Genomic DNA, 52,497 nt, shown 5'->3' with positions numbered 1-52,497 from the left:
CTTTTATAATAATAAAAGAATACATTCCGCTATAGGTGATTTAACGCCTAATCAAATGGAAAAATACTTAAATCAAAATCGAAGAATGGCAGCTTAAAATTGTCTCCACTTTTTAGTTGCAATTCCACTGCACGGGTTTTCATTCGGTGGAAGCTGTTATGGATGTCGTTCAATGAAATGCGGAACAGGATTTGGAATACCATGCTTATTTTTCGGATGCCTATTTTCCCGTGTGAAATGGCATCGCAGGCATAGAGCGCATAAATCAATTCGATAAGGGCATTTTTTGTCTGTGTCCAAAAGAAGTCCTTTGTTTCCTCATGTTGGAGCAGTACATCGGGGTTTTGTTCAGGGCTTAGTTTTGTTGTCAGATAGTTATACATTAACTCGTTGGCTATGATTTTCGCCACCTTATAATCAAAGTAGGTAGAAAATTTGGTGTCGATTTCAAATACGAAGCTATTTAATCCATCATAACAATTGATGTTGCCGAGTGTAAAATATTGCTCGTCTCGATCTGTTCTGCCGGAACGGTAGTAGCGGTAAAAATCGGAATTGCAGACATGCTCCGTGTATTCCTGCTTTAATTCTCGCAGGTGCATAGCAAAATAGCCTTCGTAGATATTTCCATTACTTGCAGGGCATGCAGTTTCTATTCTGAATACCTTGTTGTAATAGATGAGCTTGCCCAAGACAGTTGGTTTAATCTGCTTAAAGAAGAGAATTTCGTTCTCCATTGTAGTAAATCCCTCGTTTATTATATCTTCTTTGATGTCTCCGAGAAGCTCTTTCAGATAGACTGTCATCCTGTACGCCTCGTCCATAAAACTCGAAGCCTCCACAGAAAACTTACGTTCCTGTTTCTGTATGTCGGAGACGATTTTGTGTAATAGGTGTCTCATAATACTAATGGTTTAAAATAAAGCCAATATGCCTCTGTAAATTTTAACATTAGTACCGACCTTTTTTCATGAGACAGGACGAAGTAGGGGAAGATTTTTTGAAAAACTGATACTCCAATGATATAATATTTATCTTTATAAACATTGTAATCAGATGTCAATTTCTTGGCCTTCCAAACCTTCTCTTTAAGAATAATAAAGACCTGAAAACATACTTATTACAATATATCAATAATGTACACTATTTAATAATTATATAGATAGCATGAATATCGTATACGAGAAGCCAACAATAGAAAAGGGGACATTGCCTCGTCCCCTTGCATTAGCCAATAAATCATTCCCTTATAATGATATTGCTGACTCTCGGCGATTTGAAGAGTTGCTTTATAGTATATACAAAACAAAAATAGAAAATAATACGTTTGATGGTTTTGATGAGATCAGTTTGATGACAGGCGTCAGAGATCAGGGGAGGGATTGTGTACTAATACGAGATGGCAAGTCATATGGATTGATCCAATGTAAGAAGTATGATAAAAATTATAGCAAGAATGATTTAGGTGTAGAAATAACCAGATTTGTGTTATTCAGTATATTGGAAAAAACATTAGTCCATGATAGATCTGATTTTACTTATTACATTTCTGTTTCTAAAGGATTTACAGCTGATTGTTCAGAATTTATAGATGACTTCAATAAATTAGCACCGGAAGATTCCAGTTTATCAGATTGGATTGCTAAAGGCTTAAGTATGCCTATGTTAAAATCTTTAGCATTGAGCATAGATCACGATGATGTTAAATCTATCCTCTCTGAAATCAAAGTAAAAAAAATCGTACCTCAGGATCTAGATAGGTATCTTAGCACGCCAGCCCTTAACCATCTTATTCCGTTATTCTTTGAGGTTAGAACTGTCACTGACAATGTTAAGCTAGATAATCTGATCCAAAAATTAGGATATGATTTAAGTAAGGAAGAAGTTAGTAAAAAATTAAAATCGGGATCGGTAAGCTTAAATTCTGAGAAAAAAATCTTTGATGATATAAAGGATTCCCATCTTCCACGAAAGGAAACAGGCGACTTATACAATTGGATTATTTCTGAAAAAGAAAGCGAGACTAAAGAAATCCAAAACGTATGTCTATTGGTGGGACAAGCGGGCTATGGCAAGACCGTAATTTTAAAAGATTTATATGATAAATGTAATTTGAATGGTATACCTGTCTTGGGCTTAAAGGCAGACAAACTATATACTTATACTTTGGACGGCCTGCAAAAAAGTCTGGGATTTCCAATTCCTGTTAATGAATTTATTGAAACGTGTAAAAAGTATCATAAGAAAACAGTTATTCTGATTGATCAAATTGATGCTCTTTCACAATCGATGGCATCTGACCGAAAGTATTTAAATGTATTTAGAAGTTTTATTGACCAATTCACTAAGGACAACTCTGTAAGAATAATCATATCCATAAGACCTTATGAACTATATTATGACCCATCCCTACGCATATATAAAAATATGCCCACTTTCGAGCTAAAACCTTTAAGTGAAAGTGAAGTGTTGTCCGTTATATCAAAAATCAAAATTAAAAAAGAAGACATATCGCCTAAGTTGTTTGAACTCCTTAAGATACCCAATCATTTAAACATTTTTATACGTGTCGTTGCAGAGGGAGGTTTAAATTTGCAAGCAACATCCGTTCAGAGTTTGTACTTAGAGCTGTGGAACAACAAGGTCGTAAATCTTCCCAGCAGTGTTCCTGTACAACGAACCAATTTGAAAACCGTATTGTATAAAATTGCGGATCAGATGTTCAGTACACAAAGAATAACCGTTTCCTCTCTGAAATTTGAAGACGATAATAGTGAAATAAAATATCTTGTAAGTGAGAGATTGCTAAAAAGCGAGAATAAGCAGCTGCAATTTTTTCACCAATCTTTTTATGACTTTGTTTTTGCCAAGCAGTTTGTGGAGAACACTCAAGATATCGTAGAATACATTAAGAAGTCTGAGCAATCTATCCACATACGCCCCGCCTTAAAAATGATAGTTTTGTATCTGCGAGACTATGATGAAACACAATATGAAGATACAATAAAACTAATTTTTGAAGATCAAGAATTACTATTCCATATTAAACATGTACTATTTTCTTTATTGATTTCTCAAAATGACCCCTCGAAATCAGAAATAGATTTGGTTAAAGAATTGATTCAAAAATCAATTCATTTACAGCTTATGTTCTTCGAGTTAGCTGTGTCTACAGTTTGGTTCGAGTTAGCCGAAAAAGAGGGTTTGTTGAACGTATTGAAAAGTGAGATAATCGAAGACGCTGATTTCACTGAGGATTTAATCGCATACAGGAGAAAGGTGGTTTTCTTCTTTTTGAGAAACCATATCGTTACACACAACGCTCCTAATGCTTGGCTGTTCTTGAAATCTGTACAAAATGACAAGATTGCCCAAGATCTCTTATATTCAGTTGAAGACTGGAGCAATCCAATATCCTATGAACTTTTTGAAAGATGTAAAGACTTCGAAAAGACTGACCCTTATGGATTTTACCATGTATTGGATAACATTGCAAAGAGAAATGAAGACTATGCTGTCGAAATACTTTCAAAACTACTCCCTGTACACTTTGAAAAATCAAAATCAGATAAAGATTACGAAGAGAAAGAAGTACTGAAAACTCTGGCAAAAAAGTGTCCACATAAACTATATCCTATTTTCTATAATTGTATAGAAATAGATCTAAAAAGGGAGGTTGAATATGAGCAAAGCATTATAAGAGACTGGAAATACAACAACGTGGACTTAAATGACAAGGATACGATATTCGGCTCAGAGTTTATCTATCAATTATTAGCAATTTGCCTAAAGCGAACTGCAAAAAGCTATCCCGAACATTTTGTTCCGTTCTTTGAGAGAGCGAAAAATTCAAAGTATCAGGCAATATTGCAATTGTTACTTTTTAGCCTCAATGGTAATGAGGAGCAACATTATGATAAAGTATTTATCATTTTTCAAAAGCTATTCGAATCTGGATTGATAGGTCAAGATAGCGACATGGATTTTGAGTTACGCACTCTTGTTGAAAAAGCATTCAAATACTTCAAACCAAATCAAAGAGATTATGTGATATTGAAAATAAAGGGATATGTAAACAGGTATGAAATTCGCTTTCATGAATATGGAGAACCACGCAAGAAGCATTTTCATTCAATTTGGGGTTTGGCCAAGTATTATTGGTTACTACGCCTACCAACAGAAGTAGTTTCCGTGGATAAAGAACTTAGTCGTAGTTTACAAGAACTGGAGAGGAGATTTCCAGATCGAAAGGAAAAGCGAAGGAGTAGATCTGCTATGGCAGGAGTTATACATAGCCCTATCAGTGCTAAAGCTCATCAATATATGTCGAATGAGCAATGGCTCAAAGCTTTTCGCAAATATAATGACAACCCAAAAAGGTGGGGTGAAGATTATCTAAAAGGTGGATTGGACGAATTGGTATCGTCGTTTTATAAGGTTGTGCAGGAAGACCCGTCAGATTACAAACTTAAACTTATAGAGAAGGTATTAGAGGATGGTTCAATAAATATCAAATATGCAATTTACGGACTATCGGCTTGGACTGAAAAAAGAAGTGATTCAAAAGAGAAAACTATATCATTGTTTAAAGCAATTTTAAAACGAGAGCTCGGTACAGAAACAAGATTATGTGTTGATATTGCTTCTCATCTCATTGGTGATAAGGATAATGACGATGAGCTGATTAGATTTCTTACTGACCAAGCATTAGATTTTAAAAATTACAAAAGGACGACATTTTTAGATGATCGGGATGAAAAAACAACAACAATTAATGGCCTTATAACAGCTGGTATCAATACCACATTCGGCTCAGCTATTAGAGTCTTATTACACATTAAAGATGACAACTATAAAGATGTCATCTTTAATACAGTGAAAAATGTTTTAGTTCTGGCTCCCCCTGAAGCGAGAGCTGTAGTGTATTGGAGATTTGCTTATCTGTTACATCTAGATCAGAAAAGAGCGTATGAATTGTTTACGGAATATATAAATTTAGAAAATGACATTTATATTATCGCATCATCTCTATGGTCATTACAATACATGAGAAACAATGGACTTGACATCTTGTCGCAACCTTATGAGAAGTTGATTAATTCCAACTTAATGGGAAAAGATGATAGCTACCTATTGTTTTCCATTCTCTACGGTTCATATCTTCATGATCAAATTGGCTCACGAGATTTACTGTTAAAGCATCTCCATTCCAGTACAAATATTTCTTCAAGAATGATTGGGGATATTTTGAAATACTATTATGAGGTTCCTAACACTAAAGAGAAGAATGACGAATTGTTGGCTATGATTATTGAACAGGTAAGTGAAGATGATGAAGTGGACATGACGTTGAATTTTATCAATGTTGAACATATCAAAATTGATGACATATACGGCTTCTTAGGAAGGTATATCTCTTCCTCCAAGTTTAAACTATCTGAATATTTCATGAAATATTTAATCCACCAATGCGGTCGTTCTGTCCACGTTGCAATTGATGTATTCAATTTAGCATTAAACAAACAATCTCAAGCTGATGCAAGCAAACAACCGTATCATCATCGTTCTGATGAGGCAGCGATAAAGTTTGTTGTTGGAGCTTATGATTGCCTACATGGAAATGACAGTAATAGTAAAGCAAAAAGGATGCAACTTCTTTTGTCATTCGACCAAATATTAAAAGATTACCGTTTAAGAAGAAGTGCTGATAATGTATTGGAAAAAATCATTTAGTTATCTACAACATAGAACATAAGTACGTATATAATAAAGCTAAGAATGAATATATCTAAATTAAACCTCTTTACAAAAGAAACAGATGCCTCAGCAACTGAAAAAGGTTTTCATTTTCAAAAATTAAAAACTCTCAAAAGCTGGCTTGAAAATAGAATACAGGAAAAAGATGAGGATATTTTTTGCGATTATGAAGAGGATATATTTCAGCGAGATATTTATGCCGGAATAGCGAAATTTAGACAAATTAAGCTATACTCTACAAACTTTTCCTTTTCTAAGGAGGAAATAAAAAAAAGTATTGCACATTTTTTTATGCTCTTTGTAAAGGGTAACTATTTGTTTGATGAGGTGACCTTTCTATTTGAAACCAATTCTGGAATTGCCCGTGAAACCAGAGGTAACGATGCAGGCTTACTATTGGAATGGTATAAAAACCAAGACAATATGAGTAAGGAATTGCTCGAAAAATGCAGGCTTAAGGTTAAAGTTATTCTCGATGAATACATCAATGAAGTGTATGAAAATCGTATGGATTCTATTTCTAAATCTGATTTACAGACTGCCAAAATAATTTACGATCAACTTTCTGATGAGACATGGAGTCGCTTTATAAAGTCAATTAAATGGCAATTTGACGAAATAGATCAAGTTCATGCAATACCAAAAATTGTAGCGGAAATTGAAACACTAATCAGCCAGCTTCCTTTGCCAATTGATAAGTCAAAAAGAACTACCTACATTTCAGTTCTTCATTACGAAATAGCGCAGAAAAGTTTAAATCCAGATGAAGAATCAAGTAAGATAACCAATCAACTTTTAGATATCTTACTATTAGGCACAGGAGATGAAGATCACCAATGGTATGCTGATACCTTGCACAAATGGAAACATGTAGAAAAGGTAAATCAATTTAATATTGGAGTGTTTTTCGAGCTAATTAGCGCGGTTAGATATTGCAGATGGGAAATGGGAAAGACTGCTCATTTGGAAATTTGGTTACCGATTTTGATTCAATACATAGAACATCCTGATATCATTGTAAGCTGTAAACGGAAAGCAATATACGAGTTTTTGTTCCTTTTATTATCGCCAAACCTTGAAGATGGAAGTAACATATATGATTTTGAAGGTCAAGAAGAACTAATCCGTTTCTACTTTGAAAATATTGACTATCGATTATCTCTCAGTTCTATTGAGGAAGATATTACGTTGATGCAACTTCTCGAAGTACAAATTTTAAATGGTACCGTTGAACTAACACTTGAGGATTTGAAAGGTTGGAAAATAAACATCCTCAACACCATAGATCAACAACTATTAACCACAACAAGTATAGATGATAGATGCCAGCTGTTGGAGCTTAAAGGTAGCTTCCATTACCACACGGAAAACCAAAGGCCACTAAAGGATAGAATGAGACAAGGATTGGATTATTACAGGCAAATTATACCTCTTTTACCAGAAACCCATTCTTATTCAATTACCAAGCTGTCTGAAATCATGAATCAGATTCTTGAACAGTGCATAAAAGCAGGAAGAAGTGATGAGGAACTGGAAGAAGTTGAAGTTTTTTTAAACGAAATTGAAGAGCATGCGAAAAAGACAAGTAATCAAAGCACATCCGCGCAAACTTTAGCTGATCGGGCTGCTGCATATGTTGAAAAACCTTCTGTTAAAAATTTTTTAAAGGCCCTCGAATGTCTGCACCGTGCGAAAGAACTGTTTCAATTGAAAGATACCAAAGAAAATTACATTATTGTAATGCTTGGTCTTTCAGAAGTTTATTCAATTCTTGGGTTAAATATAGCTGCCAAACAATATGCCTTAGCCGGGGTTTGGGCTTGTATTCATTTTGGCGAGGCAACAGCTCTTAATCGAATTAGTGATAGCTATGCATATGTGTTTAGAGCTGATTATAATCAAGGAGCATGGATGAGTGCACTGGACGATTTTCGTCAATATATCAAAGTCAGAATTGAATTTAAATCTGATGCAATGAATATTGAGGCTGACGCTGTCTATAGAAATATTCTAATTGAGTTAGCCGTAATTCTGATTTGTTCACCAGTATTATATCCTGAATTGAGCGTTTTTATTGAAAATCAAAAGAAGGAGTTGGGTTGGATTTATACAGAAGAGTTACCACCGCTTTTATTGCCACTGGAAAGAAAATTCTCAAACACAGAGGAAATGAAAAAGATTTTAAGAGGTAAGATAACTGGTGTACCGTTAAGTGATCTTGGACAAGAACGGGAGATTCTGTTCAAATCAATGAATATTGACTGGCTAATTAAATTTAAGAATACGGCACAGTTAAACGCAATTGGAGAAGAATTTTCTGCTACTCTCCAAATAGTTTTAAGCGAGATTAAAGCTTCTGGCAAAGATTTTAAATTTCGTAGTAAATCTGTAAAGATTAAAATTTTGGAATCAGCTGGCTACAGCGAAATTATGAGACCAGATCCAGATAACACGGACTGGTGGACTGCTGGTATACCAGTTTTTGAAAGTACAGATCAACAAAAAATGCGCCTTCATTATGCTTTTGTAGGCGGTAATGTGACAACATTACTGATGGAAAATAGCTTTCTATACCGTGAAGAATTTAATATACTGATTAAGTACTTATATGAAAACAGGAAGTTAGCCGATAAAATCCAATCCATGAATATCTATCAGAAATTGTATTTTAATCTATTGAAGCCTGAAGACTTCAATGGTTCTCAAAGACAATATTTTTCCAAACCAACTTTGGATAATGATTATTACTTACTGATGAATACGCTTAAAGACTTTTAATAGGATTGTGATTCATGTAATAAAGGAAGAAAATATAAAAAATCGTATCACTGTTAAATTTGTTACTATAGAATGCCAAATGTTACCTATATAACCACAATACCTCTTGAGGAAAATGTTTACTGTTGTTTTCAGTATAAAAATTGTCGTGTATCCACCTCTTCAGATCTAAAACCCTTAGGTGTTGATAAAGTCGAAGATGACATAATTGGGTATTTTGTTATATCAATTGATACATTGGTAAAAGATTTTGAGTCAGTAACCGATGCAGCCGCACACGCTAGACCAATGTTTTTAATAATCCTAGATATTCTTTCATTATTTTTGGATCGTCCAATGACACCTTTTGATACTGGGTATCAAACTTCGTTTGTAACAATTAAAGAAGAAAAAGCAAAGAAAATTGAGACAATATTTGTTATAGGCGAGGAAGATATTTCTAATAACTTGACAAACTTCTTAAGGCAATTAAATGAAGTAGATTCCAATAAACAAAAGCTTTTTTATTCTTTAATGGATCGCTGGCGAAAAGCCGTTTATATGCAATATGTTAGCGAGGATAGTCAAGAGTATAATGACGAAGCAGTTATTGCGTATTTCCATGTGCTTGAACTCTTAGCAGAAGAGCATAGTAAGGAGTTGGGCTTATTAATCAAAGAAAAAATTGAAAACTCCTTAATTGATATTTATGGAGGAATAATGCAATTTGAAGGCAATTATTTACACTCTCTGATCACTTCTAAAAAGCAACTTAATAATCAACTTATACTTTCTGATCTACCCGTCGCAGGAAAGATACTTTACGCGCTAGGTAAGTTAGGTTTAATGAGTAAAAGACTAAAATATTTTATTGGAAATTGGATAAAAGATAGAAATAATGTCGCACATGGTCGAAGAGTATATCAAGATAGGATAATTTTCCCCGTTCCACCATTTTTTCCAAATGCTAGGATCAATGATTATACCCTCAATACACTAAGATATCTGACAGCTCATGTAATATGCGTTGCAATAGCTGGTATCGACATATATGAAGAAAGATGGGAAGAAGAACATAACATGCTTATTCCGACTCCTGAGGAAATAAGATCTTTCGTATCAGATAACAGACATAAGGAACTTACGAATGAACAATTTGTAAATGGTGATCTATATAACATAAATCCAGGCTCAATTAGTTGGTATCTGGTTGATAAAAAAATTAAACATCAAGAAGGAATTTCAGTACTAAGGGATTTTCTTATGAATATTGATCTTAATGATTTTGATCAAGTACATCAAATTGTTATTGCTGCAGTAATTTTAGCAGATTTTGTTGATGAAGAATTACGGGCTATTTGTGAGCAAGTTATTGTCGAGGCATATAAAAACAGGTGGCACCCATTTATAAATTTACGTGAACTGCTCAGTTTTCTTGAATATAATAATCATACTCCTAAATTCTTTGAAAATATGATTATTGATAAAAAAGTAAGGTAAGTAATATATGTCATAGAATAAAAACAGCATCTAAATCGTTAAGATGTCTAAATACTATCTTTTTAATTTACTTGTTTTATTGTTGAGTTTGTGTTGTGGAATTTCTGTATCTATATCTGTGGATAGTGAGGTATGTTTAAGTTGATTCAAGCGTCTTAAATCTTCCAATAAAGAGTTCGAGTTTCGTACCAATGGGTTCACAAAACAAAAAGCTCAATCGAAAGATTGGGCTTTTTGTTTTACCCGCGGGATGAGAACCCAAGGGGTCAATTAAAAATATTATTTATATTTAAATACTTTTTTATGACAAAATGTCGCAAAAATAATATGGCATAGAATGTGATTAAGAGTATATGCATAGGTTGCAATAGACCGATGGTGAGATGTTTAACTTTGTAATAGACGACAAACTTTGTGCCATCCCTGCCATTAAGGCAAGGCTTTCTGACAGAGTGTTCGAATAGTAAGTCCCAGTTGCGTAAAGCAATATGCTTGTTAGCTCGAATATGAGTGTATTATAGTGATTCATCTTCTTGATGTTAATTCATTCCTCTCTAGTGTTAAACTGGAAATGCCCGAGAAACTAAAGTTTCGAGGTTTTAGGGAAACAAAAGCAAGGCCAGTTTCTCTTGTCGGTAATCCTAAAAAGGTTGATAATGCTTACTCGTTTGTAATGTTACAATCTGAAATGCCACATTCCGAATGCTTCGGCTTGATTGGCTAAGGGTGGATAAAAAGCTTAATAGGTGTGAATCCTGAGAAAGTTGGAGGAAAACTTTCAGCTGACGCATTTGAAAAAAAGTGCACACTGTCCAGTTAAGTCATAACTGGTATTGCTCACTGGGCAGTGTCCCATTAAAAAATAATAAAGCCAATGTTGACCGAAGAAGAATTTGAAGACTACTGGAATGGTTGGTCCGAACAAGAGTTATCTAATTATAAAACAATCAAAAATAATTCAGGTAAAGAAGCTAGAAAGTATTTAAAAAAAGGATATTTACACTTTGATAACAGATTTTGGTTTCCGGAACGCAGCGAGGAATTAAAAATAATTCTTAAAAATGGTCTACGGTTTTACAACAAAAATCATAAAAAACATGAAAGTTGGGCATTTAGTCCATTCTTAAAAATTCTAATTCAAACTCCTCGTTACAAATACCAGCAGGAAGAAGGTCATTATGACTTAGAGACAAAAATTCGACCTATCTGTTTTGCTTCACATATTGATAGTTTAATTTATGGCTTTTACTCTTACTTTTTAACAAAGAAATATGAATCATATATTGATAAAGTAGGTTTTGGAAATTGTCCACTCGCTTATCGCTCAAATTTAGACGGAAAATGTAATATACAATTTGCAAAAGAAGTTTTTGATGAGATAAAACATAGAGGAAATTGTTCCGCAATAGCTTTAGATATTAAAGGATATTTTGACCACATTGACCATGAAATTCTAAAAGAAAAGTGGATTAAAGTTATTGGTCGTAAATTACCAGAAGACCAATTTAAATTATATAAATCATTAACAGAATATAGTTATGTAAGTAAAAATAGTGTATTGAAAAAATATCAAGTAGATCTTAAAAAGTTAAAAAAGGAAAATAAAAATTTTGAAACTTTTTTAGAACTTATACCTGGAAATAAAAACTACCATAAATTTGAACAACTTCGTACTGATAGACTAATTGTTAAAAATAACAAGCGGAACAAAGCCTCTAATCGAAAAGTTGGAATTCCACAAGGATCTAGTATGAGTGCTTTGCTTTCTAATATATACTTACTTGATTTTGATAAAGATTTATATGAAAAGTCAATAAAAGAAGGATTTTTTTATCGTAGATATTGTGATGATATTTTAATAGTTTGTGATAGTCATATAGCAGAAAGGTTGCAAAATGAAATTATACAAAAAATATCAGACGAATATCATTTAGAAATACAAAATAGAAAAGTTGAGTTTACAGAATTTCGTCCCAACTCCAATGGAGAAATTAGAGCTTTTAATAAGAAAAGGCAAATAAAATCGGGTGTTACTATTACGAACTCAGCCAATGAAAAGTTATTTTATAAATCCCTTCAATATTTGGGGTTTGAATTTAATGGGCAAAATATCTTTATTCGTTCAAGTAGTTTATCAAGGTATTTTAGAAAAATGAAAAGTCGAATTGTTAAGACAGTTGTTATGGCATATGGTCGAAGTGGAAAAGATAATAAAATATGGAAACAACAAATCTTTGAAAGATATTCTCATCTCGGTAAAAGAAATTTTATAACATACGCTTTTAACGCTTCAAATGAGTACTATATAAATAGCAATAAAAAACAAAAGGATGGTTTAAATTCACCATCAATACGGAAGCAGCTATCTAGACATTTTATTGTTTTGCAGAATACTTTAAGATCAAAAAATGATCAAAGATATGAATACAAATCATCTCAAGGAAAAATGAAGAGTCCAAAAACTATTTAATCAATTTATGAATATAATATAACTCGAAAAGTAAAAGATATGTTTAATATTGAATAAAAATAAATCTTCAACTTCTACCTATAAAAAACAATCAAATGAAAATAGCAATCTTTGGTTCCACTGGCAAAACGGGAATTGAGCTTGTCAAACAAGCTTTAGAGCATGGTCATGAAGTGACTGTGATGGTACGTGATCCAAAACGATTACCAACTTTTGATAAAGATATATGAGTTTTCTCAGGAGACTTTAATAATCTCGATGCTGTAAAATCTACGATTCAAGGACAAGATGCTGTAGTCTGTACGCTTGGTTCGAGACAATTGTATAAAAACTCTGGACTAAGAACCTTTGGTACGCTTGTAATTATAGAGGCGATGCAAGAAGTAGGTGTGAAGCGATTGGTTGCGGTGTCGTCCATGGGCATTGGGGAGAGTTGGCATACTCTTCCATTATTCACTAAACTGATATTTAAACTTTTTATGCCTGCTGCTCGACAAGATCATGAAGCACAAGAATTGGCTGTCAAAACAAGTAATTTGAACTGGACGATTATTCGACCAAGTGGTTTGATGAATGATCCGAATGTAACCTCATACGAATACGGCAAGCAAATCAAACCAAAGACTTCTCGGATTTCACGCGCTAATGTGGCGAATTTAATCCTTAAAGTTATTGAGTCAAATAGTCATATCCGCGAAGCTATTACAATTTCAAATTAGAGCTAGAGTATTTAAATTACGCTAGCTTTTCTTGTGCTATGGCAAGAGCTTTTACAAAAACTTAGTTTACTTTTACTGCATTACGTTTAAGTTTTTGACCAATGACGAAATCAGAAATAGCACAAGCTTTCTCTCGTGGAGATTTTGAAAAATCTTTTGTGTACATAACTGACCAAACAACTTGGGATACACTAGGAGAGCAAAATCTAACCGGCAGAAAAGAGATTGAATCTTTCTGTACAAATGTAAGAGCCTATTTTGATAGCGTCACCACAAATTTTCTGCAACTAAATGTTATTGAGAACGCCAATTGCGTGGTTATAAATGGTACGGCTGAATTTATTCGTGAGAATAAACGCGTCTCTTTCGTGTCATCCTGCGATATCTACGTATTTGATGCAAATAATAATATCGCAAGCATTACCTCTTATTGTATAGCAGATAAATCTTAAGCACAATAGAAATTAGAAATTATTAAATCGTTTGAATTCTCCTCAAAAATTATAAATCATGCAAAAGTTAACATTTGAAAAAGAAATAAACGCATCGGCACAGCGAGTGTATGAGTCGATGTTGGGCTTACAGGATAAATCTACTTATGAGTATTGGACTGCGACATTTAATCCGACTTCTACGTATGAAGGAAGCTGGGACAAAGGAAGTAAAATTCTATTTGTAGGTTGTGATGAAAACGGAAAAAAAGGAGGGATGGTTTCAGCGGTTGAAGAAAATCAGCCTGCTAAATTGGTATCTGTTCAACATTACGGTTTTGTGGACGGTGATGAGGAGATCACAACAGGGGAACAAGTAGAGAAATGGGCTGGTGGCTATGAGATTTATAAGTTTGAAGAGCAAAACGGGAAAACAATTGTAACAGTAGAATTGGATACGATTGATGATTTCTTAGCCTACTTTAATGATAAATATCCCAAAGCAATGGATAAGCTAAAAGAAATTAGTGAACAATAATTCACAGTTTTAACTAAACAGTAGTGGTTTTTGATTGTGTGTAAAATTTTCTATTTTTAAATTATATACACTAATTATGAAAAACTTGTATTTCATTCTATTTTCAGTTCTGATTTTTGCGAGTAGTAGTAGAAATTCGCCGGCACACGATCCCGTTCCAGCGCATGATAGCCTACGTGTACAGTCAAAAATACTTGGTGAAGAGCGCGTTATAAATGTTTGGCTGCCTGATCAGTATAAGTCAGGTACAGATTCTTTACCAATTATGTATATGGCAGATGGTGGTGTGAAAGAAGATTTTCCACACATTGCCAATACGTTAGAGAAATTGATAAACGAAAATATGATAGCTCCGATGATTTTGGTCGGTATAGAAAATACACAGCGCAGGCGAGACCTCACGCCTGTCACCGTAGTAGCAAAGGATAAGGAAATAGCAGCTAAAGTTGGAGGTTCATCCAAGTTTCGTGATTTTATAAAAGAGGAATTGTTTCCAGAGATTGAAGGTCGATATCGTACTACTTTAGAAAGAAGTATAATTGGGGAGTCCCTATCTGGTTTATTTGTGATGGAAACTTTTTTCCTACATCCAGATTTATTCACGAATTATATTGCCTTTGATCCTTCCTTATGGTGGAATAATCACTTTTTGAACCGCACAGCGCATGAACATTTGGGAGAATTTCCAATCGATAAAAAACGATTGTGGTTTGCCGGCTCAGATGCTGCGGATATAAATCAATATACAAAGGAGTTGGCAGCTATCTTGACATCAAACAGTCCGTCCAATCTAAAATGGACTTACTCGGATGAACCAAATGAAAAGCATCATACGATCTTCAGAGCAACAAAAGAAAAGGCTTTGATTTGGGCATTTGGCGATTAAATTTATATGCAGTGGTATAAATTCAGCCTTGCCTTTTACTTATTGGAGTCAGACAATCTATATTTATGTTACGTTAAGATGAAGATGTTATAAATATATTTAGGTAGTTTTGTATAAGAACAACTACTATTGGGGTGACGCATCAACAGAAAACAAACATCATAAAAAAGGAAATTATAGCTTCTTATAAAGCGTTAAGAGCAAAATATCCTTTATTAAAATATCAGAACTTTATCGGATTCACCATATTCATTTCTTGTCTATTGGCAAGTGCTGGCTTAGGCTATATGTGGTATGTGGATTTACTTCCTGGTTGGGCATTGATACTAGGAAATGCATTTTTATTTGGCGTTTTGCATGAGTTGGAGCATGACTTAATTCATTTTATCTATTTCAAAAACAACCGTATCGTTCACAATATTATGCTGTTGTTTATTTGGTTGGTTCGTCCACTTACATTAAATCCATGGTTTAGACGTGTATTACATTATCATCACCACAAGTTTTCTGGAACAGTACATGATGTGGAAGAACGTGGTGTGACCAATGGAGAGAAATGGTCATTAAAGAGGTTGATGTTCACACCAGATTTGGTTGTTGGAAATGCATTGCGTGTAATCGGCTTATTTAGTGATATGAAAAAGGAAGTTGATAAAGGAAATCTAAAGTTGCAAACAGCTAAGAGGTTGAAATTAAGCGGAGTTTTCGGTTTAATTCCTTTCACGATTCTTTCCCATGTGATTTTATACATATTCTTCACGGATATACTTTTAGATTTCTTACACGATAAATATCAATTGAATTGGGTTTTTCCAGAGTTGATAAAAGATATTTTAGTTTGGTGTAACCCAATCATTTATATTGTATTATTACCTAATCTATTGCGTCAATTCTGTTTGCATTTTATTACTTCCAACCTACATTATTTTGGTGATGTGGAACAAGGAAATGTTATAGAACAAACTCAGGTATTGACAGTGTGGTGGACCTATCCATTCCAATTATTTTGTTTTTTCTTTGGTTGGACACATGCTATTCATCATTTTGTGGTGAATGAGACATTCTATATTCGCCATATTGCACGTAAAAAGGCACACGAGGTAATGCGTAAACATGGTGTACGTTTCAACGATCTTGGAACTTTCCGCCGCGCAAATCGCTATCACGAAGTTTAATTTTAAAACTTTGAGCTGAGAGAGCATAAAAAACGCTTCTAGATAACTAGAAGCATTTTTTATGCAATGAGATTTCCACGAATCTTAGAAGTTTGGTTTTAATAAATACTTGTCGTAGAATCTGAAGATATGCTCTACAGCTTCTTCTGCTGTATCTACGATTCGGTATAGTTTAAGATCTTCTTCAGAAATATAAGCATTTCCAAGCATTGTCTTTTCTACCCATTCTAATAATCCGCCCCAATAATCTGAACCTACCAAGACGATAGGGAAGCGAGCGATTTTTCCAGTTTGTATCAATGTAATCGCTTCAAATAATTCGTCCATTGTACCAAATCCACCTGGCATAACAATATACCCCTGCGAATATTTCATAAACATGACCTTACGCACAAAGAAGTAATTAAATTCTAATAGTTTGTCGCGATCAATGTATTTATTGTGAAATTGCTCGAACGGTAATTCGATATTCAAACCTACAGATTTACCACCTACACCATGGGCTCCGCGGTTGGCAGCCTCCATAATACCAGGTCCGCCACCAGAGATTACACCATAGCCTCTTTCTGCTAATAATCCTGCAATTTTTACGGTCATCTGGTAATATTTATGCTCGTCTGGCGTACGAGCTGATCCAAAGATAGATACACATGGGCCGATTTTGGCTAACTTTTCAAAACCATCAACAAACTCTGACATAATTTTGAAAATCTGCCACGAGTCCTTCACTTTTATTTCTTGCCAAGTCTTATTGGCGAATGAATTTCTAATTCTGTTTTCTCCTGTCATATAATTTATCTAAGTATATGTATAATTGCAAGATAATAAATTTAACTTATTTTACTATATGGTATATTATGCAACTTTTAAATTAAGCTTTGTGATCGGAATGCCCTAAATTTTTATCTGGAGAAATGTGATCGCGGACCATTTGTTTGATAACTTTTATATCCTTAAATCCACCTACGCGTTTGCGGTCAAAAATGATAATATCATCCGTGCGTATGATGTAGCGACCTGCGATTTCTGAAGGCACTAAAGTTACACCATAGACCTCTTCTTGAAAGGTCGTCAGCAGTTCTTGCGCCATATAGGCGGCACGTAAAAGCCAGCCACATTTAGGACAGTATTCGATTTCAATTGTTGGTTTCATTGACGTAATAATACAAATTTTGTTTCATATAAAGCAGTCAATGGCGGTTATCGTGATGTTCATCTGACAGAAAAAATAATTACCTTTGTACCATGAATTTTTCATCTAAACTATTAGAAAATGCTGTGGAGGAGTTTGGTCGTCTACCTGGAGTAGGGAAGAAGACAGCTTTACGTTTGGTATTGCATCTATTGAAGCAACAGGACGCAGAAGTAACTCGTTTTACCCAGTCATTGAATCTATTAAAAGAGAAAATTCAATATTGCAAGGAGTGCTATAATATCTCCGATGATGAGGTATGTGAAATTTGCCTTTCTGTGAAGCGTGATAAATCTACGATTTGTGTGGTGGAAGATACGCGAGATGTGATGGCCATTGAAAATACCAATCAATATCAAGGTGTATACCATGTTTTGGGAGGATTGATCTCTCCGATGGATGGTGTAGGACCTTCGGATTTGAAAATAGAAGGTTTGTTGCAACGTTTAAAAGCAGGTGAAGTTAAAGAGATCATATTGGCACTTTCTGCAACGATGGAAGGGGATACGACAATCTTTTATCTCTACCGTAAACTTAAAGAATTTAATGTACAAGTGAGTACTATTGCACGTGGTATCGCTTTCGGTGGTGAATTGGAATATGTAGACGAAATAACATTGGGTCGTTCTATTTTAACACGTGTGCCTTACGAACGCAATGTAGGGTAATAACTTGTTAAGCTATATCTTCATTCTACCAATAATCCAATAAAATCCTATTGCGGCTGTAAGTAGAGTCGTACCTGCAACTGTCCATAGTACATTATACCCAAAATGTTCTGCTAGATATGTTCCAAAGTATGGTGAAAATATATTCGCTGCTGCAAATGCTAAGGAATTAAAACCCATGTAAGCACCTTGATTATTTAAACCAGCTCTTTTTATGGATATGGTTGCCATAAATGGCAAGGCAAGCATTTCTCCTGTGGAAAGTATAAACATAGCCATATAAAGCCAAACAATGCCAAAATCAAGATTGAGCATATAATAGGAGATAGCTGTCACTACGGTACCCCAAAACATGATTTGACGTACAGAGAACCTATGTTCTACAAAGTGAACCAATACCATTTCAAATATTACAATCACAAAACCACTAAAGCCAAGCAATAAACCAATTTGCCCTGCATCTAAAGCATATGCATCCTTGTAAAATAGGGGTAGTGTGCTTAATAATTGTAGAAATCCCATCGAAAAGAGGCAACATAGGATATTAAATAGCACAAAAGAACCATCTGTATAAGCATTTCGCTCTTTGGTTTTTGGTTTTGAATTTTCTTCTTTAAGGGGTAATTTGTTGGGTGTTCGATTTCGAAAGAAATATATAAAAACAATAACTGCAACTCCTGCGCCAATAGCATTTCCATAAAAAATCCAATTGTACGAAATTGATGCAAGGAAACCTCCCAAGGCAGGGCCTATTGAAAATCCTAGATTTACGGCCATACGATTCAAAGAATAGGCACGTGTGATGTTTTCAGGTTTTGCATATCTTGCAACTGAAACTGAGTTCGCTGGTCGAAAGATATCTGCTACTAATGTCAATAGAAATATCATCACAGCTAGACTCTCGAAAGTTCGAAATGCAGGTAGTATTAGAAATAACGGGATAACGGCAATTTGGGAAAAAGCTTGTACTTTAAAACTGCCAAATCTATCAGTAAGCCATCCACCTAGCCAAGAACCACAAACCGAACCTAATCCAAAACATCCCAATACTAAACCGATTTGTGTTTTGGAGAAATTCAATTCAGATGACATATACATTCCTAAAAAAGGAATAACCATAGATCCCGTACGGTTGATGAGCATGACTAATGCCAATAACCAAGCAGCGGGAGATAATCCTTTATATGAATTTATATATATCTGAAATATAGACTTCAATGTTTGTTTATATTAATTTTTTATTTATACTAAATCTTGATTCAGAATATAATTATTATAAGCTACTTTCCTTTCCTTAGTAATTGGATTGAAGATAAAATCAATACGTCCTAATACAGCTCCGCCATTTGCAGCTTGATTCACTAAGGTGATTTTTCCCGCAGCATTTTGTACTTCTGTGGGCTTTTCTAAGAAAGTATGTGTATGTCCACCAATTATTAAATCAATATCCTGAGTTGCTGCAGCAAGACGTAAATCAGAAACTTTATCTTCTTTGTAAGAATAGCCTAAGTGCGAAAGACAAATAACAATATCACATTTGTGTTTGCTCTTTAACGTAGGGACAATTTTTTTTGCTACAGCTATTGGATCCAAATAGCGCATTCCAGCGTAATTATTCTTATCAACTAAGCCTTCTATATTTACGCCTAACCCAAAAACTCCAATTCTGATTCCATCACGCTCAAAAATTTCATATTCTTTGGTTTTGCCTACTAAAGAAGTTTCACTAAAGTCATAGTTGGCTGTCAAGAAAGGAAATTTAGCTTTATCAAAATGTTTCAGAAGTCCAGTTATTCCGTTGTCAAATTCGTGATTTCCAAAAGTCCCGGCATCGTATTTTAATTTGGACATCAACGTCAATTCCACTTCACCATCAAAAAGATTGAAGTAAGGCGTGCCTTGAAACATATCGCCAGCATCAAATAACAATACGTTCTTTTCTTTAGCACGTATTTGCTGTATTAAAGTACTTCTTCGCGCAACTCCTCCCAACCCTTGTAATCTTGATCCATCCATAGGAAAGGGCTCAACGCGACTATGTACATCGTTAGTATGTAAGATCGTTATTTTGACTTCTTTGCGAGGTTTTGCTTGAACAATTTCAGGAAGTCCATTTACAGCAAAAGCTCCACTTAATAAACTTAGATTTCTAAGAAAATTTCTTCTATTTAATGATTTTAACTCTTCCATCTAATTGTGTATTGATAGTTATTCCTGCTTTAGTTAATTGCTCTACATAATCGATCAGACCCTTACGTACAATAATACCTGTATCGTTTCTTTTGAGTGGGTGATCTAAACCTTCGATGTAATCACCACCATTTGCTAAATAATCGTAAGTAACGATTTTATAAGTTTTGTTAATATCAAATGGTTCATTTTGAATTACAATTGATTTTGGTTTGTTATCCTCTATTTCCATAGTCATACCAGCTAGAGGTTGACCATTCGTTTTAGCTATGAAATTTGCTAAAGTTTGTAAATCATTACCTGACAATTCCAGAATTGTAATAGCATTTTCAAACGGCATAAGCTCAAAAATATTTCCGACAGTAATATTTCCTTGTTTGATATCTGCACGAATGCCAAATTTGGTAGCTAATGCAATTTGCGCTGTAGGGTCAATTGATTTTCCGATTTCTAGTAAGCCTTCTGCGAAGAAAGTTCCAGCCGTGCTTTCTGGTTGTGATGGGTTACGCATAAGGTTGGTCTCTGAATAACCGATCACACGGTTCATTTCATTTTCCAATTGTTTTTTGAATGGTAAATAGTAATTAACAATGGCTGTATCTTCAGCAATAGTATTGTCAATTTTATAGGTGTGCGTTTCTTTTTGTAGCGTCAAAAGTGGTGTGCTACAGTTTGTTAATGTCAAAACAGCAACAAGTAATGCAAATATCTTTGTGTAAGAGCGCATAGTGGTAGAATTACTTTAGTGCGAAGCTAAGAAGAAAGTATGGATAAGCAAATTAACTTTATGTAAAATTTTAAAGTTTACTGAAAATCAAATTTTTAAAAAAGTATCTTCTTATTTTTAATAAACAAACTTTAAGTCGTAATTTGGCGACTTATTTCTTAAGCGTATTGATTAAGCGCTAAAAGACCTAAACAGGAGGAGAATTAGATATATTATGCCAGTAAAGATACCCGATAATTTGCCAGCGATAGAACTGTTGAAACAGGAAAATATTTTCGTAATGAGTAGTTTGCGTGCCAACGAGCAAGATATTAGACCCTTGCGTTTACTTGTTTTGAATCTCATGCCTTTAAAGATTTCTACGGAAACTGATTTTATTCGATTGCTTTCAAATAATCCTTTGCAGGTGGAGATGGAGTTTCTTCGTCTAGAAACTCATGTTTCCAAAAATACACCACAAGAGCATTTGGAAATGTTCTATAAGAACTTTGATGAGGTGTCTGAACAATTTTACGATGGGCTTATCGTGACAGGCGCACCAGTAGAGATGCTACCTTTCGAAGAGGTAAACTATTGGAAGGAATTAACAAAAATTTTCAATTGGGCACGGACCCACGTTACTTCGTCCTTATATATTTGTTGGGCTTCGCAAGCTGCGTTGTACCATTTTTATGGTGTAGAAAAAGTTCCTTTGGATAATAAGCTTTTCGGTGTATTTCAACATACTGCTTCAGATAAAAAGCATCCTTTGTTTCGTGGTTTTGATGATGAGTTTTTTATTCCACACAGCAGACATACTACTATAGAACGAGAAGATGTACAAACAAAGAGTGGTTTGCGAATTCTATCAGAATCTCCAGATGCAGGAATTGCTATTTTAAGCTCACGAGGTGGTCGTGAATTTTATTTAACTGGTCATTCGGAATATAATCCATATACCTTGCACGAGGAATATACACGAGATGTAGAGAAAGGAGCTGATATCGCTGTGCCTCAAAATTACTATAGAAATGATGATCCAACTCAAGAACCTGTGGTGCGATGGACAAGTCATGCAAATTTGTTGTTTAATAATTGGCTTAATTATTTCGTTTATCAAGAAACTCCTTTTGATCTTCGAGATTTACCTAAAATGGGAGATATTCAAGATCATACTGGATAAAAGATTATAGTTACTATATAAAACAAGGAGGGCATTTAATTATCAATGCCTTCCTTGTTTTCCTATTATTTAAATTGTCTCAATGTTTTGTTGCATATGACCCTTGACTCTGTGCCAAACATCTTTAAACCAATAGGTGAAGTGTTCCGGAGATTCATTCATCCATGCTTCTAATTCGTTAGCACCCATCCATTTAAAATCTTTTACTTCCTCTGGATTTGGACTTGGATTATTATTTGATATTCCGAATAATACAACATCTAATTCATGCTCTATTAGATTGTTTTCTACTTTAGCGTGGTAAATAAAAGAAAATAAAATGTCAAGATCAGCTTTCATATTCATTTCAAAAGCCAATCTATCTTTAGCTGCGACTAGCGTACTTTCTCCTTGCTGTTGATGTGAACAACATGTATTAGTCCACAAATTGGCACCATGATATTTATGAGCTGCCCTTTGTTGAAGTAAGAGTTCACCATTTTCATTGAATATAAAAATAGAAAAAGCACGATGTAAGACACCTTTAACATGGGCTTCCTGCTTTTCCATTATTCCTAATTCGTTGTTGTATTGGTCAACTAAAACGACATGATTTCTTTCTTTATTCATTTGCAGCTGATTTATGTTCAATTATAGTAGAAAATTTTTTGAAAAAATACAGGTTCCAAAGAATCATCACATAGCCATACACAGCATCTTCGATTGGTATAGTGCCAATGCGGATATTCATAAATTCTTGTGGATTGTAATTAACTATTGGTGATTCTAAGCCGGTTCCAGTGAGTACACCATTTACAGGTAAAAATCCAAGCATTAATATTGTATATACTAGAGATGCTTCACCAATCCACTCTTGTTTATCAATGAAATGTAAATAGAGTATTGATCCGATAGTCACTAAAGCTGTGACAAAAGTATAAAGTCTATCATTGTAACTTAGGGCTACTACAGCGCAGACAATGATTGTGACAAATGCAATTATATTATTAAAGCCATTCGCCCAGTCTAAATTAAAAAATTTAGTAAGACAAAAGTAGGTGAATGTACAGCTAAAAGGTATACAAATGAAGAACAGACACTCTTCTAAAGGCAATCCTAGTAAACTGATACCAAGCGTATAATCAGTATTAAACCACCAAACTCCACGAGCTGTAAAAATAGCATCCCAAATTATAAAAGGAATCGCCACCACAATACTAGCCAATATAAAAGGCTTAAAATAACGATTAAACCGTATGCGTTTATCAAATGAAAAGATAAAGCATATGATTATTGTTAAAAAATTAATAAGTATATAGGTTAAGGATATCATGATTTCTTAAAATAGATTTTAAAATACTTTATAGGTACAAATAAGAATCCAAAGCATTCGCCTTCTTCTTTGCCTACATGTTTGTGGTGTTGTTTGTGTGCTCGACGGATTGCTAATAGGTAAGGAGAGTTTGTGTCTCTCAATAATTTTATCCGTTGGTGTATAAAAATGTCATGTACAAAGAAATAAGCAATCCCATATAAAGTAATTCCTAAGCCAATAAAAAATTGGTAGCTCAAACCATTTACAGTCCCGAAATAGAATAAAGCAATCGCAGGTATAGAGAATATAAAGAAGAAATAATCGTTTTTTTCGAAAACTCCCTCATGAGAATGATCATGATGATCTTTATGTAATGCCCATAAAAATCCATGCATGACATACTTATGCATAAACCAAGTAATTGGTTCCATACATACAAAAGTCAAAATTAGAATTAATACGTTCATATTTTCGATGCTTTAAGCTTAACTAATGTTATAATATCAGCCTGTAATGGAGCTGATGCGTTTCTATACTTTTCCTGTAAAAACGCTTTATCTTCATTCAAATTATCCTTGTAACCTAAGAAAGAAGGAATAGAAATTTGGATGGCATACCTGATGTAACGTAGTTCAATGTCAGTGGGAGCAGCATCAATTGCTTTTTCCAATAACTTCTTACCATTTCGGAAGGAACTTAGTTTCTGAATTGGGCTGATTTGATGATTCGCTTTAATCATTGTATAGGCGCCTAAGTATCCTATTTCTTTATTATTATTTTCTTTCTGCTCTAGCGCTTCAAGCATAGTATAACATACTTTTTTATTATTTGGTGCTATAGCAAGGTTTTTTCTCAAAAGATTAAAATCATGTGCTTTAGCTCCTAAACTTAAAAAAGAGAGTAATAGAGCAACTAAAATTCTCATATTCGATCCAATTTTAAGTTAAGATAGCTCTCCATCATCAAATACATTTTTTCGGTATTGGGTACGCTTGTACGTTTTTGCAAAATATCATCACTGGATTTCATTCTTATTTTCTTGAACAAAGACCAATAATATCTATAAGCAAGATAAACACCAAATTTGGAGGAATTAGGTAATATTTTAATTCCTACCAATGATTCTTTAAATTCCCCTTCAATTTCATGCTCTATAATTTGCTTTGTTTCATCATTGAATGCCATAAAATCTAAATTAGGAAAATAAAATCTTCCTAATGTGTAATAGTCGTCTTTCAAATCACGCAAAAAGTTAATCTTTTGAAAAGCACTTCCTAGTTTCATAGCATAAGGCTTCAGTTCTTCGTACCTTTTTAAATCACCTTCAACAAATACATGCAAACACATCAGACCAACTACTTCAGCAGATCCTAAGATGTATTCATCGTAATTAGCTTTGGTATAAATGACTTTATCTAAGTCCATAGACATGCTATGCAAAAACTGATCGATTAGCTGTTTGTCTATTTTATATTGATGTACAGTTTCTTGAAAAGATTGTATGATTGGATTTATGGAAATTTTATTAACAAGTGCTTCATCCGTCTCCTTTATCAGTTGATTAAGTAACGTAGATTGATCGTATCCATGAAAGCTATCCACGATCTCATCTGCAAGACGAACAAAACCATAAATGGCATAGATTGCAGGACGAAGTTTTGGGTCTAATGCTTTGATACCCAAAGAAAAAGATGTGCTGTAGGTTTGTGTAGTGCATTTACTGATTTTGTACGCTAGTTGATCATAAAGTGTTTTCATAGCTTAGTTTTTATATTTCGTTTGCAACTATTTTACCTGAAATGATGGAAGGAGGGACCCCAGGGCCAGGAACTGTTAATTGTCCGGTATAATGTAGGTTCTTTATCTTTTTATTTCGGATAGCTGGTTTGAAGATAGCAGTTTGTTTCAAAGTATTAGCAAGTCCATATGCATTTCCACCATAAGCATTATAGTCGAGCTTGAAATCATTGACACAATAGCTTTTTTTATAAACAATACGTTTGTTTAGATAAGAAGTACCCGTATGCTTTTCGATGCGTGCAATCATTTCTTTAAAGTACTTTTCTCTTGTTGCTTCATCATCAGCAATGTCATTAGCTACTGGCATCAGCAAAAATAAATTCTCGTCTTCTTCTGGTGCGACACTAGGATCTGTTTTCGATGGGCAACACACATAAAATAATGGATTTTCAGGCCATCTTTTGTATGTGTAAATATCATCTATATGTGCATCAAGTTCATTTTCAAAAAATAAGGTATGGTGCTTTAGATTTTCCACCTTGCCTTTCACCCCTAAATAAAAAATCAAGCAGGAAGGAGCAAAGGTTCTAGTTTTCCAGTATTTATCAGTGTAATTTCTGTCGTTTTCGGATAGCAGTTTTTCTGTATGATGATAGTCTATCGAACTGATTATTTCATCAAAAAAATCACTTTTTCCATTTATGTTGATTGTTTGTGCTCGATTCCCCAAAGTTTCTATAGCACTTATTTCTGCATTAAAATGAAACTTAACTCCCAAACTTTCAGCTACATTTTGCATAGCTTTGATCACTTCATAAAATCCACCCATAGGATACCAAGTGCCCAATGCGTATCCACCATAATTCATCATACTATATAATGCAGGGATATTGGAGGGTGCAGCCCCTAAAAAAATGACAGGAAATTCCATAATCATTTTGAGATAAGGATTTTTAAAAAATTTACTTACATAAGTATCAAAATTGCTTAGTATGTCTAATTTGGTCGCGTTCTTTAAAATTTCTAAAGATGCAAATTCTGTCCAACTGTGACATGGTTTAAGTATGAATTGCTTCATGCCAACTTCATACTTGTTTTTGGCAGCAAGCATAAATCCGTCTAGCCTTTGACCAGCTCCTGGTTCATATTTCTCAAAAAGAGTTTTTAAATCCTCGTATCGCTCTGGAATTTGAACTTTATCAGTGTCAAAGATTATTTCAAACTGTGGATTAAGTGACTTCAATGAGTAAAAATCACTTGTTGTATATCCAAAATCTTTGAAAAAATCTTCAAAAACATCCGGCATCCAATACCAACTAGGCCCCATATCGAAAGTAAAGCCACTTTCGGTTGTAAATTGTCTTGCCCGACCTCCTGCAATCGCGTGTTTTTCATATACATGAACCTCATATCCTTTTTTTGCCGCGTAACATGCCGCTGAAAGACCAGAAAATCCTGCACCTAATATTGCGACTTTTTTATTTGATCTATTTATCGTGAGTGAGTTCATTGGTATTTATAAAAACTTAAAATTTTTATAAAAGTATATAATTATACCATTATAAGCAAGGCATTGTATAATATAAACCAATTATTTTAAAAAAGGTTTTGATTGTTATACAATAAATTGTTGATAATAAATTATTTCGGATTTTGTGCTATGGTATAACTATCGTACGCGTCCTGTAGAAGTTTATCCGGGTTGAGATTTTTATTATATATTTTTTGATGGAACTTATCCATTTTCGTAAGAATGCGAGCTAATTCTATCTTTTCCTTTTCAGTTAAGTCTGCTGTAACTATTTTAGTCGCTTTGCGTATATCGTCCATTTTGGAATTTAAATACGATTTGCCTTCCGCTGTGAGCTCTAATATCTTACTGCGTTTATCTTTTGTAGAATTAATTTGAACAATCCATCCACATTTTATTAATCTATTTATGATTTGAATGCCAGATGGCTTATCCATTTTATTGCGACGAATCAATTCCATTTTGGACATGGATCCAAAAGAATTGAGTGTTATCAAGTAAATAAATTCTTCTTGAGTTGAAAACTCCGAGTTGTGAATAGCGGATTTGGAATAACTTTTTGCGTATTTACTCATGTGAACCAATAAGGTGCTGATGAGACTTTCTACCGATCGACCATTTATTTTTCCTTCCCATTCCATTTCTGGTTGGTTAAAATTTTGTTTCGTGTCATTAATCCATTGGCAAAATCCATCCACATTGGCAGGGTATATGCCGTAATTATTGGAACTTTCAAAGTTCTCTAACAAGTCAACTATATCGTGTAGTAAAATGTAATTCATGTAAAATAAAAGTACAAATATATACCAAATTTCAAGTTTTAATCATTCGTAATAAAAAAATGTAATTTTTAAGATCTATTTTAGAATCGTAATAGAATTAATTTGGTGAAGTTTGAGCTTTAGCTGTTTGCGTCGCGGTTGATTTTTTCTGCAAAACGTCATTAATATAGTGGCCTTCTTGAATTGTTCCGTTGGCTAATATTAGCTTGCCAAATCCACTCCTCTGACCGTTTTCAAATGTTCCAATAAATTTTTCTCCATCTGACCAAGTAAACGTTCCCTGCCCGTGAAAATTATCATTTAGCCACTCACCAGTATAAGAACTACCGTCTATAAATTTTTTAATGCCTTGTCCTGTTTGCTTATTTGATGCCCAATTACCTTGGTATATATTGCCATTTGCCCAATAAAATGTACCATGCCCTGTACGTTCATCATTGATGAAGTTGCCAATATATTTGTCTCCTGTATACCAAGTGAATGTGCCCTCACCATGCTGGACTCCTTCCAGCCAGTATCCTTCATACTTGTTGCCATTTGGCCAGTCATAGATACCATAACCCGTTTGAAAACCATTGAAATATGAGCCTGTATATTGCTCACCATTGATCCATTTGTGCGTGCCTTGTCCGTGTTGCTTTCCATTTTTCCACTCACCATGGTATTTGTTGCCATTAGGCCATGTATATTCACCTACGCCACTTCTATTGCTGTGTTCAAAATCGCCCACATAAATACTGCCATTTTTCCATTTAAATGTTCCTTTACCATGAAAGTCATTATCTTTCCATTCTCCTTCATATTCTCCATCGAATTCTCCATCAAGATAAAATGTAGCTTTGCCCAAGCCATTAGCTTTACCATTTTTTATCTTTCCATTATAATCAGCGGTAATGTTTGGATTTGATTTTAATGTGAATTTGATCTTATCCTTTCCATGCACAATTGATGTGATCAGTAAGGTTAATATAATGACAACTAAATTTTTCATATTCGTAGTGTAGATAATCAAATCGATTGAATTATAATAAAATTTAGTTAATTAATACGTAAATTACCTAAAAATTCATCGATTATTTTATATTAAAGCAAATGTAAATAAAAATTTTTATTTGTAGTCGATCGTCTACAAATTAAATGCTAAAAATTTTTATAACGATTTAATTTTTTGCAAAGTGTTGATACAGTAGGTTTTATTTATTCGGTTTAATTTTTTTTATGTGTAGTGATTGTCGTGATTTTTTAATCGCTAAAATCTTTGTTTCAAACGCTTGTTTTTTTATAGATTAAATATTTTTCTTTTTGTTGTTTTGTTTTTCTAAATGGAACATATTAATCTATTGATTTCACATTTTCATTTTTTGAATGGATGATTGTTGCTATTTACAGGATTTTATACGGTAGCTAGGCCAATTAATACTTATAATTTATTTTCTATCAACTATAAGGACTTGCGAAGGTTAATACCATAACACTATTAAAAATTTAACTATTATGGCAACATCAAAACAACAAGAAGGTATGAAAAATGCACATTTACATGAATTATTGGTCGATGGTTTAAAGGATATGTTAGGTGCAGAACGTCAATTATTAAAAGGTCTTAAAAAAATGGTTACAGCCGCACAAAGCGAAACACTAAAGGACGCTTTTCAAACGCATTATCAACAGACCGAAAATCAAATAGAGCGACTGAAAGAAGTTTTTAGCGATTTGAATATTACAGCAAGAGGCAAAAAATGTAAAGCAATGGAGGGATTGTTAGAAGAGGCGGATGAGATCGCAGAAGAGTTTGCAGACAGCCCCGAAGTACTAGATGCAGCTTTGATTACTGCTGCACAAAAAGTTGAACATTACGAAATTGCTTCTTATGGTTGTTTGGTGACATTTGCATCGCTCATGGAGCACAATAATGCTGCGGAGATTTTACAAGAAATTTTGGCTGAAGAAAAGGAAACAGATGAGTTGTTGACAAAAATTGCTATGGGAGAAGCAAATGTTGCTGCTGGCGCAGAATAATCATACTTAAAGTCGCACAAGTTTAAAGAATAAAAGCAGCGTAAGTTTATACGCTGCTTTTTTGGTGAAAATGCACTTCAATACTATTTCAGGCTACAAAAATAGCGCAGTCAACTTGACTACGCTATAATTTATAGGGATAGAATTTATTGACCGTCGGTATTAAAGAATTTCATCAGATGGACGCTCATCTTTTTTTATTTCATCATCTTCAGAGGGTTCAATGTCAAAGTCATCTATCTCTTCGTCTGGTTCAATTTCATCGATGTCGGGAACAGGTTCTTCCATAGGAATTTCTTCAAGATCTTCGTCACCTTGTCTTTCTTCATACTCTTCTGGATCGGGCATATTTTCTTCTTCGCCTGCCGGAAGGATTTCATCTATCGCATCTCCTGGCTCGATCAAGTTTTCCTCGTCTTCCAATCCTTTGTTACCGTCAAGATTACTCTCTTCTGGTCTGCCAGGATAATCGCCTTCGATCATGATACATACAATAGGACCTAGTCTTTTTGTAGTGGATAGTTTATTAGTTTCCATAGTTTTTAAGAATGTAATGTTAATTAAGAACCAGTAGAAAGAGAGATTGTTGGGGTAAATAATACGTTAAATATTAAGGAATAAACACTTGTATTTTAAGGAAATGCACGCGTATATAAACTCAAAATTCTCTAAGTACTCAACCATAAAGTATTTCAAACGTTATTAATATGTATAGATCAAATAAATATGCGCAGAAAAAGAATATACAAGAAAACACTGTTTCGAGTGGGGAGTTTATTAGCACAACGTAATTTGAAGTTAGTCTGTGCAGAAAGTATGACCGCAGGCTTTTTAAGTAGCACGTTTGCATTAGAGGTGAATAGTGGGAATTATTACTTGGGGTCTATTGCTTGTTATGATGATTTTATGAAGCAAAATTTACTGGATGTGTCGCCATCATTGCTTTCTACACACACAGCAGAATCAGAAGAAGTGACTTTAGCGATGTTACAGGGGCTACAATCATTAATACCTCATGCGGACGTTTATATTTCTATTACAGGGTTAGCTTTTGAAAGCCCTAACCCTAATCAGTGGCGTCCAATAGGGCGTGTGTATTATGCGATCTATTACAAAAATAACACACATTTATTCGAAAAACAGTTTAATGGAAATGCAGGGCAAATTATAATTGCTACTTGTAATAGTATTTTTTATGACTTATACAGATTGCTAAATACTGCTGAGAAAATCGAGCAAACATTTTAAAAATTAAAGATATGAAGACATCAACTATTTTATCACTACTTTTTCTATTCGTTGTAATAGGATGTGGGCAGACAAACGATAAGCAATCTCAAGAGACAGATGCTGCGGCGCCTGGTCCAGTGACGCAAGATGATAAGGATCGTTATAATCTAAATACTAATGAAGAGCTGGTGTATGGGTCAATGGATAGCGTAATGCGGGATTCATTGAAAGCAGATAGCTTAAATTAAAGATACTATTTAAGTATTACGAATCTGATGAGCAAATAATCGATTAAAAATTAAAACAAAAAAAATGGCAACAATACATGAAGACAAGCCCAAAGGCAGGGAAATGCATAAAAAAAAGAAAGAAATTCTAACAAAGGATGGGCATAAAGAAATCGATCGTGATATAAAACTAGATGGCGATGCGGAGGCTGGAGTGGATCCCCAAGTAGATCAACTGAATGATATGCCCAACGATCCTACGGATATGCCAAAAGAAAAGAATAGTTAAAACTAAGGCGCTCATTTGAGCGCCTTAGTTTTAACTTGCATATTTTACTTTCAAGCGTTTTTGCAGCGTTTTACGGATGATGTGTATTCTTGATTTTATGGTGCCTTCTGGTATGCCGTACATTTCGGATAATTCTCTGTATTTGTATCCATCGATGTAGTTATTAAACATTTCGCCATGTGCAACTGGTAATTCAGATATAATTTTAGAAATGTCCCCCAACATCATTTTCTTATCCGAACTATCTTCCATATACGGCTCTGTTGATAAGCTATGGTTGTAATAATACATGCTGATATCCTCATAGTTTTGTTGATATCCAAGACGTTTGTATTGATTTATATAAATATTTCGCATGATTACAAAAAGCCATGATACCACACGTGGGTTATTAAAGAATTGATCCATGTATTTCAGTGCACGGATAAACGTCTCTTGTACTAGATCGTTGATTGCATCTTGATCTTTAGTGAATTTCTTCGCTAAGCCTTTAAGTATACGTTGATACTCTAGTAGTTGGTTGTTGAATGCCTTGTCTTTCATAGATATATATTTAATAGTTGCTGCTATTTTAATGACAAAAACAGTGCATTTGTTATTAAATTAAGATAAAACGCGTATTTACTAAGGCATAAATAGTATATACTTCAAGTTCATGGCAATTTAAATACGTGGAGATTGTTTTTTATACGTATTAATACGCAAGAGTTATTGTGCATTAATGTTTGAAGTTTGTTTTTTTACCGCTTTTACAAAATTGTAGAAAAAGGCTTACAACATATATTAACGATAGCTGTTCTATAAAAAAAGCTAAACATTATGAGATTCTTAGTTTACTTAATAGGAAGTTGGATGTTGATATCGTGCGTAAGTACACCGACAAGAGATCGTAAGGAATCCATTGCACTCGAAGAAATCGTTTATCAGCGCACTGAAGGATTGCTTATTTTAGATAAATTATTGAATAATCCAAGTTGCGAAGATAGTCGTATGATTTGCGAGAAAATTCAAATATTTTACATGGACAGTCAAACGCAATTACTTAGCCTATGTGCTAATAAGGACCTCAATCTAAGCATGGCTACGTACAAAGAAATTAATGAAGATGTTGAAAATCTAATCCAAGATAGTATTTCCTATCAGGATTATATGTTAGAGAAGTTATTAGTAAATCTACACGAACAAAAGAACATTTATATGCAAATCTTAGAAGATGAAGATTTAACTTCTATGCATTACTATGCTTTAGACTCCTATCTACAGCTTGGATGTTTCGTGGATGATATGAAATATATGCTAGAAAAAACTTATGTAGCTAAATAGGTATCTATACAATCACCATAAGGGAAAAATTTGTATACGAAACAATTAGCTATTTTATCCTTTTGAATCTGAGGTGTCTAACATTACTTCTGGAAATTCTCTTACTACGGGAAATTTCATAATAACAGTAGTGCCTACTCCTTCCAAAGAGCTTATTTCTATATTGCCATCTAGTCGCTCAATGATACGTTTGACTAGGGATAGCCCTATTCCACTCCCTTTATAGTTTTCGGTGTTCATCGCTCGGCCAAACATTTCGAAGATATGGCTAATATCTTGCTCAGGTATACCTATACCATTGTCTCTTACTTCATAGCATATATAATTATCTACTATACTACTGGATACATGGATTTTTGGACTTTCTAATTGTTGGCTGTATTTGATAGCATTGCTTATCACATTCGTGAATATTTGATAGATAGCACTTTTTTCTCCCCAGACGGGCAGAAGTTTTCCAAATGTTACTTCACATTTGTTGTCTTCATACGCTAACTTTGTCTCTTCCACTATTTTGCGCAATAGATAGTGCAAAGGGACGGTGTCTTTTGTTATTTTATTGACCTTATCCTTCGAAACATTTACTATGTTATCAATAATATCTTGAATGTTTTGCAAGCCTAAAGAAATCGTACTAAACCATTTTTCCTTTTGATTTTCATTGATATTACCGTTTTTAGATTTCAAGAAATCTATCCCCATCTTCAAAACCGAAAGAGGGTTTTTCAAATCATGAGATAAGGTGTAGGTAAACATTTCTAGCTCATTATTAAGTTGCGAAAGATTCTTCGTCAAATCTTTATTTTCTATGAGCTTTTGCATCATGGAATGATTTAGCGTATTTTTCAATCCATCCAATAAATGGAGTTCTTCATCATTCCAAGGAACAGCAGTTTCGTATATAATGTCTTCATACGTTTCAAAAGTGTATGGACTTGTTTCCTTAATCAGCAATTTGCTCTCGTTACTAATCGTCTCTTTGCGAAACCAAATGATATAATAATCCTTGTTAGTATCTACATTATAGGCAAGGATACCTGCAAATGGCAACTCTTCCTTAAATTTATCTTTGTGGCTTTTCTTAAAATTATGATCAATATACACCGTCAAATCATTTTCTTCTTGCAGATAGCGAATGATTTCAAAGCATACTGAGGATGATGGGGTTTCTCCCTTAAAATAAAAATCCCCTTCATTGTAAATCGCAATACCATCTGACTTAAGCATCCAGCGCAAATTTTCCATGCTCTCTACCAAGGCACAGTTAATAGTTTTGTGAAAGGATAAACGTTGAATTAATGTATTTTGGAACTCTTGGACTTGTAAATTGATATTTATTAATCCCTGTTGTATGAACATCTCGTACTTGCTCATTGCATTTTGTACAATAAATGTACAAATCTTTCTGTTTTGTAAATCGACAGGTTTATTCTTAATATTTTGGGCGACTACCATGCCCCAAAATTGACCTTTCAAATAGAGTGGGAAGAATAGTGCTGACTTAATACCGATGTGTTGGTAATATTCAGATGTCACAGAGGGTAGACTAATCAACTGAGTCGAGCGAATATCAATATCTTGATCAATGGTGTAAAAATTTTGTAATGGCTCATCTCCATTCGCCAAAAAACGATAGGGTGAATGTCTGAAATGGTCTATTAGCATTTCTGGTAAGAAATCCTTAGAAAAGTATTTGTTTTCTAAAGGTTCTGTGGGGATGTGGCTATTTTCAGCTATGATGCTGCAATTTCCTGTTTCCAACACTTGCAAAACGAATACTCGATCGAATTGGATGATTTTATTTATGGCTTTACAAACAAGCTTCCAGTTTTTATGGTGGTTACTGTCAAATAGAAACCCTATTTCATTGAGATCACTCGTAGATATATGTTTTTTTACTTGTCGCTCCGCTTCAATATATATGTGATTAGCATGCTTGCTGACTTTTAGGTAATAAGGTTTGTTGTTTATTTTGACCGTAATCAATGACCGCGGAGCATTACCATCTATATAAGACTCTATCAGCTTTTTAACTTTATTATAGGAACTTATGGTGATAAATATTTTCTTGAAAAGATCCTCAGCAGAAGAGTGCAATATATTTTCTACTGGAATGGACAATTTTGAAAATAAATGGTGCGAGAATCCTATAATCTTTAGGTCAAGATCTAATACTATTAAGTGTCCAAATTTCTGAATTCTCGTCGTTTCCAAAGCAGTAGTATAGGTGATGTTGTACTATAAAGGTATTATAATTCAATATATAAATGAAATAACTCCTGGATTTAATTTATATGATAATTTACGGGTGATTAAATATCTATACCGTAGGTTGTAGTGCGATTTATGGTGTAATATTAAGTTTTTGTTTTTTAAGGTATTATTTCTTAAATAAACTTATTGTTAATGATTAATTATTTTCATAAAAAAGAATTATTGCATAAAATTTACCGTATTTATACAGATAAAAACGTGTTTTAACCATTTGGATTTATTAGTAATTTACCGGTGGTTAATTGTTTTTTTTTAGCAAAGAGGTTAATTTGATTTTAATAAAATTACACAGTTGTTTAATATTTTATTTTTAATAGGGGTGTTAAGCTAGGTTATCTTAATTTAAACTGATATAATCATATAAATTGGCAAAATATTTGTAATACGATAATCATCTATGAAAAACATAATTAAGCCTATTTAATATTCATTTTATGATTAAAGTAATTTTAGTTGAGGATCATTTGGTTGTTCGGAATGGTATTAGATTATTACTGGACACCTCTGGGGAGGTAGAAATTATCAGTGAAGCGAAGGACGGTAGTGAGCTAATGGATTTACTCAACAAAGGCTTGCAACCTGATCTAGTAATTTCAGACATCAATATGCCCTTGATGGATGGATTGGAAGTTACATCTTATCTGTCCGCGAATTATCCTACTATTAAAGTAATATTGTTATCCATGCTCAATACGGTCAATCAAGTTATCGATGCTTTCGATCGAGGTGCTAAAGGGTATTTGGTCAAAAATGTGGGGTATAATGAACTTATCTTTGCTGTGAAGCATGTCGCATCCGGAGGTCGCTATGTGTGTGAAGAGCTAACCATGTTGATGCTAAATATACTTTCTTCATCTTCGACTACGAGCGTATTGAAAAAAGAAACTGATTTGGAGCTTGATCTATCCGAACGTGAAATAGAAGTGCTGCAACTTATTAGTGAAGGATATACTAATATGGAAATAGCAGACAAACTTTTTTTAAGCAAAAGAACAGTAGAAGGTCATCGGCAAAGTCTTATTAATAAAGTTAAGGTAAAGAATTCTGCGGAGCTCATTAAATTTGCAGTCCAGCATCATATGGTTAATTAACTATATACAAAAGAATCGCCATCACATTACTTGTAGATGGCGATTTACTTTTTAACAGATTTCGATTAATCGTGTCCTTCAGTCTTTACGATTTTATTATAAATACCGAATAGCAAAAATGGTGCTACCCATTGTCCAACAAATAAGGCGTCTTTTTCTCTGCCTAGGCATTTCAAAGTAGCTGATGCGAACATTGCTGTTACGGCTACGGCCAGATACGTTGTAGAAGGAAGTTTTGAAGTCTGTTGTTCGATTTCTTTGGTCATCTGACCTTCATTTGGTGTTGTAATAGCCATAATAAGTTATGTTTATAAGTTTCCAAAAATGTTTCGTTACTAGATTTAACAGCCTTGTAATGAATGCGTTTTTACTAATTTCAAAATGGGTATAAATGCCCGACATACGTACAAATAACTAATATCTTCCCATTTATGAACCTTATTTAAGTGGACCTCAACGTATTGGGGCAATGCTTGTTCAGTTAGGTAGTAAACAAAATTTCAGTATTTAACTAAAAGAATGACGTATGAAAAATTTAATTTTAATATTCGGAACTGCATTGTTCCTATGCACTGCGGTGGGATGTTCGAATTCATCAAACAACAACAGAGATGACGATGGCCATGCCTTCGATTCTACCAATACTATGCACAATGACGGAATGAGTATTTATGATTCCATAGGTAGAGATACACTATCTACAGATTCTTTAATACCTCCAACTCCTATGAATTAATTGAGTTATTTCATTTAGCTCAATAATTATATTTCATTTACCTATATGAAAGAATATGTACATGTATGCATGTGCATAATTAGACCTACGTAATGTAGGTCTTTTTTTTGGGGCGGGAGCAGAAGTCGTGATAAATACGTGTAGCATTTACTGTAAACACTTATTATTCAGAATTTCACAGCGATGGCTAATCGGGAATGTTAGTTATTGCAAAGCATAAATATTATTCACACTAAAAATTATTGCTTATGTTCTATCATGTGAAAAATCTTATTCATCCTATAGTCATCAGCAGCTAATGCCTTACAAGAAGGATTAGGAGGACAGTTCGGAGAAATGCGAACTATGATGCAGTTCTTATTTCAAAGTTTTAATTTTAGAGGGAATGGAACTCCTTACTTGGATTTAATTCAAGGCATAGGGCTTGAGGAAATCAGTCATGTGGAATTAGTTACTAAAACTATCTCAAAATTACTGGATGGTGCCCCAGGCTATTATGGTGATAAGTTTGAAACACCGAGTGCAGGAGGGATTCCTGCTATGGAAATGGCTAAGGAGCAACAGAATCCTCATCATTTCATTATGGGTGCTCAGGGCGCATTGCCTGTGGATGCCGCTGGTAATCCATGGAGCGGATCATATGTGCACAATCATGGCAATCTAGTATTGGATTTGATGGACAATCTAGTTTTGGAAGCAACAGGTCGTCTTCAAAAATCGCGTATTTATCAAATGTCAAGCAACAAAACATTACGTTCTACTATTTCATTTTTGATAGTTCGGGATGAAGCGCATCAAATGGCGTTTGCTAAAGCTTTAGAAACACTAGGTGTAAATTGGGCGAAAGTGCTACCCGTACCAAAATTCGATGCTTCTCAATTTCCAGAAGTACGCAAACTAATGGAGCAAGGTGTGCATAGAGAACAATACACGTTCCGTCTAGATGGTTCGATGATGGATCAAATATTCCAAGGTTCATCTCCGTCAAATGATGGTACTGAATTGGTCACGTTGGTAGAGCCGCGTGAGTCATTCGCCAATCCTATAGCGCCAGAGCGACCTGAAGAATTTGCGCCTGGCTTAGATCCTGAATTACAAAAATTAGCCGATGCATTCCAAGAGTTTAAAGAGAAGACGTTAAAGGATATGGAAGATAAAGCAGGTCCAAATCCACGAAATCCAGAAGGATAATATAATATGTCTGTGTTTTCAATAATTCCCTTAATTCGTAGGGAAGAACAAGCCCCTGATAATTCAGGGGCTTTACTTATTTATCTTTAGTATTCACCAGAGTTTAATGACAATATTTTTAATCTTTTTAATTTAGTTAGGAATGAAAATTGATAGATAATTACGTACTACTTACTGTCACATTGAACGCAGTGAAATATCTTTTAATTTCTTTAGTTTCGCTCAAGCCGCGAGGGGCTCATACTTTTTTACCTCAAAAAAGAATGCAAAAACTCGTCGCTTGAAACCTTCGCAAAAATGTCGCTTGCTTCCTGCATTTTGCGAAAGTTTCTTAGGCGACATCTTTGATAAATTGTTTGGATGATGCTACTATTCACAAAGAAATAAATACACCATCCTTGCAAATCCTTAAATATCGCCTTAGCGGATTGGCAATAGCAGGAAAAGTGAGCCATTGTGCCATTACGGTATAGCGATGATTTTTTGTTTCTTTTTATAAAAAAAGAAAGAGCCTGTCTGGCGGTGAAGACAAAGAGAACTCTGACATAAATAACAAAATAAAAAATTGCCACGTCGTGGCTTTCCGATATATCGGAACAAGCTCTCCGCAACGACGTAATGAATTATAGTATTAAGCCATTAGCAGTAACCTTACTAAATAGTTGTCATATTGAACGTAGTGTAATATCTTAATTTTTATATTCTCGCTTAAGCCGCGAGTGGCTCTTCATTTTTGTCTTGACACAAAAACGAAGCAAAACCGAAAACTGAAAGCCGAGCTCATGGATACAAAAAACAAGCACATATCCATAAAACTAAGGCTTGGATATTTTAGCTAAAATCATCTCGTTATTGCTAAACAGATTTGAGCCGTTTCACTTCTTAAATCTGTTTTTGACGCTTTCACTTCGCTGATTTCTTCACGCGAAACCGAGTTTACGAGCTCAGCGAAGCTAAACATCCTAGGCCGTTTCTTTAGTTATTGCTAATTGCACATATTGATGTGAAAGGACGTTTTTTGATTCAAAACATCCGCCAAGGTGCTCAAATCGGCTGCCGTGCACAACTCATAGGTCGCAAGAATAGAGTAGTATCCACCAATACCATCAACCTTTACGTCAGTTAGCCTTTAATGTTGTGATTTATAGGGTACCCCTTCGGAATTTTGTTGTTTATTCTGAAGAGGTTAATTGTTTAAGTATCTCTATTCTTATTATAGCAAATTTCAACATCAGAAAGTGGATTTTTACAAATACACGAAACTCAGAAGGATAACAGCATATATACATTTTTTTCCTGCTGATGCTACAAAGTTTAAGAACACTATTTTACTTAGCTAAGCCATCAATGAGAGCTTTCCATTGTGGATAAGAAGCGCCCAGTTTTGCTCCTAGACCTACCAAGAAATTGCGTACATTATCTAGTACATGGTCAGTTTCTGTATTTATGACTTCATTACGACCAGCATATTGCAAACTCACCATATTTCCTTCCTGCTTGATGACAATATTAGATGAGGTATACTTCTTAAAGAAGTGTGCTGCATCATCATCGAGTGTTGTGGGATCTGGACTTGGCTGTAACGAGATGAAAGTTTTTCTTTTATCTTGATGATCGTATTGATCAAGAGCCATTACGCGTACATAATCATACCCATCAGCAGATGGAGTACCAGGACCTGGGATATCAATACGTATAAAATCATTTTTTTTGACTCGACGCATCTGAATTTCTTTCTTTTCATTCACGATGACAAATTCAGCGGATACTCCTATAGCTGTTTCTTGCCAAGCATTTACATCTAAAAGTTTTTTGACAATTTGTCTATATCGGTTGTAAGCTTTGGTTTCGTCCGGGAAATTCAGTTCTCTTGAGTAGTCTAAGGATTTACCTACTACCTGTTCTGGAATCTTGTTCATATGCATAGTGTTTAGTTTATAATTATACAAATGACGAACACTTAGGCTATGTATTCGTTGAAATCGATATCCAAAAGCGTGGATACCCCTATGTCGTATAAATACGGTTAAAAAGAATAATTAATACGTCTTTTACAAAATAGCTAAACAGGGAATGCTTTCAGGCGGTTCAACCAGTAAATCATACACAAGTAATCAAATACACTGTCTATGAAAGCAATGAACTATAGAGGGCCATTTCGTATTCGCGTAGACGAAAAACCTATGCCCGAGATTTTACATCCTAGAGATGCTATTGTGCAGGTAACTAGAGCCTGTATATGTGGATCTGATTTGCATCTATATCACGGAATGGTACCCGACACCCGTGTAGGTAGTACCTTTGGACATGAATTTATTGGAATAGTACGCGAGCTGGGAAGTGGTGTGACCAATCTCAAAGTAGGAGATAAGGTTCTAGTTCCTTTCAATATCGCTTGTGGCGAATGTGTATTCTGTGTACAAGGATTATTTGCCAATTGCCATGAATCTAATTCCATGTCAACTGCGGCAGGAGGGATTTTTGGATATTCACATATTGCAGGAGGATATGATGGTGGGCAAGCAGAATACGTCCGTGTGCCTTATGCGGATGTAGGACCAACAGTTATTCCTGAAGGTATGGACGAAGAAGATGCTTTGCTACTGACCGATGTGCTTCCTACAGGTTATCAAGCAGCTGAAATGGGAGGTATACAAAAAGGGGATACCGTGGTCGTATTCGGTGCGGGACCTATTGGTATTATGGCAGCAAAATGTGCTTGGCTCTTTGGTGCCGAACGCGTTATTGTTATTGACCATTTGGAATATAGACTTGATTTTGTTAAAAAATATGCCAATTGTGAGGTATACAACTTTAAATCCATAGAAGACCCCGTATTGTTTATAAAACACATTACTTACTGGCTAGGTGCAGACGTGTGTATTGATGCGGTGGGATCGGACGCATGTGGTAACGCGATGCAGACTATCACTGGCAAAAAGCTATTGCTTCAAGCAGGAGCTGCAACAGCTTTACACTGGGCTATCAACTCTGTGAAAAAAGGGGGGATTGTGTCGATAGTAGGGGTATATGGCCCTACGGACAACTTAGTGCCTATCGGAAATGTATTGAATAAAGGGATTACCATCCGTGCAAATCAAACTTCTGTAAAGCGGCTATTGCCACGCTTGATCGAGCATGTACAGTCTGGTGTATTGAGTCCTAAAGATATCATCACGCATCGTTTCTCTTTGGAGGAAATTCCAGATGCTTATCGTATTTTCTCTTCAAAATTGGATGAATGTATTAAACCCGTAATTGTTGTATAATTTAAATTTTCAGACTATGAATGTAATCAATAAAGATGCAAGCGTACATGAAGGATGGGCCATCGATGAGAATATAGAAAATGACCCAACATATCCTATGCGCAATAGAGCATATTCCAAAATACCCTCTCGACCTGAGCAACAAATTGCACGCGTAGAGATACTTCATTCTAATGAGCGACCGCATTATTCTTCTGTTTTTGGAGAGATCGTACCGCCCTCTGGATTAAGCGGACAGTTGCGCCGTTATGCTTTCCAGCATAGTGAATCGCGATATAGACATTGGCTGCCCTTGTTACTTGCGGACCGTATTCATGTGGTCGAAGAGCTCATCAATGATGTGAAGCAAGGACATATTCCGAATTTCTTTGTCGAGATGGGAGGGCGAGCATTATGGAAATATGATAAAATGACTTTGTTGAAAAAGACAACCTGTTATGCAGTAGGTACAGTAGCTGTGCTATGGACAATACGACGCATTTTAGGAAAAAAATAAACACATATGGCAGTCATGTATTTAGATACTATACATAGATTTAAGATTATCAAAAGCACTAAGGGGAAGTTTGATTTAACTTTTAATGAAGTGGTGTATCAGGAGTGTACAGATAACGATGAGGTATTATATCTTTTGAAATGTATACAACGTGAATATGAAAATAATCCTTGCTATGAAATGCTTCATGGCATGAAAGACCGTTTATCTGTCTGCTTCCGAAATATATATAATCACGAAGATGTGTGTTTTTACTCCTCTGATGAATAGTCTTTCTTTATATAATCATTATCTAAATCTATAATTGGGAAGATTAGACCGTAAGGTCTAGTCTTCTTTTATTATAAAATCAAAATTTTAGTAATTGAATCGAATACAATTAATTGATTTTATATTAAGTTGTCTACATCTTGTTCATTCGTACCTTTCATAGACTATAAGAACAGGCTCACGGATATGACGAAATTAGAAAAATGATAAAACTAGTGACATTATCTTTAGAAAACTTCATAAACAAAACGCAGTGAAATATAAGGCTATATTTCACTGCGTTCTGCTGTGTGCGGTATTATATAATTTGTTTTAGCGGTTTTACTTTAATCTCGCAAAGGTCTATACGCTTGGGTTGCTGTAAGACGAAGAGTACTACATTAGCAATGTCTTCTGCTGTCAGCATAGTCATTTCTTTTTGTTTTTCTCTTTCTTCATCTGGCGTAGTGGACTGCATATCAGAGCCCACTAATCCTGGCTCTATAAGTGTAACACGAATATTTGATGGATTATATTCTTTGCGTAGAGCTTCGGAAAATCCTCTAATCGCGGATTTAGTGGCAACATAACCAGAACTTTCAGCGTCTTTAGTCGTTGCACTCATAGAACCTATCTGAATTATTTCGCCTTCTATACTTTTTTGTTTCATTTTCTCTCCAACAAATCCCGAGAGCCACATATAAGAAAGTAAGTTGGTGTTGAGTAGGTAGTGCAAATCTTGAATGGATTTACCCTCTACGGCATTGTAACCAATGGCAGCATTATTAATTAGTATATCAAAGGAACCATGTTCAGCATCCCAGTCTTTGATTTGTTGTTCAAATTCGCTTATGTTGGTTAGATCTGTAAGCGAAAAATGAAAGCGATGCGTCAACCCTAATACGGCAATATCTTTCTTGAGATCTTCGAGCTTTTCTTCGCTTCTGCCGATTAAAAATATAGTGTAATCATGTTGAGCTAATAATAAGGCGATTGCTCTTCCAATACCTGCTGTTCCGCCTGTTAGTAATACTTTTTTAGTTTCCATAGTGTTGTTATTTGCTTGTAAATTTTAATGTGTCATACGCTTTAATCAGATAATATTCTTGATGAGGTTGTTGCTTGTTGTTGATTTCGAATTGTATAGATGGATTGGCTGACTTTATCCATAACACGCCTTCCTGCTCAGGAACACCTAATATTTTAAATTGCTGTTTATTTCTAGTCTGTTGTTTAAAAGGAAGCGAAGAAATTACATAACAGTCATCATAGAGTATAACGACATGATGTATACAAAGGTTGAAAAAAGCAGCAGCGCCATAGACCTCTTGACCGACTTGTCCCAAAGCTTCCCATCCATCGCCGATATCTTCTATAGGTATATAGATAGATTTATTTACGTAGCCTGTTTTAGCATTGTCTGCAAATATATCGGAGGGTAGGCTTGGGGGAAAGTAATAAAGTAGTCGATGTAAGGCATACTGCATGTATTCATTTACAAAAAATAGTAGATTTTTGGATAGAGTAATATTATTCTGATGTACCAAACGCACTATTCGATTAAATATAGCTACAGTTTCATGTTCTTCAAAAGCAGCTGTATAAGGGGCTCTTTTTAATGGCAGAAGCCCAAAGAAGCTTTCTCTTTCTTTGGCATTTCCATATTTCATGTCCCAAAGCGCGCAATTGCGAATGATATTTCCCAAGAATATTTCTGCTATTTCAATGTATTTTCTGTTGGATGTCTCTACATACAGTTCTAATAAGGCTTCTGCGGTATAGGCAGCATTATTGGATTGGTATAAAGAATCTAAATCCACAGATTTGAGTTTGTTGGCTGCACGTTTGGCTTCGGCTAAATATGTAGCCTTGTTGTAGAGTTTATAGCTCTTGAGCATGATCTGAATGTATAGACCAGCGGTATCTACTTCTCCAAACACGTCGTGATTTCCTTCCTCCTTTAATATTTCTAAGGTATAGATGTTGAAAAAAATTGGCCAGTCGTAGTTAAAAGTTTTAGCAGTCTTACGGATGTAAGACAGTGATTTTAATAATTGTTGTTTGAGTTCATCATTTTTAAGGCCCTGTTCAAATAGGGAAACTAACTGAAGAAGAGGATAGAGTAAGTACCAACTGTCCATGATGAATGATCGCTTCTGCTCTTCGTCAAAGTCAAGCAAATATGAGTTTGCTGGTAACCACCGGTGCATAATGCCCAATTCATCATCATAAAACCGTGCTATGTTCTTCAACAATTCTTCAATAATGTGTTCTGAGTAAGGGTTACCGAATCGTTGATGGTATTCGTATAGAGGTCTTAATATTGCCATTTGCACCATACTTTCTGGTGGCGTATCATAGCTATTAGTATAAGCATTTAGAAAGGCTGCATCTTGTACTTGCTTCCAGCATCCCTTATAGGTAGCGAGATCGTGCAGTGTTTTATTGGCAATTTCTACAAGATCAATTATTTTGTTTTGCGGTTTCTTAAGATGCGGATAGATATGGTATAATAGTTTGAGGTAAAGGTCAGATGCTTCATGATGACTTTTTGGCTTATTGAAGTGATAGCTAACAAAAGATTGTTGTAGGCAATATGTTCCTTTATTTTTTAATGGTCGCTTAGCATGAGGTAATTTGAATCCTAACTGAGGCCATTCTATCTTAACAGTATCATTATAAGAAACTTGGGATTGTTCAGCCATTTGTTGGATGGCTCCAAGATCCTGAATATACAACAGACATCCTTTAGTCTTCTTTCCAAAATCTACAAAACAGTGACCTGTACGACCTTCTACTTGTTCTATATAAAGTGTTGGGTGCTTTGGAATAGTATAGTCATTGGATAACACTAATACTTCCCTTTGGTCGTTTTGATGGAAATGTTCTTTAGCACAATTTAGATTACTATTAACATGAAGCACAAAAGTGTTCTCTTCGGGTAAATCTAAAGTTACCTCTATATGCACAGTGCCTACTTCAGTCGGAAATGATATTTGTACATTACTATCTTGTTTGTGCTGAAGTTTAATAGATTTGAGGTTTTGAGGTAATGTTCCTTGATGGAGCTTTTGGACGAGCAAATGTTTATTTGGAAGAGTTACTTGTAAGGTCAATTCATTGTTGCAATGCAAGATTTGTAATGGGAAAGCACCATTATTTTGATTAAATAATTCTACATAATTTTTGGATTTTAAATCTGCACTTAATTGAAGTGCTTCCAGCGTTATATAGTTCCTATCCATAGTTGTATTTAGCTTGTTAGTAGAAGTTGGTCTTTCTATTCATTGAACAAGCTTAGTATGGGATAGTTGATAATTTAAATATAGTTTTCAATGGTTATTAATGCATATAAAAAAGCCCTAATATGCAGATATATCGCGTATTAAGGCTAGGTAACTAAGTGATTTATTAAATGAATTATTATTGCGCTGAAGTAAAAGTATTCATTTCTGCGTTTTCGAAAAATGTCGGTTTGTCTAATTTAATGGCAATTCGGTACGCGGCATTCATTAGACCAACATGGCTATATGCTTGCGGGAAATTTCCCCATTGGCTACCATCTTCTTCATTGATATCTTCGCTGAATAGCATGAGGTGATTTCCAAAAGAAAGCAATTGTTTAAATACAGCTTGTGCCTCTTCCAGGCGACCAACACACGCTAACGCTTCCACATACCAAAATGCACAGACAAGGAAGGTCGATTTGGGCTTGCCGAAATCATCTTTGTGTAAGTAGCGATAGAATAAACCGTGCTTACCTTTCAATTCTTCTTCTAAAACTTCTAAATGTTTTTTTGCTTTGTTAGAATTAGGATCCAAATATCCCATCATTATCAATTGTAGGGTGGAAGCATCCAAGTTAGATGAGTCTGTTGAATTGGTGTACACGCCACGTTCTTCATCATAGCAAGCTTCGATATAGGTCGCTGCTTTCTCTTGTAAAGTTACAGCACGCTTTTCAATTTCTTTAAAGCCATTTTGTCGGGCTATTTTCAACGCTGCGGTAGCGCCAGCCCATTGAAATAGGTTTGAATAACAATGCCTTTGTTGGAAATTGCGGAACTCCCAAATACCTGCGTCCGTTTCGTCTATGGTATTTTCGATTTTGGTAAGAATAAAATTTGTCCATTCTTCTGCCACCAATTTGTTTTGGTATTTGAATCGTTGATCTGTAAAGAGGGGTAATAGTGCAATTAGTGCTTGACCGTACACATCATTTTGTATATGTTCATAGGCTTGGTTACCAATGCGAATAGGGGTGTTGCCCAGATAGCCTGTTAGGTGGTCCAAATGAAACTCTTCTAACTTTGTCTTCCCCAGTATGCCGTACAAAGGTTGTAGCCTTCCTGTATCAGTTTGTGTGATATTTGCAATGTATGAAGCGTATTTTTCCATTTCTTCAAAATGGCCCACATGACTTAATGCTGTAAGCACATAAAAACTGTCACGCAACCAACAGAAGCGGTAATCCCAATTACGTCCAGAACCTGGAAATTCCGGTAGGCTGGTGGTACTTGCTGCTATAATAGCTCCCGTGTCTTCAAATTGGTGCAGCTTCAATGCTAGTGCAGAACGAATAACCTGTTTTTGGTAGAAGGATGGGATAGCAGCATTCTTCACCCATTTTTGCCAATAGGCAATTGTACGACGTAGAAAGTCTTCGCAAGTACGCTCAATAGGGGCTTCAAAAGGACTACCAAATGTCAATATCATATGTATTGGACGATCCAATACATGCGGTATATCGTCAAAGAAATGGTTGATAGGCATGTCTGTTGCCAAGCGTAACTTTATATCACCTTGCTCAAATTGGAGATGATTACTTCCTCTATTAATATGAAAAGTTGATTTACCATACTGGTAAACGGGTTCACAGCGCACACGAATACGTGGTCTTCCTTTTAATGGTTCGACCTTACGGATCAGTGTCAAGGGTTTGAAATAGCGTTCATATTGCTCGAATCGTGGTGCAAAGTCAGTTATCTTGTAAGAACCTTCTTTTGTGGTAATCTCCGTACAGAGAATATTGGTGTTTTCGATATAATATTGTTTCGATTCATAATCTTGGTCCACAGGTTTGATATCGAATTTACCACCTTTGTCTTCATCTAATAAACCACCGAAGACAAAGGAATCTTGAAATGTGGGCCAGCACAACCAACTTATATTTGTGTTTTTGTTTACGTGTGCTATAAATGCACAATTTCCAATTATTCCACTGTTATAAATGTGTTTTGTATTTAACATGTTTTACTAGAGTGTTTAAGTTAGTCAACCGTATGGTAGGTGGGTTGAGCAAACTTCTTTATCAGTTTTAATACTTCTTCTTGAGTTTCAATATAATATCGCGCTGCAGACTTACGACTTCCTACTTTGACGGTAATGGAATCAGCTGGTAGCTCTAAGAACATATCCTCATCTGTTGCGTCATCACCAATAGCAAATATGAAGTCAGGTTTGAAATCATTAACAATTTCCATTGCTGCTCGACCTTTGTTCAGTTCGCTATTTTTGACTTCAATCACTTTATTGCCCATTAATAATTGTAAACCATGGTGAGGCAATAAGTAGCGCAGATGATCAACTAGTTCTTGCGCACGCAGGTTGCCCAATCCGCTTTGTACTTTGCGGTAATGCCACGCTAGTGAATAGTTTTTCTCTTCGACCACCGAACCTGCTGTCATATTTGTGAATTTTGTCATCACATGTTTTATAGGGTATTTCCAACGAGTGGAAATGTGTGTTTTAGTATGCCATACAAATTCTGGATAATTACTCCATGCTCCATGTTCTGCAACGAGGTAATATTGTTTGTTTGCAAACCAATCTGATAGTGTATCATGTGGTCGGCCACTGATAATGACGATTTGATTATTGGGATTAGACTGCAAATCTTCCAATACTTCATATAAATCATTGGTTGGCGTAGCTTCGCTCGCATTATTGTTGAAGCCAATCAATGTGCCATCGTAATCTAAGAAGAATAGACATTTTTTGCTTTCGCTATATTTCGTTAAGAATTTTTGAAGTATTTCAGGATTAATTCGCCTTGCACGTTCTTCTTGTTGAATGGATTTAATCTCTTTCAACCTTTTGAAAAATAGTCGAACCCAATGCCTGATATTGAATTTCTTCACTATCTCCAAGCTGTCGTTTAGACGTTTTCTTTGTTCCTCTTCGGGCATATTGATAGCTGTACGAAGAGCTTCACATATTTGCTGAGTAGAATGTGGATTTACTAATAGCGGGCCAATTAGCTCCTTACTCGCACCTGCCATTTCACTAAGGATCAATACGCCATTTTCTACTTCTTTGCTAGCAATAAATTCTTTGCAAACTAGGTTCATACCATCGCGCAGCGAAGTCACCAAACAAATATCAGATGCCACATAAAGTGCCGATAGTTCTTTGATGTCGTAAGAATTATAAAAATAACTTATCGGTGTCCATTCGTTATTGCCGTAAACCGCATTAATCTGTCCTACCATTCGGTTGATTTCGTCATGAAGTTCTTTATATTTTGGTACGGTATCTCGCGAAGGCACTACCAGCATATATAATATCACTTCGTTTTGAAATTCAGGATATGTTTTCAGTAATGCTTCAAAAGCACGAAGACGCTCTATGATTCCTTTGCTGTAATCAAGGCGATCAATGCTCAGTATAAATTTTCTATTGTTGTAATATGTACGTATTTCTTGGGCGCGTCTTTGAATATCTGGCGAATGTGCCATCTCATTAAATTTATCATAATCTATTCCCATTGGGAACACTTCGACATACACACTTCTTCCGCCACTGCGTAAGCAATTATTTTGAATAGGTAGTCCAAGTATATGTGTACATGCATTCAAGAAATGCTGTGTGTCGTTGTACGTGTGAAATGCGATTAAGTCTGCTCCTAATAGTCCTTTTAATAGTTCATCGCGCCATGGAATTCCTCTGAACAACTCGTCAGGAGGAAAAGGGATATGTTGGAAATAACCAATAGATATACGGCTATTGGAAGCTCTAATAAGTTTAGGCAATAGCATCAATTGATAATCATGAACCCACACCTCATCCGTATCGGCTATTTCTTGCTCCATTACGATATCTGCAAATTTTTTATTCACCGACTCGTAGGTGTTCCAATACCACTCATCATATACTGCATAGGAAGGATGGTAATGAAATATAGGCCATAAGACTTCATTTGAGAAGCCTTCGTAATAACCTTCAAGCTCGCATTCTGTGAGGAAAACAGGAATTAAGTTGAGGGATTTAAGTTTTTCGGTAACTTCAATTTTTTCATTTTCGTTTTCAGGGACAAAACCCGGCCAGCCTACCCATATATTTCCATCTTCTTTGTAAATAGAGCCGAGACCTGTAGCCAAACCACCTTCGCTAGGAATAACAAGAAGTTCCCCATTGCTTCTTTCTATTCGTACGGGTAATCTGTTTGAAACGATTATAGTTCTTTTGTTGTGCATAGTAAATTTGAAAACAGTATAAATGAATGTATAGGTTGTGTATGATACTGTCTATATAACTAACAGTTTGTAACGCTTGTAGTTTTAATTATTTTGAATCCGTTGATTCTGCTCAGTTGTTAATTAGTCTAATTTCTCGTTAATTCGTTCTAAACCAGTAGTAGTAGGGCCAGTTAATATTTTTCCATTTATATTGAATCGGGAGCCATGACATGGGCAATCCCAAGACAATTCGGCATTATTCCATCGAACTTCACATTGTGCATGAGGGCAGGTACTTTTCAGCACATGTAATTCCCCATCTTTCTCTGCAAAAACCGCATAGGAGCGTCCGTCATACTTGACTACTTTGGCTTCACCTTCTTTGATTTCTGACAAGGAATGTATACGCTCCATCGCTATTTTATCAGCAATAAAATCTTTAACTACTGTGGCATTTTCTTTCACAAAAGCCGTAAAGCCCGCTGTGGGTTTAAATCTTTTAGGGTTAAATAGTTTTGCATATGGGTTCTCCGCACCAATAATAAGATCCGTGAGTATAGCTGAAGCTATAGTGCCGAAAGTCATTCCATTACCTCTAAAACCCGTAGCTACAAACATTCTTCCATCACTAGAAGGTAATACACCAATCGATGGTAATCCATCAGCCGGTTCGAAATACTGGCTAGACCAAGCGTATTCTACAGTTTCCACGTCAAAATGTGTTCTACAGTAGTTTTCTAATTCTGCAAAACAAGCTCCAGTATCTTCTGCGTGTCCAGTTTTGTGGTCTTCTCCTCCCGCAATGAGTAATTGCTTTCCATCAATTTCATGTGTGCGGTAATAATGGTAGGGATCGTATAAATCATATCCTAGCGCAGTAGGGTAGTTGTCACTCTTCAAAGAAAATGCTATTGCATAGCTTCGGTAAGGTGCTGTTGTAAAATGTAAAATATTAATTCCTGGGGGCGTATGGGTCGCATACACACCTTGTTTGGCTTGAATTTCTCCCAAAGAAGTTTTGAAAATCACATTTTCCTTTTTTTCGTCATGAGATTCGACCAAACAATTTTCTACGATCATTCCTCCAGCTTGTATATATGCTTCTGCCAATGCTTTAACATATTTGATCGGATGGAATTGGGCCTGTTTAGGAATGATAACCGCTTTTTTAAATGGCACAGGAAAGTCTATTTCATCGATATAGCTCATCTCGTAGTTTACCTGCTCAGCACCATCTACAATATCTTCCAATTGCTTTACTTGATCATCATCTACCGCAAATAGATGTGCATTCTTATATTCAAAATCACAATCTATGACATGTCGCGTAACATTTGCTTGAAAAATATGAATAGCTTCTTTTCCTGCTTGAGCAAAAAGTTTTGCATTTTCTAACCCATATTTATTAATAGCTTCTTTGAATGTTGTATCAAAAAAGTCATTAAGATGTGCTGTTGTGCCACCTGTGGTTCCAAAACCTATATTATTAGCTTCAAGTAAAATACACTTTAATCCAGAAAGCTGTAATCGGTAGGCTGTAGAAACTCCTGTTATACCTCCCCCAATAATAGCTACATCAAATAGTTGATCTTGGGTTGGCAAATTTTCGAACCTCTTGGTCTCTGCTTGCCACATACTTTTGCGTGCTCCGTCTCTGAACATATCCTTAATATTATTGTTATACAATTACAGTGATTTGTACACAATGAACAGCTATTCTGCCAAATCGTTGGGCTAAATAGGATAGAAGGTTGTTGTATACAGGTCTACATAAGTTTTAAAGGATATTTTAATATGGAAAAGTTTGAGAAACGATTAACGACTTATAAAGAAAAATATGGTAATGAAGATCGTCAAAGTAAATTTAGCTATAACCAAAGTGCGGAACAGATAATTTACCGTAATGAAGCCTTGCGTACTGGTGAACGTGATTTGTACGCCGATTACCTTCAGTCACATAAGGAGTTGGATGCCGAAAAAGGATTGAAAGTATATGATAGTATTGCTCCACGCGTAATGAAATTGGATAGGTCATCATTTCTGGCTTGGGCGACAGACAAAGGAATTGAATTAGTGGAGAGTGATATTTATATTTTTGATGAGGATGCTATCCTAAAAGGTATTCGGTTAGATGATGCAGAAATGGAAAACTATGATGTAGAATCTAGCTGGGATGAACTTGTGCATAATTTACATAAACCAGAATCTTTAGCAAATGAGCGAGCATATTTTTGGGTATTGGATGAATAATTTTTTAAACACAAATTAAAATATATTCACTTTTGTTATATTGCTCCACAACTGTCCTAAATAAAATTGAGTGCATAAAAAAGCTGGCTTCTTCTATTAAATAGGTAAGTTTTCTGTTTTAAACTCAAATTATACCCTCTCAAACTTTTAGAATAGTTTAAACTGTCCACTTTTATCAGGAGGTTTCCCTGAAAAGAATGGATCATTAGCCCATTTCCATAGGTCAATTTTCACAAATATATTCAAGCGAATAAAGTTCACCAGATTGGATAAGTTCCAGTCATATTTGGCCTTCTTCTGAATGTATTTAAAGAGTAGTATTCCTATTAATGCATTCCAAATTTGGATGTAGACAGCGTTTTCTGAGGTCCCTACAAAACTGGTGACTTTCAGACGCTGTTTTAGATGTTTGAAGAAAGTTTCAATCTCCCATCTTTCCTTATATAAGGCCGTTACAGTCGATGCTTTCCATGTGAAATTATTTGTTAAGAATTCATATTCAGCATTATTTATGCTGTCCCAAAAACGCACCAAGCGCATTTTCTTTCCTTGATAATGCTTTTTAGCATCTTTATCAAGTTCAATGATCTGATCTTCAAGCACTCCACTGTCTTTGAGTGCCTCACTTTGAAATGACCTGACCACTGTATATTTCATGTTGCTTTTACTGCGTGTGACAAAAAAGCACTGATTGCTGTCCAAAACATTCATCCAAGCATAATCAACGTAGCCTCTATCTACAACCACCACACATCCCTTTGGAAAGGTAATGTTCTTGGCTATCTTTGATTCATGTTGTTTACCATCTGTAATATGCACAAAACTGGGCATACAGCCATCATAATCAAGTATAGTATGAAGTTTTACAGCTCCCTTA

At 35.0% G+C, this 52,497-nt stretch carries 45 protein-coding genes and 2 pseudogenes; 22 read left to right on the top strand and 25 right to left on the bottom strand.

The genetic code is table 11. The annotated features are described in order from the left end of the window. Positions 1 to 47: 47 nt before the first annotated feature. A complete protein-coding gene (locus GOQ17_RS13550; protein ID WP_236537153.1) occupies positions 48 to 902 on the bottom strand; it encodes an RteC domain-containing protein in 855 nt (284 codons plus the stop codon). Between the two features lie 265 nt (positions 903 to 1,167). Here GOQ17_RS13550 and GOQ17_RS13545 point away from each other — a divergent pair, with 265 nt between their 5' ends. The 9 genes and pseudogenes from GOQ17_RS13545 (at position 1,168) to GOQ17_RS13500 (ending at position 16,233) form a co-directional block, all read left to right on the top strand. After that, positions 1,168 to 5,733 carry an ATP-binding protein gene (locus GOQ17_RS13545; RefSeq protein WP_159638205.1) on the top strand — a complete coding sequence of 1,522 codons (4,566 nt, stop codon included), beginning with the start codon at positions 1,168 to 1,170 and terminating at the stop codon, positions 5,731 to 5,733. Positions 5,734 to 5,778: 45 nt separating this feature from the next. Continuing rightward, positions 5,779 to 8,535, top strand: a complete 2,757-nt coding sequence (locus tag GOQ17_RS13540) for a hypothetical protein (RefSeq protein WP_159638203.1) — start codon at positions 5,779 to 5,781, stop codon at positions 8,533 to 8,535. Positions 8,536 to 8,607: 72 nt separating this feature from the next. Then, entirely contained in the window at positions 8,608 to 10,014 is a 1,407-nt protein-coding gene (locus GOQ17_RS13535) for a hypothetical protein (protein ID WP_159638201.1), read from the top strand. Positions 10,015 to 10,888: 874 nt separating this feature from the next. Beyond that, positions 10,889 to 12,484, top strand: coding sequence for a reverse transcriptase/maturase family protein (locus GOQ17_RS13530; protein WP_159638199.1), 1,596 nt, complete (start codon positions 10,889 to 10,891; stop codon positions 12,482 to 12,484). Between the two features lie 95 nt (positions 12,485 to 12,579). After that, positions 12,580 to 13,203: pseudogene (locus tag GOQ17_RS13520) on the top strand (NAD(P)-dependent oxidoreductase). A gap of 101 nt (positions 13,204 to 13,304) precedes the next feature. Beyond that, positions 13,305 to 13,655, top strand: coding sequence for a hypothetical protein (locus GOQ17_RS13515; RefSeq protein WP_159638195.1), 351 nt, complete (start codon positions 13,305 to 13,307; stop codon positions 13,653 to 13,655). A gap of 58 nt (positions 13,656 to 13,713) precedes the next feature. Beyond that, positions 13,714 to 14,172 carry an SRPBCC family protein gene (locus GOQ17_RS13510; RefSeq protein ID WP_159638193.1) on the top strand — a complete coding sequence of 153 codons (459 nt, stop codon included), beginning with the start codon at positions 13,714 to 13,716 and terminating at the stop codon, positions 14,170 to 14,172. Positions 14,173 to 14,248: 76 nt separating this feature from the next. Beyond that, the gene (locus tag GOQ17_RS13505) at positions 14,249 to 15,058 is read left to right on the top strand and encodes an alpha/beta hydrolase (RefSeq protein ID WP_159638191.1); all 810 of its coding nucleotides are present in this window, start codon (positions 14,249 to 14,251) and stop codon (positions 15,056 to 15,058) included. Between the two features lie 134 nt (positions 15,059 to 15,192). After that, positions 15,193 to 16,233 carry a fatty acid desaturase gene (locus tag GOQ17_RS13500; protein ID WP_159638189.1) on the top strand — a complete coding sequence of 347 codons (1,041 nt, stop codon included), beginning with the start codon at positions 15,193 to 15,195 and terminating at the stop codon, positions 16,231 to 16,233. Positions 16,234 to 16,317: 84 nt separating this feature from the next. Here GOQ17_RS13500 and GOQ17_RS13495 read toward each other — a convergent pair whose 3' ends face one another. Then, positions 16,318 to 17,022 (bottom strand): LOG family protein, encoded by a 705-nt coding sequence (locus GOQ17_RS13495; RefSeq protein WP_159638187.1) that lies wholly within the window; start codon positions 17,020 to 17,022, stop codon positions 16,318 to 16,320. 82 nt (positions 17,023 to 17,104) lie between these two features. Continuing rightward, positions 17,105 to 17,386 (bottom strand): Rdx family protein, encoded by a 282-nt coding sequence (locus tag GOQ17_RS13490; RefSeq protein WP_159638185.1) that lies wholly within the window; start codon positions 17,384 to 17,386, stop codon positions 17,105 to 17,107. Positions 17,387 to 17,478: 92 nt separating this feature from the next. Here GOQ17_RS13490 and recR point away from each other — a divergent pair, with 92 nt between their 5' ends. Further along, the gene (recR, locus tag GOQ17_RS13485; RefSeq protein WP_159638183.1) at positions 17,479 to 18,093 is read left to right on the top strand and encodes a recombination mediator RecR; all 615 of its coding nucleotides are present in this window, start codon (positions 17,479 to 17,481) and stop codon (positions 18,091 to 18,093) included. 12 nt (positions 18,094 to 18,105) lie between these two features. On the opposite strand, the gene GOQ17_RS13480 is transcribed toward recR, so the two are convergent. Genes GOQ17_RS13480 through GOQ17_RS13470 form a run of 3 tightly spaced genes read right to left on the bottom strand, consistent with a single transcriptional unit; the run spans position 18,106 to position 21,010 of the window. Continuing rightward, a complete protein-coding gene (locus tag GOQ17_RS13480) occupies positions 18,106 to 19,311 on the bottom strand; it encodes an MDR family MFS transporter (protein WP_159638181.1) in 1,206 nt (401 codons plus the stop codon). A 24-nt stretch (positions 19,312 to 19,335) separates the two neighbouring features. Next, the gene (locus GOQ17_RS13475) at positions 19,336 to 20,283 is read right to left on the bottom strand and encodes a bifunctional metallophosphatase/5'-nucleotidase (protein WP_159638179.1); all 948 of its coding nucleotides are present in this window, start codon (positions 20,281 to 20,283) and stop codon (positions 19,336 to 19,338) included. After that, positions 20,258 to 21,010, bottom strand: a complete 753-nt coding sequence (locus GOQ17_RS13470; protein ID WP_236537152.1) for a 5'-nucleotidase C-terminal domain-containing protein — start codon at positions 21,008 to 21,010, stop codon at positions 20,258 to 20,260. Before GOQ17_RS13470 ends, GOQ17_RS13475 begins: the two co-directional genes overlap by 26 nt. A gap of 214 nt (positions 21,011 to 21,224) precedes the next feature. Here GOQ17_RS13470 and metA point away from each other — a divergent pair, with 214 nt between their 5' ends. Next, positions 21,225 to 22,172: a homoserine O-acetyltransferase MetA gene (metA, locus tag GOQ17_RS13465; RefSeq protein WP_159638177.1), complete on the top strand. Its 948-nt coding sequence runs from the start codon at positions 21,225 to 21,227 to the stop codon at positions 22,170 to 22,172. Between the two features lie 69 nt (positions 22,173 to 22,241). On the opposite strand, the gene idi is transcribed toward metA, so the two are convergent. The 8 genes from idi to GOQ17_RS13425 form a co-directional block, all read right to left on the bottom strand. Beyond that, positions 22,242 to 22,781: an isopentenyl-diphosphate Delta-isomerase gene (gene idi / locus GOQ17_RS13460; RefSeq protein ID WP_159638175.1), complete on the bottom strand. Its 540-nt coding sequence runs from the start codon at positions 22,779 to 22,781 to the stop codon at positions 22,242 to 22,244. Continuing rightward, complete coding sequence (locus GOQ17_RS13455) at positions 22,774 to 23,484, bottom strand: lycopene cyclase domain-containing protein (RefSeq protein ID WP_159638173.1); 711 nt, start codon at positions 23,482 to 23,484, stop codon at positions 22,774 to 22,776. The genes idi and GOQ17_RS13455 overlap by 8 nt, the downstream gene beginning before the upstream one ends. After that, on the bottom strand, positions 23,481 to 23,933 hold the full coding sequence (locus GOQ17_RS13450; protein WP_159638171.1) for a sterol desaturase family protein: 453 nt from the start codon (positions 23,931 to 23,933) through the stop codon (positions 23,481 to 23,483). Before GOQ17_RS13450 ends, GOQ17_RS13455 begins: the two co-directional genes overlap by 4 nt. Beyond that, positions 23,930 to 24,391 (bottom strand): hypothetical protein, encoded by a 462-nt coding sequence (locus GOQ17_RS13445; protein WP_159638169.1) that lies wholly within the window; start codon positions 24,389 to 24,391, stop codon positions 23,930 to 23,932. The genes GOQ17_RS13450 and GOQ17_RS13445 overlap by 4 nt, the downstream gene beginning before the upstream one ends. Next, positions 24,388 to 25,224 carry a phytoene/squalene synthase family protein gene (locus GOQ17_RS13440; RefSeq protein ID WP_159638167.1) on the bottom strand — a complete coding sequence of 279 codons (837 nt, stop codon included), beginning with the start codon at positions 25,222 to 25,224 and terminating at the stop codon, positions 24,388 to 24,390. Before GOQ17_RS13440 ends, GOQ17_RS13445 begins: the two co-directional genes overlap by 4 nt. A gap of 10 nt (positions 25,225 to 25,234) precedes the next feature. Beyond that, positions 25,235 to 26,716, bottom strand: a complete 1,482-nt coding sequence (gene crtID, locus GOQ17_RS13435; RefSeq protein WP_159638165.1) for a bifunctional phytoene desaturase/3,4-desaturase — start codon at positions 26,714 to 26,716, stop codon at positions 25,235 to 25,237. Between the two features lie 131 nt (positions 26,717 to 26,847). Beyond that, a complete protein-coding gene (locus tag GOQ17_RS13430) occupies positions 26,848 to 27,519 on the bottom strand; it encodes a MarR family winged helix-turn-helix transcriptional regulator (RefSeq protein WP_159638163.1) in 672 nt (223 codons plus the stop codon). 97 nt (positions 27,520 to 27,616) lie between these two features. Next, positions 27,617 to 28,510 (bottom strand): MORN repeat-containing protein, encoded by an 894-nt coding sequence (locus GOQ17_RS13425; protein ID WP_159638161.1) that lies wholly within the window; start codon positions 28,508 to 28,510, stop codon positions 27,617 to 27,619. A gap of 503 nt (positions 28,511 to 29,013) precedes the next feature. Here GOQ17_RS13425 and GOQ17_RS13420 point away from each other — a divergent pair. After that, positions 29,014 to 29,538, top strand: a complete 525-nt coding sequence (locus GOQ17_RS13420) for a YciE/YciF ferroxidase family protein (protein WP_159638159.1) — start codon at positions 29,014 to 29,016, stop codon at positions 29,536 to 29,538. A gap of 162 nt (positions 29,539 to 29,700) precedes the next feature. Here the strand turns inward: GOQ17_RS13420 and GOQ17_RS13415 are convergent, their stop codons facing one another. Then, positions 29,701 to 30,075, bottom strand: coding sequence for a hypothetical protein (locus GOQ17_RS13415; RefSeq protein WP_159638157.1), 375 nt, complete (start codon positions 30,073 to 30,075; stop codon positions 29,701 to 29,703). A gap of 189 nt (positions 30,076 to 30,264) precedes the next feature. Between GOQ17_RS13415 and GOQ17_RS13410 the strand changes: the two genes are divergently transcribed. The 3 genes from GOQ17_RS13410 (at position 30,265) to GOQ17_RS13400 (ending at position 31,284) form a co-directional block, all read left to right on the top strand. Continuing rightward, positions 30,265 to 30,786 (top strand): CinA family protein, encoded by a 522-nt coding sequence (locus GOQ17_RS13410; protein ID WP_159638155.1) that lies wholly within the window; start codon positions 30,265 to 30,267, stop codon positions 30,784 to 30,786. Positions 30,787 to 30,797: 11 nt separating this feature from the next. Then, complete coding sequence (locus GOQ17_RS13405) at positions 30,798 to 31,016, top strand: hypothetical protein (RefSeq protein WP_159638153.1); 219 nt, start codon at positions 30,798 to 30,800, stop codon at positions 31,014 to 31,016. A 64-nt stretch (positions 31,017 to 31,080) separates the two neighbouring features. Further along, positions 31,081 to 31,284: a hypothetical protein gene (locus tag GOQ17_RS13400; RefSeq protein ID WP_159638151.1), complete on the top strand. Its 204-nt coding sequence runs from the start codon at positions 31,081 to 31,083 to the stop codon at positions 31,282 to 31,284. A gap of 30 nt (positions 31,285 to 31,314) precedes the next feature. Here the strand turns inward: GOQ17_RS13400 and GOQ17_RS13395 are convergent, their stop codons facing one another. After that, positions 31,315 to 31,827, bottom strand: a complete 513-nt coding sequence (locus GOQ17_RS13395) for an RNA polymerase sigma factor (protein WP_159638149.1) — start codon at positions 31,825 to 31,827, stop codon at positions 31,315 to 31,317. A gap of 276 nt (positions 31,828 to 32,103) precedes the next feature. On the opposite strand from GOQ17_RS13395, the gene GOQ17_RS13390 reads away from it, so the two are divergent. Next, positions 32,104 to 32,607 (top strand): hypothetical protein, encoded by a 504-nt coding sequence (locus GOQ17_RS13390; protein ID WP_159638147.1) that lies wholly within the window; start codon positions 32,104 to 32,106, stop codon positions 32,605 to 32,607. Between the two features lie 54 nt (positions 32,608 to 32,661). On the opposite strand, the gene GOQ17_RS13385 is transcribed toward GOQ17_RS13390, so the two are convergent. After that, positions 32,662 to 34,821, bottom strand: a complete 2,160-nt coding sequence (locus GOQ17_RS13385; RefSeq protein ID WP_159638145.1) for an ATP-binding protein — start codon at positions 34,819 to 34,821, stop codon at positions 32,662 to 32,664. A gap of 494 nt (positions 34,822 to 35,315) precedes the next feature. On the opposite strand from GOQ17_RS13385, the gene GOQ17_RS13380 reads away from it, so the two are divergent. Continuing rightward, positions 35,316 to 35,972: a response regulator gene (locus tag GOQ17_RS13380; RefSeq protein ID WP_159638143.1), complete on the top strand. Its 657-nt coding sequence runs from the start codon at positions 35,316 to 35,318 to the stop codon at positions 35,970 to 35,972. A gap of 65 nt (positions 35,973 to 36,037) precedes the next feature. Here GOQ17_RS13380 and GOQ17_RS13375 read toward each other — a convergent pair whose 3' ends face one another. Next, positions 36,038 to 36,268: a hypothetical protein gene (locus GOQ17_RS13375; protein ID WP_159638141.1), complete on the bottom strand. Its 231-nt coding sequence runs from the start codon at positions 36,266 to 36,268 to the stop codon at positions 36,038 to 36,040. Positions 36,269 to 37,011: 743 nt separating this feature from the next. On the opposite strand from GOQ17_RS13375, the pseudogene GOQ17_RS13370 reads away from it, so the two are divergent. Then, a pseudogene (locus tag GOQ17_RS13370) lies at positions 37,012 to 37,899 on the top strand (manganese catalase family protein); the annotation flags it as partial. Between the two features lie 1,328 nt (positions 37,900 to 39,227). Here the strand turns inward: GOQ17_RS13370 and GOQ17_RS13365 are convergent. Next, positions 39,228 to 39,818: a hypothetical protein gene (locus GOQ17_RS13365; RefSeq protein WP_159638139.1), complete on the bottom strand. Its 591-nt coding sequence runs from the start codon at positions 39,816 to 39,818 to the stop codon at positions 39,228 to 39,230. 210 nt (positions 39,819 to 40,028) lie between these two features. Between GOQ17_RS13365 and GOQ17_RS13360 the strand changes: the two genes are divergently transcribed. The 3 genes from GOQ17_RS13360 to GOQ17_RS13350 are packed head-to-tail and all read left to right on the top strand — an operon-like array spanning position 40,029 to position 41,934. After that, positions 40,029 to 41,168, top strand: coding sequence for a zinc-dependent alcohol dehydrogenase (locus tag GOQ17_RS13360; RefSeq protein ID WP_159638137.1), 1,140 nt, complete (start codon positions 40,029 to 40,031; stop codon positions 41,166 to 41,168). 16 nt (positions 41,169 to 41,184) lie between these two features. Further along, positions 41,185 to 41,664, top strand: a complete 480-nt coding sequence (locus GOQ17_RS13355) for a hypothetical protein (protein WP_201288622.1) — start codon at positions 41,185 to 41,187, stop codon at positions 41,662 to 41,664. 6 nt (positions 41,665 to 41,670) lie between these two features. Further along, entirely contained in the window at positions 41,671 to 41,934 is a 264-nt protein-coding gene (locus GOQ17_RS13350) for a hypothetical protein (RefSeq protein WP_159638135.1), read from the top strand. A 298-nt stretch (positions 41,935 to 42,232) separates the two neighbouring features. Here GOQ17_RS13350 and GOQ17_RS13345 read toward each other — a convergent pair whose 3' ends face one another. The 5 genes from GOQ17_RS13345 to GOQ17_RS13325 all read right to left on the bottom strand — a co-directional run bounded on the left by GOQ17_RS13345 (position 42,233) and on the right by GOQ17_RS13325 (position 51,032). Continuing rightward, positions 42,233 to 42,961 carry an SDR family oxidoreductase gene (locus GOQ17_RS13345; protein ID WP_159638133.1) on the bottom strand — a complete coding sequence of 243 codons (729 nt, stop codon included), beginning with the start codon at positions 42,959 to 42,961 and terminating at the stop codon, positions 42,233 to 42,235. 7 nt (positions 42,962 to 42,968) lie between these two features. Beyond that, positions 42,969 to 45,158, bottom strand: coding sequence for a glycoside hydrolase family protein (locus GOQ17_RS13340; RefSeq protein WP_159638131.1), 2,190 nt, complete (start codon positions 45,156 to 45,158; stop codon positions 42,969 to 42,971). Between the two features lie 178 nt (positions 45,159 to 45,336). Beyond that, positions 45,337 to 47,163 carry a glycoside hydrolase family 15 protein gene (locus GOQ17_RS13335; RefSeq protein WP_159638129.1) on the bottom strand — a complete coding sequence of 609 codons (1,827 nt, stop codon included), beginning with the start codon at positions 47,161 to 47,163 and terminating at the stop codon, positions 45,337 to 45,339. Between the two features lie 20 nt (positions 47,164 to 47,183). Next, entirely contained in the window at positions 47,184 to 49,388 is a 2,205-nt protein-coding gene (locus GOQ17_RS13330) for a bifunctional alpha,alpha-trehalose-phosphate synthase (UDP-forming)/trehalose-phosphatase (protein ID WP_159638127.1), read from the bottom strand. Positions 49,389 to 49,511: 123 nt separating this feature from the next. Then, positions 49,512 to 51,032, bottom strand: coding sequence for an FAD-dependent oxidoreductase (locus GOQ17_RS13325; protein ID WP_159638125.1), 1,521 nt, complete (start codon positions 51,030 to 51,032; stop codon positions 49,512 to 49,514). A 132-nt stretch (positions 51,033 to 51,164) separates the two neighbouring features. Here GOQ17_RS13325 and GOQ17_RS13320 point away from each other — a divergent pair, with 132 nt between their 5' ends. Then, positions 51,165 to 51,620 carry a hypothetical protein gene (locus GOQ17_RS13320; RefSeq protein WP_159638123.1) on the top strand — a complete coding sequence of 152 codons (456 nt, stop codon included), beginning with the start codon at positions 51,165 to 51,167 and terminating at the stop codon, positions 51,618 to 51,620. Positions 51,621 to 51,767: 147 nt separating this feature from the next. Here the strand turns inward: GOQ17_RS13320 and GOQ17_RS13315 are convergent. Then, the coding region (locus GOQ17_RS13315; RefSeq protein ID WP_159638121.1) for an IS4 family transposase at positions 51,768 to 52,497 on the bottom strand (730 nt) is incomplete at its 5' end.

Source organism: Sphingobacterium composti (genome assembly GCF_009829075.1).
Taxonomy (GTDB): domain Bacteria; phylum Bacteroidota; class Bacteroidia; order Sphingobacteriales; family Sphingobacteriaceae; genus Sphingobacterium; species Sphingobacterium composti.
The sequence above is the reverse complement of the archived record's forward strand: the minus strand, read 5'-3'. Positions and strand labels throughout refer to the sequence as shown.

Excerpts from the sequence above, each read along its gene's own strand:
- GOQ17_RS13550 (WP_236537153.1), bottom strand. The coding sequence starts at position 902 with ATGAGACACCTATTACACAAAATCGTCTCCGACATACAGAAACAGGAA.
- GOQ17_RS13545 (WP_159638205.1), top strand. The coding sequence starts at position 1,168 with ATGAATATCGTATACGAGAAGCCAACAATAGAAAAGGGGACATTGCCT.
- GOQ17_RS13540 (WP_159638203.1), top strand. The coding sequence starts at position 5,779 with ATGAATATATCTAAATTAAACCTCTTTACAAAAGAAACAGATGCCTCA.
- GOQ17_RS13535 (WP_159638201.1), top strand. The coding sequence starts at position 8,608 with ATGCCAAATGTTACCTATATAACCACAATACCTCTTGAGGAAAATGTT.
- GOQ17_RS13530 (WP_159638199.1), top strand. The coding sequence starts at position 10,889 with ATGTTGACCGAAGAAGAATTTGAAGACTACTGGAATGGTTGGTCCGAA.
- GOQ17_RS13515 (WP_159638195.1), top strand. The coding sequence starts at position 13,305 with ATGACGAAATCAGAAATAGCACAAGCTTTCTCTCGTGGAGATTTTGAA.
- GOQ17_RS13510 (WP_159638193.1), top strand. The coding sequence starts at position 13,714 with ATGCAAAAGTTAACATTTGAAAAAGAAATAAACGCATCGGCACAGCGA.
- GOQ17_RS13505 (WP_159638191.1), top strand. The coding sequence starts at position 14,249 with ATGAAAAACTTGTATTTCATTCTATTTTCAGTTCTGATTTTTGCGAGT.
- GOQ17_RS13495 (WP_159638187.1), bottom strand. The coding sequence starts at position 17,022 with ATGACAGGAGAAAACAGAATTAGAAATTCATTCGCCAATAAGACTTGG.
- GOQ17_RS13490 (WP_159638185.1), bottom strand. The coding sequence starts at position 17,386 with ATGAAACCAACAATTGAAATCGAATACTGTCCTAAATGTGGCTGGCTT.
- recR (WP_159638183.1), top strand. The coding sequence starts at position 17,479 with ATGAATTTTTCATCTAAACTATTAGAAAATGCTGTGGAGGAGTTTGGT.
- GOQ17_RS13475 (WP_159638179.1), bottom strand. The coding sequence starts at position 20,283 with ATGGAAGAGTTAAAATCATTAAATAGAAGAAATTTTCTTAGAAATCTA.
- GOQ17_RS13470 (WP_236537152.1), bottom strand. The coding sequence starts at position 21,010 with ATGCGCTCTTACACAAAGATATTTGCATTACTTGTTGCTGTTTTGACA.
- metA (WP_159638177.1), top strand. The coding sequence starts at position 21,225 with ATGCCAGTAAAGATACCCGATAATTTGCCAGCGATAGAACTGTTGAAA.
- idi (WP_159638175.1), bottom strand. The coding sequence starts at position 22,781 with ATGAATAAAGAAAGAAATCATGTCGTTTTAGTTGACCAATACAACAAC.
- GOQ17_RS13455 (WP_159638173.1), bottom strand. The coding sequence starts at position 23,484 with ATGATATCCTTAACCTATATACTTATTAATTTTTTAACAATAATCATA.
- GOQ17_RS13450 (WP_159638171.1), bottom strand. The coding sequence starts at position 23,933 with ATGAACGTATTAATTCTAATTTTGACTTTTGTATGTATGGAACCAATT.
- GOQ17_RS13445 (WP_159638169.1), bottom strand. The coding sequence starts at position 24,391 with ATGAGAATTTTAGTTGCTCTATTACTCTCTTTTTTAAGTTTAGGAGCT.
- GOQ17_RS13440 (WP_159638167.1), bottom strand. The coding sequence starts at position 25,224 with ATGAAAACACTTTATGATCAACTAGCGTACAAAATCAGTAAATGCACT.
- crtID (WP_159638165.1), bottom strand. The coding sequence starts at position 26,716 with ATGAACTCACTCACGATAAATAGATCAAATAAAAAAGTCGCAATATTA.
- GOQ17_RS13430 (WP_159638163.1), bottom strand. The coding sequence starts at position 27,519 with ATGAATTACATTTTACTACACGATATAGTTGACTTGTTAGAGAACTTT.
- GOQ17_RS13425 (WP_159638161.1), bottom strand. The coding sequence starts at position 28,510 with ATGAAAAATTTAGTTGTCATTATATTAACCTTACTGATCACATCAATT.
- GOQ17_RS13420 (WP_159638159.1), top strand. The coding sequence starts at position 29,014 with ATGGCAACATCAAAACAACAAGAAGGTATGAAAAATGCACATTTACAT.
- GOQ17_RS13415 (WP_159638157.1), bottom strand. The coding sequence starts at position 30,075 with ATGGAAACTAATAAACTATCCACTACAAAAAGACTAGGTCCTATTGTA.
- GOQ17_RS13410 (WP_159638155.1), top strand. The coding sequence starts at position 30,265 with ATGCGCAGAAAAAGAATATACAAGAAAACACTGTTTCGAGTGGGGAGT.
- GOQ17_RS13405 (WP_159638153.1), top strand. The coding sequence starts at position 30,798 with ATGAAGACATCAACTATTTTATCACTACTTTTTCTATTCGTTGTAATA.
- GOQ17_RS13400 (WP_159638151.1), top strand. The coding sequence starts at position 31,081 with ATGGCAACAATACATGAAGACAAGCCCAAAGGCAGGGAAATGCATAAA.
- GOQ17_RS13395 (WP_159638149.1), bottom strand. The coding sequence starts at position 31,827 with ATGAAAGACAAGGCATTCAACAACCAACTACTAGAGTATCAACGTATA.
- GOQ17_RS13390 (WP_159638147.1), top strand. The coding sequence starts at position 32,104 with ATGAGATTCTTAGTTTACTTAATAGGAAGTTGGATGTTGATATCGTGC.
- GOQ17_RS13380 (WP_159638143.1), top strand. The coding sequence starts at position 35,316 with ATGATTAAAGTAATTTTAGTTGAGGATCATTTGGTTGTTCGGAATGGT.
- GOQ17_RS13375 (WP_159638141.1), bottom strand. The coding sequence starts at position 36,268 with ATGGCTATTACAACACCAAATGAAGGTCAGATGACCAAAGAAATCGAA.
- GOQ17_RS13365 (WP_159638139.1), bottom strand. The coding sequence starts at position 39,818 with ATGAACAAGATTCCAGAACAGGTAGTAGGTAAATCCTTAGACTACTCA.
- GOQ17_RS13360 (WP_159638137.1), top strand. The coding sequence starts at position 40,029 with ATGAAAGCAATGAACTATAGAGGGCCATTTCGTATTCGCGTAGACGAA.
- GOQ17_RS13355 (WP_201288622.1), top strand. The coding sequence starts at position 41,185 with ATGAATGTAATCAATAAAGATGCAAGCGTACATGAAGGATGGGCCATC.
- GOQ17_RS13350 (WP_159638135.1), top strand. The coding sequence starts at position 41,671 with ATGGCAGTCATGTATTTAGATACTATACATAGATTTAAGATTATCAAA.
- GOQ17_RS13345 (WP_159638133.1), bottom strand. The coding sequence starts at position 42,961 with ATGGAAACTAAAAAAGTATTACTAACAGGCGGAACAGCAGGTATTGGA.
- GOQ17_RS13340 (WP_159638131.1), bottom strand. The coding sequence starts at position 45,158 with ATGGATAGGAACTATATAACGCTGGAAGCACTTCAATTAAGTGCAGAT.
- GOQ17_RS13335 (WP_159638129.1), bottom strand. The coding sequence starts at position 47,163 with ATGTTAAATACAAAACACATTTATAACAGTGGAATAATTGGAAATTGT.
- GOQ17_RS13330 (WP_159638127.1), bottom strand. The coding sequence starts at position 49,388 with ATGCACAACAAAAGAACTATAATCGTTTCAAACAGATTACCCGTACGA.
- GOQ17_RS13325 (WP_159638125.1), bottom strand. The coding sequence starts at position 51,032 with ATGTTCAGAGACGGAGCACGCAAAAGTATGTGGCAAGCAGAGACCAAG.
- GOQ17_RS13320 (WP_159638123.1), top strand. The coding sequence starts at position 51,165 with ATGGAAAAGTTTGAGAAACGATTAACGACTTATAAAGAAAAATATGGT.